Source organism: Brucella sp. NBRC 113783, from assembly GCF_040372265.1.
Taxonomy (GTDB): Bacteria; Pseudomonadota; Alphaproteobacteria; order Rhizobiales; family Rhizobiaceae; genus Brucella; species Brucella teleogrylli.
The window spans coordinates 1-55,625 of the sequence record NZ_BAABRX010000015.1 but is presented as its reverse complement, the minus strand read 5'-3'; the positions used below and the strand labels follow the sequence as shown (position 1 = coordinate 55,625).

Sequence of the window (55,625 nt, the reverse complement as noted above, 5' to 3'; positions counted from 1 at the left end):
ATGGAGCGACTGGAACAAGGCATGGATCGTTCCTGGGAAAACGGCGTCTCGGCGCATTAATCGTTGGCTGGCTCGCGAGGCCTCACGCGCAAACCCCTCTGCAGAGGAAAAGGGGAGGGACGCCTATGAATTCGAGCCGATCCTCAGTACGTATTTGTCGGTCGACGGTGAAGGGTTACGAATTAAATCGCCATATTGGCGACGGCTGGTTGAAGAAATCCGTCAGATATCCTTCGCCCGATGGGACCATAATGCGAAAGTTTGGCGGGTGCCCTTTGCATCCTATGATGAGCTTGTCCAACATTGGGAGGCCATCGAAAACGAGGCTAGACGCAGCGAACCGGAGGAACGGCGGAAGCGCGCCGAAGCGCGTAAGGGAAGCGATGAAGAAAAAAGGGCACGTCGACGTGCGAACGAGCGCAGGCGACGACGAATTCCGCTCTCTGCCGACGCGTTGCCACCGCTCAATCGTCCCATTGCAACTGAGACCTATGGTATTATCGTTGTTAGGGAGATAACAGGCGAATTGGTGCACTGTGATACGATCGACGACATTTATCCCGGTCTCGACGGCGATTATGTTTGGGGGATCTGGTGCTTGCCCTCACTCGACGAACTCATTCGAAACTGGCCAAGGAAGAATGAACTAACAAACAAAGATCGAGAACGGGGGTGGTGGCATCCCGATATCGAACAATTACGCGAAGCGCGGCGATCGGCGCGGTCTTGTGAGCGCCGGGCGGCTACGCTTGTCTCAGATTAGCCGGCACCAAGCGGTAACTCAATCTCGATCATCACAGGCGCATGATCGCTCGTGTGAGGCCAGCTGCGCGGGTTGCGTCGCACGCTTGCCGATTTCAGGGCCGGTGCCAGAGCGGGACTAAGAAGGAGATGATCGATGCGCAACCCAGCATCGCGTTCGAAGGAATTGCGCCAATATTTCCAGAACGTGTAAATACGCTCTTTTGGATGAAGAGACCGGACCGCGTCCGTCCAACCTTGTGCAACCAGTTGTGCATATGCTTTTCTAACTTCGGGCCGAAACAAAGCGTCGTCGCGCCAGCGCTCCGGCGCGTAGACATCGAGATCGGTCGGCATAACATTGAAATCGCCAGCGAGCACTATGGGTATATCGAGTGTCAGCAACTCAGCCGCATAATCGTGCAGCCGTTGAAACCAGCTCAGCTTGTACTCGAATTTTGGCCCAGGAACGGGATTGCCGTTCGGAAGATAGAGAGAGCCGACTAGTACGCCTCCAACCGCTGCCTCGAGATAGCGGCTCTGCGTGTCATTGAGTTCGCTTGGAAGTCCACGTCGCGTGACAACCGGGGTCCTTCCTCTCGCCAGAATTGCCACCCCATTCCAGCTTTTCTGGCCTTGCCAAACCGCGTCATATCCAATTTTTTCCAGCGCTTTGATCGGGAATTTTTCGTCCGGCGTTTTCAGCTCCTGTAAACAGACAATGTCTGGCGTATCTTCTTCAAGCCAGCGCAATAGGACGGCCAACCTTCCGTTTACGCCGTTAACATTATAGGTAGCAATCTTCATCCAACACACCTCATCAGCGGAACTGGCAAAGCAGGCTCTCTCGAAGTCAGCTGATCATTGCGGCCCAAATGCTCTCACGCAGCTGACGATGGGAACAGCGCGCCCGCTATCCTGGAAAGATCGCTCTTACGCGCGCTCATTACAAATTTGGCAATGGGTTCGCCGACATGGCTGGAAATTTCCAATAGGGCAAATATGAATGGTATCATTTTATCTTCCAGATAAGTAATCAGTGGCGTGACGGCAGCAGGCTTCAGAGCGACATCGAAAATGACTGCATCGACCGACAGGTGTTCGATAACGTCAATTGCTTGATCAGACGTACCAACAGGCCCGAGCGGAACCGCGCCAGATTTCTTCAATTTCGCTTCTATTTCTTCCGTCAGCAATAACCCGTTCTCGAAGAATAAAATGCGCTTTCCCACGACTGAACTGAGTGCCTGCTCGTTTGAAATGTTAATCACGCTCTCTGCCGTTTCGTGGCTTCTAAAGTTTCCGATGGGTCGCAAACGCCGATAGGCGACAGTGCCTGTTAATTGGCGGATTCTTCCTCACCATCGGGCGTTCACACCGATAAGCTGTTAAGTAGAATCGCTGATTAACCCATCAAATCGCAGCGTCTTCACTTTGATCTGTCAAGTAACTAATTGTTCAAACTTTTCAACTCGCGGATTGTTTCGCTTTAAATGCGGACGAGAGCCTATGACGCCGTTCACACGGCAATTTACCGGCGTTTGAGTGGATCGCAGACGGACTTTTCCAAGTAAATACTGTCGCCCAAAAAGGATGCCTCTGCCTCGACGGGGTGGTAAAAGGCAGGGCAGGTGCCGGCTTCCGAGCTTTCATAAGCTCTGTCTGATACCAGCGAATTTGAACCGCTCGGCACACCCAAGATCGACGTCACCGGTGGTATCGGAAGCTCATTGCGCCGGTATTTCCTGTATTCTAGAACACTACCCTCAATCGATATCAAACTCGGTGTCAACAACCGCGCTGTGAACCTCATAGACGACGTTGTAGATCGCGTGCTGCGCATCGGGCCTGTAAATGAACGTGGCCTGATAGCGCGGACCTATCGGCAAGCTGGCGCCGATCAATGTTGCAAGCCTCTCATCTGAAGCGCCATGGCGCTCCTGAAAGTCCCACGGATATTAGCTCTCACTGAGCCGTAAACTATGCCTCCCCCTCCAATAGGGGGCGGACTCGTGGGTAGAGGACGACAATCTGCGTACTGTGGCGGCTCGAATGCGTTACCGTAGACAGTGTTGTCATATTTGCTGTCATTTATGATTTACCTATTGTCACGAAAGGTACTCGGCCCCACGCAGGTGCGCGCCCAGCTCCGGCCGCCTTCAGCAGCGCGGCTGCGCCGGAAACCGCAGCATCGAGCCGAAGGGTAATCTTCAAAAAGGGAGGCATTGGAAGGGTCATGAACTTTTCCGTTGATTGGAACCCAGATTGGCCGCTCCAAAACCGCGTCAACCGCGTCGAAAAAAGATGACCACGAACGCAGCCGTTGGCGATTGCGCCCGGCGTAATAGGAAATTGGGGCTTCGGCATATAGGTTCTGATGATAAAAACCGCCAGTTGGAGAAGCGACGATGAACATCATGCAGACGGGCGCAGGCACATTGATAAGGGAATGGCGGCAGCGCCGCCGCATGAGCCAGCTTAGCCTCGCGCTGGAGGCCGAGATTTCACAGCGCCATCTGAGTTTCGTGGAGAGCGGGCGCTGTGCACCCTCACGTGAGATGGTGCTACGGCTGGCCGATCAGCTATCGGTGCCGTTGCGCCAACGTAACCGGTTGCTGGTGGCGGCCGGATTCGCGCCGATTTATGGCGAACGCGCACTGGAGGACGGCGCTCAAGCCTGCGTTGACGGCGGTTGAGATGGTGCTGAAAGCCCATGAGCCCTATCCGGCCATCGCCGTTGATAAGGGCTGGAACATGGTGCTCGCGAATGCCGCGATTGCGCCGCTCCTCAAAGGCGTGGAGGAGCCCGCACTGCTCAGCCCTCCGGTCAACGTACTGCGGTTGAGCTTGCATCCCAAAGGGCTGGCGCCATTCATCGCAAACTTCGACGAATGGCGTACACATTTGATCGAGCGTCTGAGAATACAGATCGACGCGACGGCCGATCCCGCACTGGAAACACTTGAGAAGGAGCTCTCCGCCTATCCCGGTCGGCCACGCGCCAACCCTCAACCTTATGATGTGGCCGCTAACATCGCCGTACCGCTGCGGCTCAGGATCGACGGCGAGTTACTATCTTTCATCAGCACCATCACTGTGTTCGGCACGCCGCTCGACGCCACGCTTTCAGAACTGGCGGTCGAATCCTTCTTTCCGGCGGATGGGGAGACCGGGGAGATATTGCGCCGGTTGACCGCAAGGTCGTAAAGCCGATTGAAGGCCTTGCCTGTGGGGGCGATGTACACCGATCATAGGGTGCATGCTTCGGCGATCGACAGGCTGTTTTCGTAGAGGCGGTGCCGCGTGATACGACCCTCCACGACCGTGAGATGAAGCGCGAAAGGGCCATCGAAGGATTTTCCCGTCATGCGTACGGTTCCTGAGATATGCCCCATCAAAACAGCGTCACTGCCATCGACCAGAAAAGTGTCGATAGAGGCACGCGCATGCTCGGCCACGGTATATTCCATCAATTCTGTGAATTGGGCTGCACATTCGGCAGCGCTTGACCGCCTTCGAATCCACGGAACGACGGGATTTTTGGCGAGCTGCCAGTCGACCTCATCGGCGAAGAGCGCGGCCAGCCGTTCCGTATCCCCGACCAGCCTGGCGGCAAGGAATTCCTGCACCACGGCGCGAGGTAAGGTCAGCGACCGAATTCACTCCGGTGAAGGCATGATCCATAGGGTTAGATTTGATGGACATTTTGGTCTCCTTTGCTTCGGTGCAATCCCGACGAGAGCACCTCGTGGATGTGATACTGCCAAAGCAAGGGAAGGTGATCGATTACCCCAGAGATAATACGCGGCAGAAATCGCACGTAACGAAAGGGCAGTTCAGGTGCAAGGTCTCTTTGAGAGCCGTCACTTCCGCTCGTGAACGGCTAACACGAAGTTCGGAAACGGTCCGATCGCGAAATATCTTCCCATTGATCGTCGGAATGAATTTCGGGCATGCTCAAACCCGACGGACTACCACACTTCAAGACAGTCACGACGGGTTAGGAAACGTATAGGCAATTATGTGGCCGAGAAGTGCAAGAATGGACCTTCATGTGCCTTGACACAGTTCGAACTCCGTTATTTATACGATGTATAATTATGGGGGTTTGTAATGGTCACTGGACACGTCTTTATCGCCACGAGCCTCGATGGGTTTATTGCCCGTGAAAACGGGGATATCGACTGGTTGCTTGAGCACGATCAGGCTGGGGAGGATCATGGGTACGACGACTTCATTAGAGATATCGATGTCATTGTGATGGGGCGGGGCACATACGAAGCGGTCCGAAGCATGGGCGAGTGGTTCTATACCCGGCCAGTAGTGGTCCTATCCGAACAGCTTGCATCACAAGAGGTGCCCTACGAGCTCACCGGAAAGGTCCGCTTTTCAGACAAATCGCCCAGTAGCATGATGGAAATGCTGACGTCCGAAGGCGCTCAACGCGCCTATGTGGATGGCGGGCGCATCATTCAATCGTTCCTGGAACTGGATATGATAAATGACATGGTGATCACGAGAGTGCCGATCTTGCTTGGTACTGGGCGCCCTCTTTTTGGTGGGAGGCAGCGCGATGTGGCCCTTGCGCACAAGGACACAAGGGCCTTCCCTTCTGGATTGGTCCAGTCTCGTTACGAGGTTATGAAATGATGGCAAGGGGGCGAGGGAGGCCAACAGCGAACGAAAAGTGCGTTTCGCCGGAGAGCATTCTGTCCGGGGCTTTGGACATACTCAATGCCGACGGTCTCGACGGTCTGACCATGCGCGCACTGGCAAGGCGTGTGGGCATCAATCCCATGACAATCTATCACCATTTCAAGGATCAGGATGGACTTATCAAAGCGCTTGCGGAGCATGTGTATGCTGACGTTGCGGCTCCTGAAACAGGTGAAGCTCTTGCGCGCGCCCACGGACTTCTCACAGCCTACTACTTAAAGGTTGTTCTCTACCCAGCCCTGACCTTGGCCATATTTGCGCGGCCAGCGGTTTTTCCCGATCATGCTATGAGGATCACCAATGAGCTCACCCGCTTGTTGAGCGAGCGCAACAACGCAGCTCGTTGGACGCACATACTGGTCGACTACACGCATGGTGCCGCTCTCGCCGTGGCGAGCCACGGTCGACGCGGCGAATACCAGCTCGCAAACGAAGTCGTGCTCAAGGATTTTGAAGTTGGACTTGCAGAATTACTAGCGGCGTTTGGGGAGTTTCGCGATCATCATCGTGATTAGATCGAGCACATCAGCCGTCGAGGTGCCTGGTTCAAAGCGCTTTGCGAGCGCGGAAGCGAAAGCAGACAGCTACGCTTAAACTTGTTGTCCAAGTGGCGGTTGCTTCAACCGCGTCTAACGCTCTTCTTATCGCAGCAACGGGGCCGGAAGCGATCATAGAATTCTGTCTGCTTCTATCGCGGATTTTTCGGTTGCAATCAACATACTGAGAGCTGGTGCCTGTAGGCAGCATGCCCTGACGGATGTGATGGAGAGGTTGTAAAGCCAAAAGCGTACGGTTTGCGCAAAACCACGCCTCAGTCGCTTGCATCGCCACTTTTGCGCGAAGACCGGGAATCCTGCTCGGTGCTCCGATCCAGCATCGGAAGGATGAAGATAATAAGAATTACGAGCCCGAATGCGCCGTAAAAAATTAAATCGGACAGCGGGGTCGACTTATCGCCCTGTTTGGCTGCTCTTGCGGCTGGACTATCAAAAGGACTGAGTGCCAGATACCATGGCCTTGGCTGCAAAGTTGTGGGTTGGCAGCTGAGTTCGGAATTGTATGATCGGTGACAGCGCCTGACTTCGCCGGTCCAGTGATTTGTCAGCAACACGGTTTCACGATCAATCCGCTCGTGGTCATGTTCGAGTTGCATGTAGCTAATCAGCAAGCCCATGCAAAGTAGCGAAATGATCGGCACCGCAATTCTATTCATCAATAGCACTGGCCTTTGCTGCATGTTCATAGTCCAAGGCATTGTGAAAGAATCTTGATGGGATGTCCAAAATAGCGAACCAAGGTTGCCATTTCCCGCATTCGAGGCAAAACGGGTGACCCGCATGACTGGTCACCCGTTTGAAAGCTGTAATGGTCCAGGGGAGGGCGATGAGCCATACTATTGCCCTTAAGCTTTGCCGAGACGTTTGCGCAGTTCAGCGTTTTCGGCACGCAACATAATGGCCAGTTCTTTACGCAACTTGAGGTTTTCCGCTTCCAGTGCGACCAGAGCCTTCAGATCATCGCCCGAAGAGATATTCGCGGCAACTGGCGCAGCGGTTTTGCCAGCAGCATTCCTCCAGTTGTAATAGGTCTGCTCGCTCACCCCCGCCTGCTGTAATGCAGCTTTCAAAGTGGTCTTGCCGCTTTTTGTCGCCTTTTCCACGAAAGCAAGAATGGAAGCACGCTGCGTGGGCGTGTATTTCTTGACCTTGCGCGTTGCTCGCGCTGACGCTCCAGACGCCGCCTTTGCATGGCCTTTAGGTGCCTTAGCAGTCGTGGTTGCTACGGCCTTCGCTGACTTGGGTTCTGCTTTGTCGCGCCAACAGGCTCGGCAGCTTTGGTTTCGGTAGCAGCGGGATTTGCATTGAGAATTGTTTCATCAGCCACGGTCGTTTTCTCCAGGGTTGAGGCGCGGTAAAGCATTTGGTCACTGAGAATAGAGATCAATACTTTATGTAAAAATAAGGCCTTTTACTGCTGACTAAAGAGCAGATAGAAAGTGGTATTCAAGCACTTACTCATAGAGCCAAACGCTATATCGAAGATTGAAAATCGGGAGCAAAGTCTATAGATATTGGCACAGGCCCTTTGGCACTCCAGCTTTACATTTTCTCAGGAAGTTATTCACGGATGAAAAATCCAATCCGCAATGTTGTCGTTGAATATAAGAACAAGCGTGCACGTAAGACTGGGACCTCATTATGGGGGAGTCTCGATCTGAAGTCGATTGCCCGTGAAGTGGAAGCTGATGCGCCACAGCCGATGCCGGAGGTGAAGTTAACGCCCGATCTGCCTGAGCAGGCTGCAAGCAAGGTTGAAATCAAAGCGGTGAAACCTGTGCCGGTAGCGGAGCCCGTCTTTGTCAATATTGCAGAAAGCCCGCTTGTAACGACGTCTTCCGACGCTGAGGTCTCTCAACTGGAAGCGTCGCCAGGTGAAACGGTAGCGCCTCGCATGCCCGAACTGACAGAAGCCGTTGTTGTGAGAGCAAAGAAGCCATCCATTCGCTCTGGCGTGCGGAAGGTGGTTCCGCGAAAGCAAAGTTTCAAGGATCAGTTGGTCGCAGAGGCCGATATCCAAGCTGAATTATTATCACTCGAAATCGAGAACGTTAAACTGAAGCGCGAGTTGATGGCTAAGTTGCGCGCGGAGAAGATATTTTTGCTCGCAATAGCTAGACGATTGAGGCAGCGCGAAGTGAAGGATAACTGATCACTGCTCGTCCGACTATTGGCTACGACAAGCTATATTATTGAATGGCGGTCTATATCGGAGGGAAAGCTCACATGATCCGTTTGATTCCAGGTGTACTGGCGGTTTCAGTCTTCTGTGCGCCTGCATTGTCAGCAGAAGCAGACGATGTTGTCGTTAAAAACGATCTGTCTGGCTGTGTGACCTTGACGTCGGCGAAATTCAAACCGACGCGAACATTGTGTCAGTGAGTACCACCATTCGGCTGCGTCAGCCGATCGGAGCATGCGGATGCATGGCAGCTTTGGCCACTTACAACAGCAGTGCCAAGAATACGGGCGTTAGGGAGGTGCTACAGGAGGCGATTGTCTCACTTCGGCAAGAAGGAATGAACACTTTTATTCTCGCAGCGGACCCGGCACTGATTGCGGGCAAAACGGTTCAAATCCAACTTCGCTGTGCCCGCGCTATATAACCGATAGCAATTCGCCGTTTGGCAACAGTCTTGTCTACTCCAATGGCCAAACCTCGACGACGCCATGCGCAACCGCACAGGGAACTCCAGAGACCTTTTTGACGGCGTCCTCCAGATCGGTGGCTTCAATTACGGCAAATCCGGCGATTGGCAGCGCGGAGGACATAAATGAACCTTCCTGTGTTTGCACGCCAGTGCCAACGGGATTGCGTACCTGCACAGGTGATCCGGCAATGCCTATCAATGCGCCTTCAGAAAGCAGCTTTGCATCCTGCGTGAGCGGCATCGCGGACGGTTTGTGGCGTCTGATCATATCCGGCCCGGTCGCCATAGCCGATAGTGATGAATTTGGGCATTTCACAATCTCCTTATCAGCTGTTTCGGATGTGCATTATGCCGAATGGATAAGTGCCTTAATCCAGCAGAGCCGAGGTCCATAATCTTGAAATCTAGCTCCTATTCGACAAGTGTCGGTACCAAATCTGAAGCGGACATCGACGCTGTCAGCCCGATTGAGGCTCGATACTGAAAGGCACAGTGTTCCATTCTTATATATGGTGAGCAATCCCTTTGGGATGCGCAGCGTCGCGCAAACTTGGTGCACCTTCCCGCTCGATTTCCTCTTCGGTATAGGGATCGGGGTTCGCGTCGAACCGTTGTCAGCCTTTCTGGACCTAGAGTTTGCGTCGGGCGTTGATATCCACCGGATTGGCACCGGACAAAATTGCGCCTTCTCCCGATACGCCGCTTTTCGTAAGGGCCCCGGTGAGACCACCGGCGACACCCCCGACTGCGCCTCTGGCTGCACCGCCCCCCGCACCAGAGCGGGCATTCCTCTCGCCGTCCCGTCAGCGAAGTCGCGACATCTGTGCTCAGACCCGTTTCATCAATGAAGACGAGGCGCGCCGGATCGATATCGAGTTGTCTGGCGAACCAGTCGCGGCGACGCTTCAAAAGGTCGGGGCGCTCCTGCTCCAATGCAGGTGCGGTCTTTTTTTGAATGTCCAAGCGCGCCTTCGAAGCCAGACATCGAGCGCGCCGCAGCCAATGGAAACGGCTCTCTCCTCACGCAATCGCAGGACCATCTCGTTGAGGGCAATGTCCTTTGCCTCTTCAATCATACCGACTTTGGAGCCCTCGTGGGCATCGAGGCGCGAGCCACCGCGACGCCCCTGTTTCGCAGGCGTCAACCGACCAGCCCGAGTACTCGCAATCCAGGCGATAGCTGTTGAGCCGCCAACCCCAAAATCGGGCTGCGGCTGAGCGCTTTGACGTGCCATCCCATGACACAGTCAAAACCCGGCTACGAAGATCGTCGCTGAAAGCTCGGGTCATTTTGCCACCGACTAAACCATCAATGGGGCAATAGAAGCAGAGTTCGGCCAACAAGTGAATCCTTATCGCGATTCCGCGTTCAACGGACGTGCTCTAGAACCCCCAAGTTCAAAGGCCGCAAAGGACAGTCGCCGGCTGGGACTGTCCTAAAATTAATGGTTACGAGGCTCCGTTGGTCTTCACAGAAAGCTATCAAGAATCGGCTTCCACTCGCCATTCTGATTGTCGAACTGCGGAATATGCGCGAGGCTATGAAGTAGCTTCACATCTTCGCCCAGTGTGGCCTGCCAGTCCTTGGCTTCGGTGAGGATGACGCCGATGCCGACGACCTCGCCACCTGCCTTGCGCACCAACTCGACTGATCCCTTGAGACTTGAACCCGATGCCACGACGTCGTCCACCACGACCACGCGTTTTCCCTCGAGAAGCGGGATGGCCTGACGATCGAGAAGCAAACGCTGCTCGCCCTTGGAGGTGATGGAGGAAATCGTCTGCACCAGAGCATCGCCGAGATGGATTTTCGGCGACTTCTGCAACACGACATAATCGTCAAGACCAAGCGCGCGCGACACTTCAATCGCTACCGGAATGCCGAGCGTTGCAGCACCGACGATCACATCGGGCCTCAGCGGCGCCAGCTTTTCGGCCAGCGCTTTGCCCACATGTTCTCCGAAGCGAACACCGAGATCAATGACCATCATCAGGGAAATGGCGAAGTTCGGATTGATCGACACAATCGGCAGATCGACCTTGCGGCCTGCCACATCGACGGTCCAGACCTGTCCATTGCCGGAAAGTTTCGTGCTGTCTTCAGTCATCGTTTTATGTCCTTGGTATTGAGCCGTGATTCAATCAGCAGGCCAACGTTGCGCCATGTGGTGCGCTTACGCTTGGTGTCGAAGCCATAAATGGCCAGCGAAAGCGAAATGGCATGTGCCATGCGGATTGCCTGCACCAGAAGCGGAACACCGCGCGCCAACGCAAAACGCAGGCGCATCGGGAAGGAGACGTCATCGATTTCCATGCCGCGGGCGCGCTGCGCATCCGCGATACGTTCGAAATCCTCGCGCAGCATTGGGATGATGCCAAAGGTCAGCGACAGCACTAGCGTTACCATAGGCGGCAGACGCGCAGCGCTTGCCGCTGCCAGAATGGAACCCGGCGTGCTGGTTTCCATTACAAAATAGAAGGCAGCCGTGGTCGTCACCAGTCGCGCCGCCATACCGGCGGCAATCGGGAGCGTGTCCACGAAGTCCATACCTTGCAGCACGAGATTGAGAATCCAGCTCGCCATGACGAGCAGCGTCAACAGTATCGCACCCTTGAGATAGCCGCGCAGGCCCGGCACCTTGACCAGCACCAGAAACCCGACCGTCACCAGTGCCAGCGGCACGCCATAATGCCAGCCAGGCACCAGCCATGCTGCAAGCATGACCAGAAAAGCCGCGACGAGCTTCACGAAGAAGTTCAAATCGTAGAAGATTTTCATGCGGCTTCTCCCGTCTCGACGACACGCGGTTTGGGCCAGCCCAGTGCGCCATAGGCATCGGAAGCCCAGGATGCATCAACATCGCCATCGAAAGTGACATGGCCGTTATCGAGGATCATGACACGGGACGACACATCGTCCACCAGTTCCAGATCGTGCGAGATCAGCATCACGGCACGGTTTTCGCTGAGTGCGGTTTCGAGGAACAGTTCCAGCATACGGCGACCGTTGAGATCGCGTGCCAGAAGCGGCTCATCGAGAATGGCAACCGAAGCGCCCGCCGCTTCCGCACAGGCGAGACCAAGCAAGGCCTGCTGCCGCGAGGAAAGCGCGAACGGGTTGGTTTCCTCGTGGCCGCCCAGACCATATTTGTACAGGCATGCCGTTGCGCGGGCGGTGATGGCATCATCCCTCGGCGCGCCGGTTGCCGCTGTGATCGCGAAGACCACCTCTTCCAGCACCGTCATGTTGAACAGAATCCGGCGCATGTTCTGCGGCAGATAGGCAACCGAACGGGCACGCTTGGCCGCCGTCCACTTGTCGGCATTCTCGCCGCCAATGGTGATAGAACCGGCCGCAATTTTCTGAAGGCCCAGAATGGACTGGAACAGCGTGGTCTTGCCCGCACCGTTCTTGCCAATCAGACCGACGACCTCGCCCGCCCGTATCTGGAAATTCACGTTTTCAAGAACCGGCTGGCCATCACGGCGCTGAAGCTGCGTCTTGACGCCCGACACGGAAACGAGCACCTGACCATCGGCTTTGCCACCGGCAAGGCGCTTGCGCACCGCCACAGGCGGCAGAACACCCGCATCTTCCCAGGCTCCCGCATCATTGATGATGGAAGCAAGCGGCACGACAGGCGCAAGCTTGCCTTCCTTCACCAGGCCGACATCAGTGATGACGGCCTGCAAGGAGGCAGGATCCTGTTCGGCAATCAGCAGGGCCGGAATTTCCGCCCCGAGCTTTTTGAGAACCCGCAAGAGGCGCTGACGCGCCGCCGGATCAAGTCCCGTGGTTGGTTCGTCGAGGATCAGGAGCTTCGGCTCGGCAGCCAGTGCGGCGGCCATGGCCACCATCCGCCGCTCGCCGCCCGAAAGGGTGAGCACGCGACGGCCGCGCAGGGCGTTCAGATCAAGCTCGTTGAGGAGATCGTCAATTCGCGTGCGGACGTCGTCTTTGGCAAGGCCGCGATTTTCCAGCGGAAAGGCAATCAGGTCTTCGACGCTGAGATCCCAGAGCTGGTCTTCCACATTCTGCGAAACCACACCGACCGTGCTGAACAGCTCATCCTTCGATATGGAAGAGATGGGCTTGCCGTTCAGCGTCACATCGCCGCCAAAAACCTGCGGGGTAATCAGACGCGGCACAATGCCGGATGCAGCGTTGAGCAGCGTGGTCTTGCCACTGCCGCCCGCGCCGCAGACCAGAAGGCGTTCGCCGTCACGGATATCGAGGCTGGCCTCGGCGATTGCCAACACGGAATCGCCAAAGCCGACTTTAACATTCTGCAGTTGGAGCACTTTTCCGGGCCCGTTCTTAGAAACGTGTGAAACCGGACGGATGCGCGCCCTTGAGAATCTTCAGAGCCGGAACGACCAGCAGCGGGGTGCCGATCAGCATCGGAACGATATCGGAAAGACCGAGATACATGACGGCCCACCAGAACGGGAAAATGCCAAGATAGGCAAGGCTTGCCGAAACGGCGGCAACCATCAAGAGGCCAACAATAAGGCAGGTCGCTGCAATTTTAATCAGCGTTGCGCGATTGAAAGTCGTGGTCTTCGGATCGAACAGTATGCCGGGGATCAGGCCGGTTAGGCCAACCATGATGCCGTCGATGAGTAGCGAATGCGCAGGAATAAAGGTGCCAGCGAGTAGCGACCAAATGATTGTGCCGAGATAGCCGCAGATGAAACCGCTCTTGCGGCCCAGCAGAATACCGACTAGCGGCGGCAGGAAAGCAAAAATGCGCCACTGGATCACACCCGGAACCAGCTGGATCGGATTGGCATAAGCCCAGAGAACGCCCGTTGCCGCAGCGGCAACGATGGAAAGAACGATCGGAAACAGTGTATTTCCGTCGTTATGGATGGTGGTTGAGTTGGACATTGTCTTATTCCCGTAAAGTGTCTCCCGTCTGCTTAAAGCAAAAGCCATGCCGCTTGGCTGTCGCTGCGGGCGAAAGAGACTTTATTGTAATGGCGTGAGGCTATCCTGTCGGCATTTCTGTAGCGATAAAGCACTTCCGGCAAAAACACCCGGCCTTCCGAAGAGTCAAGCGGAGTCACGCCTGCAAAGCAAAGAGTCACATCATACCGGACGTTGCCAGAAGAAAACCATTCTCAATGGTTGTCTCACCATCAGGAAAAGGGTCGTTGGCGTCATCCTGGCGATCTCTGCCGTGTTGTTGTTATACGATCTAAGCTGCGCAGTTGTTATGTCCGCCACTCCTCAACCTAGGCGTTTGCAATGGCTGGAAGGGCTTCTTGACAGCATGTTTGCCATTCGCGCGCGTATGGAACGCGGAACATCACTTCCACATGCTTCGCATCCGTGCGCCGACATCAATGCGGACATTGCGCGCGCTGGCTTCGCTGGCGGTTGCTGCTACTTTTGGCCAGTTCGCCGTCTCAAATAAATGAAGGAGTGTGGCGGGGATGAATCGCGTTCGCGAAGCATATACATGCCGGTCGCCCTTCGCATTTTGCCCATAGGTAAAAAAACGTTGCGGTGTAATGAGAGCAAGATTGTCGCGGGCCCGTGTCATGCCGACATAAAGCAGGCGGCGTTCCTCTTCCAGCTCGGCCGTCGTTCCCGCCCCCAGATCAGAGGGCATACAGCCGTCAACGACGTTGAGCATGTAAACGGAGCGCCATTCCTGACCTTTGGCGGAATGAATGGTGGAAAGGATGAGATAGTCCTCATCAAGAAGCGGTACGCCAGCCTGATCGCTCGTTGCATCCGGTGGATCAAGCGTAAGCTCGGTGAGAAAGCGTTCACGGTTCGGATAGCCGTTGGCGATCTGTTCGAGCTGAACCAGATCCGCCTTGCGTGTATCGTGGTCTTCATGAAGACGTTCAAGATGGGGCTCGTACCAGACGCGCGCCAGGCCGATTTCTCCTGGCCAACCGCCTTCGGCTTTTCGAAGGCTGGAGAGGAGATCAATAAAAGCTGGCCAGTCGTCCCCAATTCTTGGCGGTGGCGGAATTTCTGCAAGCGACTGCAAAGGTTCCGGGTCCAGGGCAATGGTGTCAAGAATCCTGCCAGCCGTTTGCGGGCCAACGCCGGGTAGCATCTGCAAAAGGCGGAAGCCCGCAACACGGTCGCGTGGATTCTGCGCAAACCTCAATGTAGCGAGCAGGTCTTTCACATGCGCACTGTCGAGGAATTTCAGTCCGCCGAATTTCACGAAGGGGATGTTGCGACGGGTAAGTTCGACTTCCAAAGCGCCACTATGGCTCGACGTGCGAAACAGCACCGCCTGCTGTTTGAGCCTGACGCCCACCTCACGGTTCGCCAGGACCTGCTCGACAATATAGTTCGCCTGATCGCTCTCGTCCCGAACCGTTACAAGCATGGGCCGTTGCTCCGATTGACGATCGGTCCAGAGGTTCTTGGTAAACCGTTCGCGGGCGAGACTGATCACTCCATTCGCGGCAGCAAGGATGGGCTGTGTTGAACGATAATTGCGATCGAGTGTGATGACGTCGGCTGGCTTTGGAGAAAATTCCTTGGGAAAGTCGAGGATGTTGTGAATGGTTGCTGCGCGGAAGGAATAGATCGACTGCGCATCATCACCAACAACCGTCAGACCATGCCCGCTCGGTTTCAGCGCCAACAGGATCGATGCCTGAAGGCGGTTTGTGTCCTGATATTCATCAACCAGAACATGGTCGAAACGATGACCGACATCCTCGGCAAGCGCGGCATCCGACATCATCTGCGCCCAGTAAAGCAGGAGATCATCATAATCGAGCACATTTTGATGCTGTTTGGCGTCCACATAGGCGGCAAAGAGCTGTTTCAACTGCTCTTCCCAACCAAGGGCAAAAGGATAGGCATTCTTTAACACCACGCCGATTGTACTCTCGGAATTGACGACCCGCGAATAGATTGCGAGACAGGTGCCCTTGGTTGGAAAGCGGCTTTCCATTTTCGAGAAACCCAGTTCATGACGAATGAGGTTCATGAGATCGGCGCTGTCTTCTCGGTCATGAATGGTAAAGTCGGCGCTGAGCCCGATCTGTTGGGCGTAAATGCGCAAAAGACGCGCGCCCATTCCATGAAATGTTCCCGCCCAGGCCAGAGCGTCCGTCATGACGGACGAATGATCGCCAAGCACTTGTTTGCAGATACGCTGGACACGCCTGGCCATTTCGGACGCCGCGCGACGCGAGAATGTCATCAACAATATCCGGCGCGGATCAGCGCCATTGACGATCAGGTGAGCCACACGATGCGCCAATGTGTTCGTCTTGCCCGATCCAGCACCCGCGATGATCAAAAGTGGACCGCCGATCGTACCATCCGGCATGGCGACGCCATGCTCGACCGCTTCTCGTTGGCGATCATTCAGTTTTTCCAGATGGGCCGCTGCCATATGTCCTCGTCACGCATGAATGGTTTTGAACACGGGACCGCGGATAATCGGCTGACATGTCCATGCGTATTTTATTAGAGCATTCGAAACAAAAAGGGAACATCCTTGCTTGAGCCCTAGCAATGCTTCCCCGCCTCGCAATCGCTGCAGTTAAACTATGGAGTCTCCACGAGCGCTAATTGGTGAGATGTAGTCGTGGCAATCTCCGCGCAAATGTGCTAATGTGGGTTTGTGTATTTATATGGAGGCAGCCGTTATGAGCCGTCTGACAATCGACATAACAGATCAGCAGCATCAAAGCCTTAAGGCATTGGCGGCCTTGCAGGGCAAGACTATTAAGCAATATGCTCTCGAACGTCTGTTTCCAGGTGATGTTAATGCCGATCAGGCATGGCAGGAACTTAAAACCGTGCTGGGAAGTCGCATCAGCGATGGTCTTGCGGGCAATGTATCCACCAAGAGCATCGGCCAAATTCTGGATGATGAACTGGACGGGAATCGCGCTTGACGGCCTATGTCCTTACGGTAGAGGCGGAAGCGGATATGCGCCATATCATCCGCTACACGCGTAAGCAATGGAGTGATACACAGGTTCGGCGCTATATCGGCAAGCTTGAACGTGGAATTGCCAACCTTGCAGCTGGCCAAGGTACTTTTAAGGATATGAGCGCACTATTTCCGATGTTGCGGATGGCGCATTGCGAACATCATTACGTTTTTTGCTTGCCGCGCGAAAGTGCACCCGCGTTGGTGGTTGCAATTTTTCACGAACGAATGGATCTCATGGCTAGATTGGCAGATCGACTCAAATTAGACTGAGCTATAGTGGCTGAATCTTCGAGATATGTCACCCCGCGTTTTCTTTTTTCGAGCCAAGGTCAGAAACATCTGAACTGCCTCCATTTCGTATTCGAAATGCTGTAGCATCACCTGCCCAGTGGTTCCGCTTCGCTCTCCTCCTCCCTGCGAAGCGGGCGTTTTTTGGTCAAATCGTAACGGTAGCCACACTCACGACAGGCCCGAGATTCTTATCTGGGCCTATAGCCTCGGGACTGTTTTTTCCGCGCCATAGTCAGGAACATTTTGATGGCCTCTGCTTCCTGTTCGAAATGCTGTAGCTTGACCTGTCCAGAGGTTCCGATCCGGCACCATTGGCGTGTCAGGCAGGGCTCTCCAAATAGCGAATAGGAAATATGCATGGCGTAGTAGCGGGCCATGTTTTTATTCGGGTCTGTCCGTTCGACATAGAGATGAAACTGCTGGGCGATCATGCAGCAAAAGATCGCTGAAACCGTCCCTCCCGTCTAACGACAGTTTTGAATCAATCAGCTCGGACCTATTCATTTCGGTGAACTATCCCTGTGTTCCCGGTCTGTTATCCGTCAAACGACGTAGAAATGGACGAAAGTTAGGGATGACCTTTTTTGTCTCGATGGTAAAAATCGATCCATACAAAGAGGAGAGGGGCCATGGAGGGCAATCCCGATTTTCACAGATCCGGTGCGTTGAAGTCGCTTCTGACCGAAGGCGAGGAAGTGATACGTACTGCACGCGTATCCGATTATCCGAACTGGCTCGGTCGGATACCGGCTGTCCCGTTTGTCGTTATGGCACTTGCCTGTGGTCTCGGCACGCTCTTATTTATCAGCAGGATTATTTAATTTCCAAAATAGCATTGATTTGCATGGCCGGATGAGTTGACCAGTATCGAACCGTCGACCTGTTAAAAAGGCCCTGACGCTCTTCCCAAAGACGCCAGGCCGTTCAACGTAATCAGGTCAGTTGCCGTCCACGTTGAACGCCCAACGTATAATTTTCTTCGGTTGGAATTTAAACCCTGGCTTTTTTTGCAAGGACGCCGAGCCGCACGTGAAGCACGCGTATCCACACTTGGGCGCGGAAAGTTGTTTCATGCTATTCATCATATCCTGGAATCTTCGATAGCCCCTGAAACCAATGAGCTTTTTCTCTTTCCAGAGTGTTCACTGTATGCGCTTGCACTTGATGTGTAAAAAAATATGCATATATTGTGCGTATTATTGAGCGGAGGTGTGATGTGACACAGGCGCAGACAGATCGAGCATATGCTGTGGTTTCAGGCTTTGTAGACAGTCTTCAGGAGCCACGGACACCCTATATCTCGCCATCGCGGCTATCGAAAGTGCTTGGGGTCAAGGTTGCAAATCTTGCAGAATTGACGGGTGTTCATCGTAACACGCTACGCAATCCATCTTCCGAACGTCTGCAAGGCAGAATGCGGGAAATGGTAAAAGTAATATCCGCAGCGGCTGAACTGACTGGTGATCTCCAGAAGGCGATCTACTGGTATCGGAATGAGCCTATTGCTGATTACGACCACCGCACAGCCGCAGAACTTGTTGCAGATGGTGAGATAGAAGCTGTTCTGGCCTATATCAGGGACCTGGAGAACGGAGCGCGGGGATGAAGCTCGTCCGTATCGGACCGAAGGACGTTTTTCATCGTTATCTAACACCGAAATGGGCATTCCTTCCAATCAGTGGGGCTGGCGCTGCAGCAGATGGGGGACGTTTTAATCGTCCCGGCGTAGAGGCTCTGTATCTGTCAGTGTCGGCGCAGACAGCACTCGAGGAGTATCGACAAGGCGCGAGCATTACGCCGCCTGCTACACTTGCGGCTTACACGATCACTCTTGGAGAAGTGGCTGACCTTTCGAGAGGATACGATCCCGTTCATTGGGATGACGCGTGGGCTGATTGGGATTGTCGATGGCGGAAAATCGCTCGCATCGATAAAAAGACGCCGCCATCCTGGAAACTTGCTGACGAAATCATCTCGGCCGGTTTGCGAGGCCTACTCTTTCCATCCCTCCGCCATGCTGGGGGAACCAATCTCGTGATTTTTCCAGCTAATCTTATCGCTGGAGATGAAGTTGACGTTCACGATCCAGACAATCGCTTGCCGCGCGATCAATCATCGTGGCCACATTAATTTCGACCAATTCAGGCAGAAGTATTTTAAAGCGATGCCGTAGACGCGAACGACCATCAAGTCATTGGTATAACGCACTCCATCAACGTTTAATTCGGTGCGCCGATTGCTAATCACATCGGGGTCCGGCTATGCGGCACCGAGTGCCATGCTCGAATTCAGTCCAGTGAACCAGCGAAAGTCTGCATACCAACAACAGCAAATATTAGTCAGAGCCAATTCTAAATGGAAATATCACCCCAACCGGGGGTGCGGATAAAAACTTGGACTGTTTTTACGTCACAATGCCAAGACAGTTTCGATATTCGATTGGGCTTCGTGCGCCAAGCGATATCTTGATCCGTTTCTCGTTGTACCACCGAATGTAGCCATCAACTTCATTGATAAAATGCTCGAGTGTGGTGTTCCTCCAATCGCTGGGATAAAAGAACTCCGTTTTTAGCCTGCCAAAGAAACCTTCGCATGCGGCGTTATCTGGGGAGCACGCCTTGCGGGACATTGAGCGCACCAGCTTCGCATCACTGATCCTCGATAGCCAACCCGGCCAGCGATAGTGTGCACCCCGATCAGAATGCACTATTGGCCGCTTATCTGCGCCGGTCACAGTTTCTATGGCGGCATCAAGCATCATATTGACCAATTCCGCATCTGGTTTCGTTCCGATAGACCAACTGATGACCAGACCATCGAAGCAGTCGATGATGGGTGAGAGATACACCTTGCCAGCCGGGATATGGAACTCGGTGATATCAGTTAGCCATTTCTCATTCGGCGCTGTGGCCTGGAAGTCGCGATTAATAAGGTTCTCGGGTGCCGGACTGATTTCTCCCAGATAAGAGCGGTATCGCCGCCGCTTTGGCGTGGCAACGATCAGGTTCTCCTGTTTCATCAAGCGCTGCACAACCTTCTCTGAGATTGTAACGGATTGTTTGGCTAATGACGCCTGTAGCCTGCGGTAGCCATAGCATCGACGGTTAAGTTCAAAGATTTCGGTGATGTTCTGACGTATAGTGAGGTACTTGTCGGTCACCCTCATACGGGCTCGATGATAAAAATATGAACTGCGCGCCAGTCGCAACTGAGCAAGCAGATCGGAGAGTTGATAAAGATCTTTTAGGGCGTCAACCAACAGCGTTTTCTCCCGATTACTCAGGAGTTGCAGATCGACGCCCAGGTCTTTTTTTATGAGTTCGGTCGCTTTCTTCAAAAGGTCGTGCTCAAGCTGCAGTTTCTGAATATCGTGCTGCAGTGTTTCGAGCTGGCGCTCTAATTCTTTTCGCTCTGGCACTGGCGGTGAGTTGTTCTTGCGTTTCATGATTGCGGGAGCCTCCGGACCAAGTAACTGGTTTTTCCAGTTATACAGTGTCGGTCTGCATACGCCGAGCTTTTCGGCCAGGGCCTGCGCGCTTTCTTGCCGATTATAAAGTCCGACGACGCCAGCCTTCTTCAATGCGTCAGGGTATCGTGGACGTCCAGTTCTTCCAGTGACAGCTTTACTAGTTTCGGGAAACGCCTCACGAACCCATGCTGTCAACGTTGCACGACCGGGATAGCCTAAGGCGCGCATCGTTGCAGAAACACAACGACCATGCGTGCGGTAGTGCTCAACAGCCACTTCCTTTTGCGCCTGTGTGAACTTAGGGGCGCGGGGCGCAAATCCTAAACGCAGATCAAGATGGTGCTCATATTCCAGGTACCAGCCTTTCAAAGCATTCTTGCTTGGATAGCCCAACTGGCGAATAGTCGCTTTCGGGCGTTTGCCCAGCTTGATATAAAGCGTAACGGCTCGCATCCGGTCTTCGTAGGAATACATGAACTACCTCCCTGATAGTCCAAGTTTTCGTCCGCACCCCCGGCTCCAGCAGCCGGCGATTGTTGAACCAGTCGACCCAGGTCAGCGTGGCGAACTCGACGGCCTCGAAGCTTCGCCATGGTCCGCGCCGATGGATGACCTCGGCCTTGTAGAGGCCGTTGATCGTCTCGGCCAGCGCGTTGTCGTAGCTGTCGCCGACACTGCCCACAGACGGTTCGATGCCGGCTTCGGCGAGGCGCTCGGTGTAGCGGATGCTGACATATTGCGATCCGCGGTCGGAATGATGAACCAGACCGCCGCGATGAACGGGCCGGCGTTCGTGCAGGGCCTGTTCGAGAGCGTCGAGCACAAAGCTCGCGTGGGCGGTCCTGCTCACCCGCCAGCCGACGATACGGCGCGCATAGGCGTCGATGACGAAGGCCACGTAGACGAAGCCCGACCAGGTGCTGACGTAGGTGAAATCCGAGAGCCAGAGCTTGTTCGGAGCCGGCGCGTGGAAGACCCGATTCACATGGTCAAGCGGGCACGGCGCGGCCTTGTCCTGCACCGTCGTGCGGATCGGCTTGCCACGAACAACACCGTGAAGGCCGAGATCGGCCATCAGCCGCTCGACCGTGCAGCGCGCGACATTGAAGCCCTCCCGCACCATCTGCCGCCAGACCTTCCTCGCGCCGTAGACCTCGAAGTTCTCGGCGAAGACGCGTTCGATCGCCGGTTTGAGCTCCAGGTCCCGCTTCGCCCGCGCCGACAGCTTCGCGGGACCAGTGCGCTTGGCGACATGATCGTGGTACGTCGATGGGGCGATCGGCAGCACCTTGCAGATCGGCTCGACCCCATGCGCCTCGCGGTGATCGTCAATGAACGCGATCATCGTTTGAATGGGCGGTCGAGCTCCGCCTGGGCAAAATAAGCGCTCGCCTTGCGCAGGATCTCATTGGCCTGCCGGAGCTCGCGGTTCTCCCGCTCAAGAGCCTTTATCTTCTCGGCCGTGTCCGTCGGCAAGCCGGCCCTCCTGCCGGCATCGATCTCGGCCCTCTTTACCCAATCCAGTAGAGTGTGCGCCGAACAGCCGATCTTGGCGGAGATCGACTGGCAGGCAGTCCAGCGGGAGGAATGATCAGCTTCGTGATCCAACACCATCCGCACGGCACGCTCGCGCACCTCAGGGGAAAACTTGTTCGTCGTTTTGCTCGTCATGGCTCCATCCTATTTGGAAGTTGGAGCCTCCGGCAAACCCGGGGCGGTTCAGACTGTTTAATCAATCGCTAAGAACTTGGATGCCGTTTTCTCGGGCATTGGGGAGACTAGTGACCGAGCACGTAGCGGTCCCCTAAAGACAAGGGTACAGTTGGCTACAGGCTGTATGACCCATAGAAAAGAGCGAATAACCTAGGCATTTACGTTGCTGCGGGCAACAACCTTCGGTGCTCATCCTTGATGACTTGGTGCGGAACGACTGGCGAGCGCGAGAATGCCAGCAACGGTAATCAACAGTGACCCCACCAGCATTGCTACATCGGGGAGGTCTCCCCAAACGATGAAGCCGGCCACTAGTGACAAAGGTAGGGCAGAGTAACGAAACGGAGCGATCTCAGCGAGCGTGGCGATGCGCGTTGCTTGTACAAAAATCCAGGTACCTGCAGCAGCGAAAACCCCTGCGTACGCAAGAAGCATGAAATCTTGAGGGTGCATCGGCAGATAGCCTCGAGTGGCAATGATCGGTGCAACAAGCACTGGTACCGAGAGCGTCGTTAAGAGGGCGACGAGCCCGGATGAAATATCCGCCGACGTTTGTCGTGTGAACAGATCACGAGCGCTAAGAAGAAGAGTAGCAGAGCATGCAAGAAACAGGGGCAAGTTCACCCCGGTGGAGATCGGCCGCGCGAAAATCATTACGCCAATGAAGCCAAGCACCACACTTATTGTAAGTCTTCTCGTCAGCCGTTCACCAAAGATCAGGGCGCCGATAGCAGCAGAAAGAACGGGCGCGAGCATCATGATGGCGGTTAGTGTCGCCAGCGGCATTTCAGCCAGGGCAAAGACGAAGGCGAGACTTGCAAGTCCGTCGCAAGCGGACCTGATTATCACTGCCGGCATTAGCGCGTGCCTCCAGCTGTAAGTAGTACCACTCAGCCTTAAGAGAAAGAGAAGCGAAGCGGCGCCGATCACGCCTCGAACCATCATGACCTGAAGGGTATCGAACCGCTCAGTCAGCAGTTTGGTGGCGACATCATTCTGTATGTAGAGAGTCATGGCGACGATCACGAGGGCGGCGCCCTTCAGGGCCTGGTTTTGCATCGCCTATCGCCGGTAGGACCTGTCGATCCGGTCGAGAAGCCGCAGGTGAGCATCCCACTCCAGAACGAGATCGCCTTCGTCGAATGAAACGATGTCTGCCTGCTCAGCCACCCTGGACCTGACCGAAGTTTCAGGCAGGTTGATTTTGCGGTTCATCGAAAGCGTCGAAACCTGGATTTCGCAAGCGAGATTAAGATAATACATTAAGTTGAACGCCTCTGCGACACTGCGTCCGACCGTTAGCAGTCCATGGTTTCGAAGGATTAACGCTCGCTTGTCTCCAAGGTCGGCAACAATTCGGTCGCGCTCCCCGATATCAAGCGCTATGCCCTCGTAGTCGTGATAGGCGACATGTGGCTCCAGTCCTAGAGCGATCTGGTTCAGCGGGAGAAGGCCTTCCTGCAGGCTGGAAACGGCAATACCCGCTCTTGTGTGCGTGTGAATAACACAGAGTGCATCATGCCGCGCACCGTGGATGGCGCTGTGAATTACAAAGCCGGCTCGGTTCACCCGATAGGGATTGTCTCCGATTTTGTTTCCGTCAAGATCAATCGTGACCAGAGAGGAAGCGCTAATTTCCTCCCAAAGCAACCCGTAAGGATTGATCAGGAAGCGACTGCCGTAATCGGGCAGTCGAAGTGTGGCGTGTGTATAGATGAGATCTGCCATCCGGTAATGGGCTATCAAACGGTAACACGCCGCCAGTTCGACCCGATACTTCCATTCGGCGATGTGCATTTGCATTAGTGCGCGCTCCTTGTCGTTCAGGTGTCGTGATCGAGGAATTTAAGCAGCCGCTCAGCCGCGGTCGTGAGTTCCTTCGTTTCCCCGGCAAAACAAAGCCGAAAGTAGCCTTCGCCCGCCATGCCGAATGCTCGCCCTGGCGCGAGGCCAACTCCGGTTTTCTGCAGCAGCCTTCCGGCAAATGTCGTGGAGTCGGCGATCCCGTCGATGCCGAAAAACAGGTAAAAGGCTCCGGCAGGCGCAAAGTGAATGCGGGAAGAGGTTGCTAAGATGGAGGAGACCCCCTCAAGCCCTTTGCGACACCGCTCCATCTGCGCGGCCACAAACGCCTCGCCATCGTACAGCGCGGCGCAAGCGGCGCGCTGCATAAATACCGCGACGCCAGAAGTCGAATACTGGATCAGATTTTCGATGGCGGGGCCGACGGACGTCGGGGCCTCAATCCAACCGATCCTCCAGCCGGTCATCGCCCAGTTTTTCGAGAAGGTGTTCACAAAAAGGACGCGATCCTCTTCGGTTATCAGCGAGTGTAGCGACGGTGCAGTCAAGGCATCGGAATAGGTAAACCGACCATAAACCTCATCGGCGATGATCCAGAGGCCATGCCTCCGGGAGAGGTCCAGGATCGCCTGAAGAAGGAGGTGATCCGCGATCCAGCCGGTCGGGTTCGAAGGGGAATTCAGGAAGATCGCGCGGGTCTTCGCTGAGATCGAGCCCTCGAGGAGGGCAAGATCCAGAATCCAGCCGGCCCGGTCGAACCGCATGGGGACCTCCCGGACGTGGGCGCCAGCTACCCCGACAGCCGCGGCGAAGTTCGGCCAGGCGGGGGTCGGCACCAGGATTTCTTCACCGACCCCCGCAGTCAACCGAACCGCCAACTGGATCGCCTGCATTCCGGACCCCGTGACAAAGAAACGCTCGGGTTCGAACTGTTTACCGAAAAGACTGCCATAAACGCGATCATGATATTGGGCGAGCGCGCGGCGAAGCTCGGGGATACCCGGCTGCGGCATGTAGAATGTTTCGCCCTGCTCAAGCGCGGTCGCCGCCGCGCGATAGATCACGGGGGGTGTCGGTAGGTCGCCCTCGCCAACCCAAAGCGGGATGATGTCGGATCGTCCAAAACCATGCTTCATAATCGCGGCGATGCCGCTCGCTGGCGCCGCCACGGCTTGTGGGCTGATAGACAACAGTGAGGGGCTGGTCATAAAGGGCTCCAGACAAAAAAATGGGTCAGCGGCCAAGCAGAGGCAGTCCGTTGACCCGTAAAACGCGCCCTTGACAAAGGGCGCGCGGGAAGGGCTTACTGGTGATCGTAAGGATTGCCGCGCGTCACGAAGGGTACGATGCTGATCCTTCCACTTTCATCGGACCGGTAGCCGCGCACGCCCGCATAGGAAATCTTGTTGGTGTCCAGGAGGCTCTTGGCCGCCTCTTCCTGACCTTCGGGAACATACAGAAAGAAGATGCGCGTTTCGTATTCCGGCAGCGGATCGCCGGCTTCGGAAGCCGCCCTCCAGAGTGGTACCTTTGCCGGATCAAGAACCTCCTCGACGTCGCCGATCTCGCGCGTATTGCCGTCGGAGTCGATCACGACGATGTCGGGGTAGTATTCGCCCGAGGGACCGCGCACCGCACGTTTTTTTTCCGGAGCGTTGGTCAAAGTGGTGTAATTGGCGGGCCATGTCGTCTGGCCCGGAAAGGGGAAGCGGTTGGCCGCAACGAAGGCGACAACCTCGTCATGCGAAGGTACTGGCATCGTGTTCTCCTTGTAGGGTGTTGAGTTCACAGACGATCCGCCTTAGAGCACGGACCATTCGTCACCGCGGGGCGTGACAATCCATTCCGGCCAGCGATGGTCTACTGGCGCCTGGAAATCGGAAGGAAGCTGTGGCGGCACCCATCGCGATCCGCCAACCCCTCCGCCGGTTCTCTCACAGAACTCCTGCTGGGCGCGTTGGAGGGCCGCGCGATCCGTCATCATGTCGAGGATCGTCGTGGAAATGACGTCAGCCGCCTTGCTCCACATCGGATCGATACAGGCTGGGTCGCCGTTCATGGCGTGCCGAAGCCACTCGCCATAACGCTTGCCGGCCGGATCCGGCTTAAGCGTTGGACGGGCGACATAAAGACGGACCGTCGGCGCATGCCAGGTGTATTCGACATAATCGTCCGCGGCGTAATTGAGCTGCCAGGCCGGCAATTGCTGACGAAAGGCGTCTTCACCCTCCTGTGGCGGGGTCAGCCGCATCATGTTGTCGATGAAGGGCTCGTCCATCGGCTCGATGCCGTGATTGCGTTGTCCCTCGCGGGCGAATTGCTTGGCCGCTTCGCTCCATACCGGCGCGCCGAGCTTTTCGAAATTTCGGAAGGTGAGTTCAGCAAGGGTGTGGTTTGGTAGGCCAGCGCGGGTCTTTGTGATCCAGTCCGCGCGCCAGGTGCAATGGGTCATCGCCGCGATATGCTCGGCATTGCGGTCGAGTACAGAGAAGACGGTCTCGCACATTTCCAGTTTCGGAGCCCGCATGGAATACTGTATCTGCGAATAGGCGGGCGCCAGGTTGTCGGCCGTTGCCTGCCCGGCGACGGGAATGAATTCATTGAGGGTCCAGGTGCCGGTGTGGGGCAGCAAGGATTCCTTCATCATCTTTGAATTGGTGTACATGAGGCACACGGCGTCGATGGCACCCGGTGCGCGCGCGGTCGCGTGTGCATGCGCTACGGCGCCGCCTCGACTTTGGTCGAGCCAGGTCTCCGGGGTATCGCATTCGAACGTATAAATTCGGCTCCAATAGGGCGCGCTGGTCGTGTCCCAGAAGCAGCCATTGGTGAGCGCGTTGAAGGAATGCGGATGAAAGCTGATCGCGGCATCCAGCCCGTCGTAGTAGCCGTGGGCTGCATGGACCGGCTTGGAACCGCACATCTTTTCAGCCGGCTCGCCGAAGAACCGCAGAGTACCAGTGATGCCATGCGCTTCCATGGCCTTCTTGGCCGCTAGAAAGCCAGCGAAAGCCCCCATGCCGAGCGCGGAATGGGGATCAGTGTGGCCAGCGGCATGTTTGGTCGTTCCGGGCCTCGGCGCGCGGCGCGGCTCAGCGATCTGGGATTGGCCGGGCACGGCATCGTATTCGGCGTAGCCGCCGATAACGGGTCCGTCACCATTCGACCAGGTCGCGCAAAAGGCGGTCGGCATACCGGCAGACCCCTGCTCGACCTCGAAGCCTTCTTCCCGGAGCCGATCGACATACCACTGGGACGAGCGGTATTCGCGCCAAGAAGGCTCGTGAAACGACCAAATCGTCTGATGCCAGATGGAGATGAGCGCACGATTTTCATCGAGCCAGTCCAGGGCATGGTTTTGGGCGAAAGAAAAATTGCTTCTGGTCATGTGCGCTCCCGTGTCCGCTCTCGAGGCGCAACAGGCCGTCACCGTTCTCGCAAGAGAATGGCCGCTGCGCGTCAAGGCGGTTCAGAAAATTTTAGATTGGCCTGGCACAAAGAGTATGCCGCGTGGGCCGCCATCTATGCATAGGGGATACGAGAAGACTGTGCAAGTATAAATTTGGAGTTGACTCCAATTTTGTTACGTGGATTCTTCGATAACCCCGCGCAGTACCATTTCCAAGTGCGGGATCCCCCATTCGCGCATCGCTTCAGGTTTCATCGTGCTCGAAGTGACGAGCCGGGCGAGCGCAGCGCTGCCGATACCGAGAAGCAGATCGCAGAGCACGGAGAGATCGACGTCGGGCTTGATCCGCCCGTTTTGTTGGTAGACCGCGAGCATGCGCATGTACTGGCGCCGCAGCAGCAGGTCGAGGCGCTTTCCGGTCCGATGCGCTATGCCGCCGGTGTCCAGGAACTGCGCCGACATGACCACCCTCCAACATTCGCGGGTAAGGTGGCGCACGGCCTGATCCGCCAGGAGGCGCTCGAAGGCCAGGATGCCTTCTACCGGATCGTCAGGGAGGGTTTCCAGGTACTTGCGCCGCTCGGGCAGGGCTGCCTGCACGTGGCGAACCGCAATCTCCATTAGGAGGTTCGGCTTGTTCTTGAAGTAATTGTAGACCGATGCGGGTGCGACGGAAGCCAGCTCGGCGATTTCCTCGATCTTCGTGATCTCATAACCTTGCTCGCGAAACAAGGCATCGGCGGCGTCAAGCACCTGCTCCACCCGCTTCTTGCGATGCTTGATCCTCAGTCCTCCGGTCATGTCTTGTCCTTCCTCACGGTCATGGGAATAAGCAATATCGTCAAAATTGAGCTAGCCTCTATTTTTAGAGTTGACACTAAGTTTGTAGTCATAGAACATGTCAATATATTGAGCGCGGTTCAAGTGGGAAGCGCAACCTATCGACAAAATAATGAAGGCAGCCGGTCTTCCCATCACCAGAGCCGCCGGTCGCGCGCGGTCGCAGAATGGAGAATGCCTTTTGCTCAAACTCATCGACAACCCACCGCAATGGCCAAACGGCGCACGCTGCGCTGTTTGCTTCGCGTTTGACCTCGACGCGGAAAGCCTGCTGCACCTTTACTACCCCGAAGATTCGATGCGCCGCATCACTCTCTCCTCGGCCTTGCGGTATGGCCCGAGAATCGCGGTGCCGAGGCTTATCCGGATCTGGGAACACTACGGTATCAAGCAGACGGTGTACGTTCCCGGATGGTGCGTCGAAACTTACCCGCAAGCCGTGGAGCAGTTGGCTGCAGCCGGACATGAAATCGGCCATCATGGCTGGCTGCACGAGCGGGTCAACGCCCTCGACGCAGGCGACGAGGCGACAGTGTTGAAAGCCGGCATCCAGGCTATCGAACGGATCACCGGCAAACGGCCGGTCGGTTACCGCTGCCCCTCCGGTGCCTTCTCGCCCGCCACGCTCGACCTCCTGATTGACGAGGGCTTTGCCTATGACGCCTCGCTATCCGGCGACGACGTGCCCTACCTGATACGCAGTGACAAGGGGGCACTCCTGGAATTGCCTTCGGACCACGCGCTGGATGACTGGCCGCAATATGTAAACATGCGCGATTTCAATCACATGCTGCCGATCCAATCGCCACAGCAGGCCATGCAGGTATTCCGGTCGGAATTTGATGCTGCTTGGGCGAACGGAGGCCTTTGGTCCTCGGTGTGGCATCCGTTCGTGTCGGGAAAGCCCGCTCGTGCCCAGGCCATGGTGGACCTCATCGAATACATGCATGCCAAGGGAGACGTCTGGTTCGCCACGATGGAGGAGATCGCGGCGCATGTGCAAGGTCTCGTGAATAGCGGAGAATGGAAGCCGCGCGAGGAGAAACTACCTTTCTGGCAGCAGCCGGTGCCGCAAATCGTTCGCCCGGTGCGTTAGCCTGAAGCGTTTCAATATCAGTCAAACCAAAATAAAGAGGGAACAATGCGTAAAATTGGAATTCTAGCTACCGCAGCCCTCGCCGCCACGCTATTTACCGGCGGCGTCTTCGCCCAAACCGTGCCGAAGGACATCAAGGACTCCGGCAAACTGATTGTTGGCACCGAGCGCGACCACCCGCCGATGGAGTTCATCGATCCCAAGACGAACGAACTCGTCGGTTTCGACGTCGACCTCATCCGCGCAATCGCGACCAAGCTCGGGCTGGAAGTCGAATTCGTCCATTCCCGCTTCGAGGGCCTCACACCCAACCTGCAATCGCGCCGCATCAACCTCATCATAAGCGGGATGTACGACACGCCGAAACGCCGCGAGAGCTTTGACTTCGTCGATTACCTCAGCGCTGGCACTACTTTCTACACGCTCGACAAGAACACTGAGATCCAGGAGCCGAAGGATTTCTGCGGTAAGGTCGTTACCACCAATCGCGGCACGACATATCCAGACTCGGTCAAAAAATGGAGCGAAGAAAACTGTGTTGCCGCCGGCCTTCCTGCCATCGACGTGATCACCGACACCGACATGGCATCCGAGTTCCTCTATATCAACCAGGGGCGCGCGGTCGGCGCTGTGCAGGGCACCGAAGCGATCCCAACCGTGCTCGCGAGTACGGATGGCCCCTTCCGCGTCGTCGGCAAGCCGTTCACCAACGTGCGCATCGGCATCGGCTTCAACAAGGAAGACACTGAACTGCGTGATACGATCCTCAAGACGCTCGAGGACCTGTTCAAGTCCGGGGAATATCTCCAGATCGTCAAAAAATGGGGCCTCGACGCCAGTGCGCTCGATGCGCCCACCGTCAATGCGGGTGATGCGCCGTGACGCTCTCGTTCCCTCTCGAAGACCGGACAAACGACCAGCGAAAGCCGAATATGGACGTCATTGACATCTCGAAACTCAAGCATGCGCGCCCGCTTCACCTCGGGCGCCTTGCAACCGCCGCCGTCCTGCTGGCTGCGGGAGCCTACATCGGTTACGCATTCGCGGTCGGCACCATCGACTGGCCGGTCGTCGGGGAGTACATGTTCAGCGAGCGCATCATGAGGGGTGCGGTCACCACCGTCGTCATCTCGGTGATCGCCATGGCGATCGGCATCGTCATCGGCATCCTGACCGCCATTGCCCGTTCCTCGCGGAACATGGTGCTGTCCTCAGCCGCCATGTTCTACACATGGCTGTTCCGCGGCGCGCCCATGATCCTACAGCTCCTCATTTGGTACAATCTCGCCCTTGTTTTTCCGACGATCGGTATTCCCGGCCTGTGGGAAGCCAAGACGGTAGTCGTGATGACACCGCTTGCCGCGACGCTCATCGCTCTGAGTCTCAATCAGGGCGCCTACACGTCCGAGATCATCCGCTCCGGCATGCTGGCCGTCGATATCGGCCAGTACGAGGCGGCCAAGTCGATCGGCATGACTTACTCCGATACTTTGCGCCGGATCATCCTACCGCAGGCGATGCGCGTGGTCGTGCCACCGCTCGGCAACGAGTTCATCGGCCTGCTGAAGGTGACAGCGCTTGCCAGCATCATCGGGTTCGGCGAACTGCTCGGAACGGCCCAGGACATCTATTACAGCAACGCCAAGATCATGGAGATGCTGTTTGTCGCCACCATCTGGTATCTGGCGATCGTTTCCCTTCTTTCCGTCGTGCAGATGTGGATTGAAAAGCGTTTCGCGCGCGGCTTCGCAAACAGCGGGAGGCACGGATGAAACCCCTCGTATCGGCCGTCAGGCTCGGCAAGAAATTTGGCGACCACCAGGTCCTTCACGATATCAACATCGAGATCATGCCGGGCGAGGTCGTTTGCATCGTCGGCCCTTCCGGATCGGGCAAGACCACGTTTTTGCGCTGCATCAACCAGCTGGAGACGATCGAGATGGGAGCGCTCTATCTCGACGGCGAACTGACCGGATACCGCGTCGAGAACGATGTCGTGCACCGCCTGACCGACAAGGAGATCGCCCGCCAGCGCCGGATCACTGGCATGGTGTTTCAGCGGTTCAATCTCTTTCCGCACATGACGGCGCTGGAGAACGTCATGGAAGGGCCGACGCGGGTCCTGCGGCAGGACCGGCAGGCCGCGCGGGACACGGCGATGGGCCTTCTTGCCCGCGTCGGGCTCGGCGACCGGGCCGACGCCTTTCCCAACAACTTATCGGGTGGGCAGCAGCAGCGGGTCGCGATCGCCCGGGCGCTAGCGATGCAGCCACGGTTGATGCTCTTCGACGAACCGACATCCGCTCTCGATGCCGAACTCGTCGGCGAAGTGTTAGCGGTCATGCGTGATGTCGCGGCGACAGGTATGACCATGGTCATCGTCACACACGAGCTGAACTTCGCCCGCGAGGTGGCGGACAAGATCGTGTTTATGGCGGACGGACGCGTGGTGGAGACCGGCCCGCCCGAGCAGGTATTAGAAGATCCGCAGGAGGCTCGAACCAAAGCGTTCCTGGCGGCGGTCGTCAGCAAGAAGCAGGACGCCGCCTGAGCGGCTGCCGACCATATGTTAACCTCACTTCGAAGGACGTGCCGAGGCCTCATCTCGGCAAGCGATAGAGCCATGCCCGCCATCATCATCAAACCGGACCGCCTCCTCGCCGACCTGCACCGGCTCCGTACGTTCGGAGCCTACAAGACAGGTGTCCATCGCCCCACCTTTTCGCCGGAGGATATGGCGGCGCGCCGCTGGCTGGTGGCGCGTATGCAGGAAGCCGGCCTCTCGTCACGCATGGACGGGATCGGCAACATCGTCGGCGAAAACACTTCTGCGCGGCGGCGGCTTCTCGTCGGCTCGCATTCCGACTCGCAGAATCATGCCGGTTGGCTTGATGGCGCGATGGGCGTCATCTACGGATTGGAAATTGCCCGGGCATTCGTAGAAGCGGGCACGCCCGGCGGCGCGGGAGTGGACGCTGCCGTTTTCGCTGACGAGGAGGCACATTTTGCGAGCTTTCTCGGCAGCCGCTCGGCGATCGGCGCTCTGGATGAAGATGAGATCGATATCGCCCGCAACCTTACGACCGGGGAGACGCTCCGCGAGGCGCTCGCCGACGCTGGCCTCGCGCATCTTGATCGGCGAGCCATCGATCCGTCCCGGTATCTCGGCTATCTTGAAGCCCATATCGAGCAAGGCGACGATCTAGAAGCGCGGGGGTTGAAGCTCGGCGTCGTCACTTGCATTGTAGGCATTCACCAGTACCGCGTGCGGTTTTCGGGGGAAAGCAATCATGCGGGTACTACTCGCATGGCAGTTCGCCGGGACGCCGGCGTGACACTGGTTTCCTTTGCCCACGCAATCGACGAACGGTTTCGGCAACTGGCGGCGGAGCGTACCGTCTGGACGGTTGGCAACATCAGGCTTGATCCCGGCCAAGTGAGCATCATCCCAAATCATGCAGAAATGCTGCTGCAGGTGCGTGATGCCGACCCGGCCGTTCTTGCTCGGATGCGCGTGGCACTGGAGGATCTGGTCGCGATTACAAGAAAGACGGGACCTTGCGAGGTCGAGCTCGAACTTCTGGCGGAGAGCGAGCCGCACGAGATGAACTCCAATTTCCAGGATACGCTCGAGAGCGTCGCCTCCCGTATGGCGCCGAGGCAATGGCAGCGTATGCCGAGCGGCGCCGGACATGATGCTCAGATTCTGGCGCGCATCATGCCAGCGGGCATGCTGTTCGTTCCCAGTATCGGCGGCGTTAGCCATCATGTCGACGAAGACACACAGGAAGACGACATCGTACTGGGCTGCGAGGTTCTGGCTGCAGGTTGCTGTCAAATTCTTGAAACCAATGGTGAAGCAACATGAAGAAGTTCGGTCAATTCGTCGTAGAATGCCTAGCCCATTACGGTGTCGAGTATGTTTTTGGCATTCCGGGGGTACATACACTCGAGCTCTACCGTGGGCTCACGGGCAGCGGAATTCGTCACGTAACCCCTCGACATGAACAGGGCGCAGGCTTCATGGCAGATGGATACGCCCGCGTTTCCGGAAAACCCGGAGTTTGCTTTATTATCACAGGCCCCGGCCTCACCAACATCGCCACTGCGATGGGCCAAGCTTACAGCGATTCTATCCCCATGCTGGTCATTTCGACTGTGAATTCCGCAGGCGCATTGGGATCGGGGGAGGGCCACCTACACGAGCTGCCTGACCAACGCCAACTCATGCGTCAGGTGACGGCTTTTAGTCATACCATTCATGACCCGAACGAATTCGAAACGGTCCTTGCACGCGCGTTTGCTGCCTTCGATTCGTCACGCCCTAGGCCCATTCACATCGAATTACCCGTCGAAATGCTTGCAAGGGAGGTAGATTTTGTGAGGCCATCTCATGATCGCGTTTCGACCGCGCCTCCCACAGCGCATGCGAAAGCAATCATCGAGGCCGCGCAGTACTTGAACAATTCGCAACGTCCGCTCTTAATCGCAGGCGGCGGTGCAACGGGAGCAGCGCAGGAAATCGACGACCTCGCCTCTCGTCTGAAGGCACCTGTCTTGATGACAATTAACGGCCGTGGAATTCTGGCGGCCGGACACCCGTTGGGTCTATCGGTCAGCGCAGCGAGTCTAGCGGCACTGGACCTGATGGAGAGGGCTGATGTCATTCTTGCTATAGGAACCGAACTTGGTCCGACTGACTTCGATAAAACGCTGAAGTCCCGCCGTTATCTTGGTGAGAAGCTCGTAAGGATTGATATCGATCCGGAACAGCTGATGCGGTCTTTGCGACCCGCGATCCGGCTCGTCGGCGACAGCAAGGCTACAATAGAGGCTCTAAACGCGGCAGTGCAACCGCGCGAGGCTGATGGCTGGGGCCAGACGGCGGCTTCAAGTGCCCGGGACGCCCTAGCGAGCGAGCTAACCGCTGCCCAGCGGGTACAAATCAAAATGCTCGAAACACTTCGCGACACACTTCCAGGCGTCGTGATCGTCGGGGATTCTAACCAGCCAGTTTATGCGGGTTGCATGGGCTTCGAGGCTGCGGCTCCAAGAACTTTTTTCAATTCTGCAACAGGCTATGGGACATTGGGCTACGGACTCCCGGCAGCTTTAGGGGCAAGAATCGCCGCTCCCGAACTGCCGGTCGTAGCACTCATGGGCGATGGCGGATTGCAGTTCACACTAGCAGAACTGGGAAGTGTGACAGAGCAGGGTGCGCCGATGATCTTGGTCCTCTGGAACAACAACGGTTATCTTGAGATCGAAAAGGCCATGGTGCGCGCGGATATCGATCCGCTCGGCGTCAGGATTTTTACACCCGATTTCAAGTCAATCGCTACGGCGTTCGATTGGGAGCATGAGACGGCAAGCAACGTCACCGAACTCTCGAAGATCGTTAGGAACGCGGCCGTAACAAGAGCGCGTATCGTCGTCGAACTCGATGAGGGGGCCTTTCGTCTCTGAGAGGCTCAGAGTAAATTGCCCGCGGTTTGTACAAAATCCCGCTACTTGGGAAAGCCGGGGGTGATAAGCGGGAGGGGAAGCACTGCCCTTAAAGTCAAGCGCGCCCCTCCTGTGCGGATGTTGGTGAAGCGTACGTCTGAGCATCCTGCGGACAGATTGACCACCACGAGCGATGATTTGCCCCTTTTTCAAGGTACTATGCTCGTGCTTGGGTGGGTTCTCATCATCCTATCCTCGATGAGGCTGTCCTCATGTCGGGGGATTAGAGCTCGGAAGCGTCAACAATGCTGCTAGCTCGACAAGCGTGCCGCGATGTCCGATGACGATGGAGGCGACACGAGCGCCCTTTTTGCGCTGCCTCCGCCAAACTTTGTCGTGCGGTAAAGCGTGCTAGGAAGGCGCCGTTTAAAATGTCCCCGCACTGGTGGAGCCGACGACCACGGCGGTGCAACGTCTCAATCCGTCGGATAGCCCGGGCTCGTTCATCACAATGTCCCTGCACCAAGTGGTCGCTTTAGGGCCAGGATCGCCGAAATGAAGTGTGTTGTCCGTCACTTGCCGGATTTACGGCGTTTTGACCTAGGGACCGCTGAATCTCCAGCGAAGCCAGTCGGTTCCGATGACCGAGACATAGTAGACTGTCCAACCGTGTGGAGAGAGGAGGCGAGCGTACTAGGCTGTGTTCAGGCCGTCGCCGGCGAAGGACTGCATGATGCCGTCATCCTTCGATTTCCTTTCGAGGTTCGAGACGATGCGGCGTGCCGTTTTTCATGACCTGCGCCCTTCGGAAGGGGGATGCACGGTTCGCCAGTGTGAGGCGATGTCGATGCGACGTGCCACCCAGACGTCTTCGAGTGTCGTGACGTAGTCGAGAAAGCGCTCAAGATCGGCGGCACGTCCGGGCTTTCCAGTAATCCGGCAGTGAAGGCCCACATTCATCATCTTCGGCTGAGTCCGCCCCTCCTTGCGCAGAAGGTCACAAGCCCGTGTCAGGTATGTGGCGAAATCCTGTGCCTGGAGCCCGAAGCCGTTGACGTAGCGCCCGTCATTGTTATCGAGTGTGTAGGGCACCACAAGTTGAGGCTCGCCATTGTCGCTGACCCAGTACGGAAGGTCATCGGAAAAGGAATCCGAATCGTAAGCGAAACCGCCGAGTTCGGACAGGATACGACGGGTATTCATGCTCATCCTGCCAGTATACCAGCCTTGGGGCCGCTCGCCAGTGGCTTCCGTGTGGATGCGGATCGCCTCCAGGATCTGCCGGCGTTCCTCGGCTTCCGGCATGTCGGCATAGTTAATCCACTTCAGACCATGCGAAGCGATTTCCCATCCAGCATCCTTCATGGCGGAGACTGCGGCCAAATTCTTTCGCAGAGCGTTGGCAATGCCGAATACGGTGACAGGAAGACCACGCTCCGTCATAAGCCGATGCAGCCGCCAGAACCCGGCGCGGCTCCCGTATTCATACTGGGATTCGACATTGATATTACGCCTCCCGGCAAGCGGCAAGGTCGGCTCTTCCGTGAGGAAGGCCTCTGAGCCGCCGTCGCCGTCGAGGACGCAGTTTTCGCCTCCTTCCTCGTAATTGATAACGAACTGGATGGCCAGCCTTGCGCCGTTCGGCCACTGCGGGTCAGGCGGTCGGCCGGCAAATCCGAGCAGGTTGCGCCGGGGGGTGAGAGGTGATGTGGACATCCCGACCTCCTCAATAGGCCAAGCGATGAAGGCCGGCTGCGAGCACTTCGATGCCGGCGACGATGTCTTCGATGGATGAATACTCGTCTGGGGTGTGGCTGCGCCCGTCCTTGCTGCGTACGAAGATCATCGCCACCTTTGCAATCTTCGCCATTTGCTGCGAATCATGACCGGCACCGCTTGCCATCAGCATCGTCGGCACTCCCTGCATATCCGCCGCGGCCCTAAGCGTCGAAACAAGCATCGGATCAGAAGGGCAGGCCGGGTGGTCAATCATAATCTTCCAGCTGATCTCCAGGTTACGACGCTTCGCCACCTCCCGCATGAAGGCTTCATGGGTGTCGTAGAGTTTCTGACACAGATCCGGATCGGGGTGGCGCGCGTCCAGCGTAAAGGTTACGCTATCAGGGATGATGGCCGTAGCGTTGGGTTTCACTTGCACACGCCCGACCGTCGATACTGCGGGACGGCCCCATCGATGGGCAGTATCGACCACGCCTGCGGCAATCTCGGCGAAACCCGCCATGGGATCGCGGCGCAGGTCCATCGGGAAAGCGCCGGCATGGTTCTGGGTGCCACGCAGTTCGATTTCGTAATGTCGGATACCGGTAATGCCGGTCACCACCGCAACCGGTAGGTTCGCGTGTTCAAGGATCGGACCCTGCTCGATATGCAGTTCGATGAAACTGTCGATATCGGCGCGCCTGGCCTCCGGAATGAGCGCCGGATCAAGGCCCACCTCTCGCATGGCGCTGGCGATCGTCTCGCCGCCGAAGCCGATGGTAGTCTGCGGATCGTCGGGCCGGGTGCCGCCCGTGATAGCGCGCGAACCCCAGAAATTAGCGGAGGGAAACCGGCTCGATTCCTCTTCGCAGAACGCGATGCATTCCAGCGTGTGCTTCGGCTGGCCGAACTGTTTCTTTAATGCCTTGAGCGCAATCAGCGCCGCGAGTGCACCGAGAATGCCGTCGTAGCGCCCGCCAGGGGTCTGCGAATCGATGTGTGAACCCGAAACGATCGACTTGCCCGGCTCGCTGCCTTCCAGACGCCCCCACACATTGCCGACACTGTCCATCTGCGCGATCAGGCCGGCCTCCTCGCACCAGCGGGCGTAAAGCTTCGTCGCCTCCACCCATTCCGGGGAATAGACCGTGCGAGAGACCCCGGTTCCGCCGTCGGATCCGTGCTGGGCCATGTCGAGAATCAGTTTCTCGACGAAGTCAGGGTCTATAGTGATGCGGGGAGTGGCCGACATTATTGTCTCCATTGACGTAAATCAGGGCTTGTGGCTTGGCATGGGGTAAGAACGCCCGTCACCTCCAGTTTAGCAGGAGGGCGCGCTCGGCGGCTCTTGGGAGGAGGGACTTCCGGGAACAGTTAGGGCTTCAGTGCAAAGATCTGGATCTCGACGAGCAGGCGGGGATCGGCGAGCGGCGCCTCCACGCAGGCCCGCGCGGGCGCGGCATCTGGCGCGACCCACAGGTCCCAGACGCTGTTCATAGCATCGAAATCCGCGCCGTGCTTTAGCCAGATATATGCATGGGTGATAGCGGCCTTACCGGTGCCGACCTCGGCCAGTAAGGCATCGACGCGGGCGAGGATATTGGCGGTCTGTCCGGCAACGTCTAGGTCGCGATCAGAAGATACCTGCCCCGCAAGCACGACCATGGTGCCGCTCAGCGGGAATTCAACGACCTGACTCATACGATTGCTACTGTGGTGACGGGTGATGGACATCCAAATTCTCCTGTTGATGTGCGAGAGTTCCAGCTTTCACGGGCGGATGGGGAAGACGCGGGGCGACATCGCTTCGATGGAGCGGCCGGCCCAATCGCGCGCCGGCGCGTTGGAGATGACCTCGCGTTGCGCCCTGCGCAGCATTTCGATGTCTTCTTCAATGTCGAATGCAATCAGCTTTCCGTCGGCGACTAGCCTCACCCCGTCCACGTAGACATCGCGGATCGCACGGTCGTTTGCCGAATAGACGAGGCTCCGCAACGGATCGTAATCGGGCTGCATGTAGGGATTGGTCATGTCGACGATCGAAAAATCTGCCTTGCATCCGGGGGCCAGCCGACCGAGATCGGGCCGGCGTATTATGTCGGCGCCCCCGGCTGTCGCAGCCGTGAAGGCCTCCGCCGTGCTAGCAGCGGTAAAGCTGCCTGCTACGATGCGTCCCGCGTAGCAGGCCATCCGCAATTCATCGAGCATGTTGTGCGGGAAGGTATCCGTGCCGATGCCACATCGAATGCCAGCCTGACGGTAGCGGTGCAAGGTGTTCATGGCGATGCCACGCCGGGCAAAGACCACCGGGCAATGGGCGACTTGGGCACCGCTGTCACGCAGGACCAAGAAGTCGTCCGCATGGGGATAGTGCAGGAAAGGGTGATCGTTGAGAAAAATTCCGTGCCCGATGACGGTATCCTCGCCAAGCGCCCCGATCTTGCCCAGCCAGCCGATCGGCGTTTCGCCGTAGCGCTTGAGGATCTCTTGGAATTCGATGACGGATTGGGCAGCGTGGATCTGGATCGGCTGCCCCCGCTCGCGCGCCGCTGCCAAAGCATCGAGAATCTGCCCCTCGGTGCAGGTATCGACCTGGGCTGGCGCGATGAAACCCTGGATGCGACCGCTGGCATGGGCGGACGCTTCGTCCGCCGCCGCAATCGCCTCGCGAAGCAGACGGTCGCCGCGGGCAATATCCAGATCGTAGCCGACCGAATGCCCGTCCTTGGTATACCAGGGACCTGAGCGGAACATCGCCCATAGAACCGCCCGGATACCCATTGCGGCATAGTCTGCGGCCCATCCTTCCCTTGCGCCGCCAAGATCGCAGATCGTCGTGACACCGCTCTTCAGCAGTTCAGAAACCGCTACGCGGCAGGCGTGAGGCGCATATTCGGGAGCAACGTTGAAGACGGGCATGAACTCGTAGAGCGAGCTTTGCCCCAGTTTCGGGCTGCCGAGTTCCTCGAGCATCCCCTTCCAGCCGGGTTCATGGCCGGGATGGCTGTGGAGATTGACGAAACCAGGCATGACCATGCGCCGTCTGCCGTCTATCTCAGTATCGAATGGGCCGTCGTATGACTTGCCCACATGCACAATGCGATTTTCGGTAAAGGCGAAATCGCTATGGTTCTCATAGACATGCGATGCGTTTTTGGGATCCCAGGCAACCAGCCATTCGCAATTGCGAATAACGGTAATCAATGGCTTCGTTTCGGTCATTTGCATTCCGTATAAAGAATGATGTTCTGTAAGAGGAAACGATAGCCACTTTCGTTATTTTGTCAACCAAGTAATCTAGACGTTGCGCTCTCGAATTACGCCAGAAATTTGTCTTGACAAACGGCTGCCACATCGCAACCATGGTCTTTATCCAGAATACTGTTCTATGTACGGAACGCATGATGACTGCCATAGACAAAGTTACAAAAATCATTCGCCGTGCCCACTGCGTGGTCTCCTGGGATGACGAACAGGGCGGGCACGTCTATCGGCGCGACGTGGACATCGCCTTCGGTCGATCTATCGTGGCGGTCGGCCACGATCTCGATGCCGACGGGGCAGAGGTGCTGGACGGGCAAGGCTTTATGGTCATGCCCGGGCTGGTCAACACCCATTCGCATCCCGGAGAGGAGCCGCTGAATAAGGGGCTTTGGGACGAGGTCGGCAGTCCCGGCTTCTATAATACCTCCCTTTACGAATATCTGATGGTTCTCGACCGCGATCTGGCCGGTACGCAGGCAGCATATCGCGTCGCCCTCGCCGAATTGCTGAGGAGCGGCGTCACGACGGTCTGCGATCTCGCGGTGCCGACGGAGGGGTGGCTGGACGTGATCGCCGCGACCGGAATCCGCGCTTGTATCGCTCCGATGTTTCGCCAGGCGCGCTGGGTGACGGACAACGGACACAGGTTGAATTACACCTGGGACGTTGCGAGGGGACGCGCAGGCTTCGAGCGTGCCCTTGCCGAAATTGCGCAGGCGGCGCGGCACCCCTCAGGTCGGCTCTTTGGTATGATGGCACCTTCCCAGATCGATACCTGTGACGAAGAACTGCTGCGGGATGCTTATGCGGAGGCCGTCCGCCTCGACATTCCGTTTCAGACCCATGCGGGGCAATCGCTTACCGAGTTTCACGAGATGACGCGCCGACATGGACTGACGCCAATCGGCTTCATGAAAAAGATCGGCATCCTGTCCGAGCGTACAATCATCGGGCACGGCATTTTTCTCGATCATCATCCTTGGGTGCATTGGCCGAAGACCGACGATCTCGACAGTATCGCGAGCGCTGGCGCGACGATTGCCCATTGTCCGACGGTTTTTGCGCGGCGCGGGATCATGCTCGACCATATCGGATTGTACCGGCAGCGGGGCGTCAATCTCAGTATCGGTACCGATGTCTATCCGAACAACATGCTGGATGAAATGCGGCTTGCGATCTACGCTGGCCGGCTCATGGCTGGCAATCCAAGGGATGCGACGCTTGCCGATGTTTTCGCCGCCGCCACGGTTGGCGGGGCGAAAGCGCTGCGCCGTCCCGATATCGGCCGCATCGCACCAGGCGCCAAGGCGGACCTGGTGATGGTGGATTGCCATGCACCCGTGATGCAGCCCTGCAGGGATCCCTTGCGCTCTCTCGTCTTCTCTGCCTCGGATCGCGCCGTCCGCCATGTCTTCGTCGACGGCGGACAGGTCGTGAAGGATGGCGTCGTGCTGACCGTCGACGAGGCGGAAGCGGCAGCAGCCCTTCACGAGGCCCAGTGCCGCGCCGTCACAGGCGTGCCGCGCAACGATTGGGCGGGCCGCACCATCGACCAGCTCGCTCCGCCCTCGCATCGTTGGGCGTGACCAACCGTCTTATTGAAAGGATATCTTCTCATGATCACCAACTCCCAAGTCCGGGCTCTGCCGGACAGCACGCATTGCAGTCCGGATCGCAAGCCATGAGCTCGCTTAAGGAACATGTGATCATTGTTACCGGCGCCGCGCGCGGTATTGGCAAGACAATCGCCGAAACAGTTGCGCGCCAGGGCGGCCATGTCGTCGTGACGGACATCTTGGCGGACGAAGCGAAGGCAGTGGCGGCTGGCATCACTGCGTCCGGAGGATCGGCCACGGCCTTAACCCTGGACATCACCCGGCCAGAAGACGCCGAGGCTGTCGCCGGAAAGGTTCTCGAACGGTTCGGCCGCATCGACGGTCTCGTCAATAACGCGGCCCTGGATGCGCCCCACGGCCGCGCCTGGGAGATAGGCACGGCCGAGTGGAGGCACGTGATTGAGGTGGATCTCAACGGGGCCTGGTATTGCTCTCGCGCCGTCATTCCTGCCATGCGGGCACAGCAGCGCGGCCGGATCGTGTTCATCAGTTCGATTGCCGCCCGCCTGGGCTCGCCGCACCTGTCGCCCGCCTATTCCACAGCCAAGGCGGGCTTGATCGGACTGACCCTCTCGCTTTCGGCCCAGCTCGAATCCGACGGCATCCTAGTCAACGCCATCACGCCGGGGCCGACCGGTAACACGGGCGCCGCCTATTCCGAGGCCAGCCGCAAGGCTTATCTCGATGCGCATCCGCTCGGCTTCGGCGGACCCGAGCCAATCGCCAATGCGGTCGCGTTCCTCCTGGGGCCTGGATCAGACTGGACGAGCGGCGCGGTCATGAATGTCAGCGGCGGACATTTCAGGGGAATCTGACCATGGCCACAGTAATAACGAGCGGATCAAAAAAGTCATACGCAGGTGAGCAAAACGCGGTTCGCTTTCGCGGCGTGAACAAGCATTTCGGTCAAGGCGCCCATGCGCTAACGGTCATTCGTGATCTCAACCTGACGATCGGTAAGGGCGAGTTCTTCTCTCTGCTCGGCCCCAGCGGGTGCGGCAAGACGACGGCCCTGCGCATGATCGGCGGATTCGAGCACCCGAGCGAGGGCGATGTGCTGCTTGATGGCGAGAGCATCATCGGCGTGCCGCCATACCGGCGCGACGTCAACATGGTCTTCCAGTCATATTCGCTGTTCCCGCATATGGACGTCTATGAAAACATTGAGTACGGACTGCGCCGCAAGAAGATCCCGCGCCAAGAACGGCGCAAGCGGATTGCTGATGTCGTCGGGCTCGCCCAACTCGACGACTACGTCTCGCGGCGTCCGAACCAGTTGTCCGGGGGCCAGCAGCAGCGCGTCGCGCTCGCTCGCGCTCTGGTCAATCGGCCGAAGGTACTGCTACTGGACGAACCACTCGCGGCGCTCGACGCGAAGCTTCGCGGTACTATGCAGGAGGAACTCCGCCGTATTCAGCGCGAGGTCGGTATCACGTTCGTTTTCGTCACCCATGACCAACAGGAGGCTTTTGCATTATCGGACCGGGTTGCGGTAATGCGCGCGGGCCGTCTGGAGCAGGCCGGTACGCCGCTGGAACTTTACAACAAGCCCGCCACTCGCTTCGTCGCCGATTTCGTAGGTCAGTCGAATTTCATCAGCGGACCGGTTTGCACCACCACGCGTTGCCTTCTCGAACTTGGTCAGGAAGGCGATCGCGTCTTTCTACCCGCTGAAACGCCCCGCACGACGGCCACGATTGTCGTTAGGCCGGAGCAAATCGCTTTGCATGCGGACCGGCCAGAATTGCAGGGTGAAAGCCTCTCCCGCCTCGCCGGGGTTGTGAGTGAAAACACGTTTCTGGGTTCGAAACACGTCCTCCGGATCAAGACATGTCTGCCGGAACCAATCCTAGTCGAAACCAGCCAAGGCGCTGCGAGTGCACTGGCGCCGGAACCGGGCCGTTCGCTCTGGCTCTCGTGGAGGTCCGGTGACGGCGCGCTGCTCGCCGACTGAAGCGCCAAGACCATTCCCCGATATCGTCGTGGACGCGCGCATGTGCATCCGCGATCCCTCCCGCTTTGTCTTCGAAGATGCAGATGCGGGCAAAAGCAAAGCCGGGGCAACCGGTTAACCGTCACTGAAACCTTAGAGGGACTCTCCATGACTGATAATCACAACGACATCCGCGTGCTTGCCTCTGCGGACTGGACCCGGCGCAATTTCTTGCGCCTGGCGGCCTTTGCCGGAGGGGTGGCCGCCTTGTCCATCAACGGAGTTGCTATCGCAGCCGACGAGGGGGATCTGGCCGAAAAGGCGCACATCCTCAAGGGTGATGCCGATCTGGGCGACACGCTATTCATCTATTCCTGGGCGGACTACGTCAACCCGGACGTGCTCGATGCCTTTTCCAAGGGCGCCGGTCCGCGCATCCAAGTCGCCACTTTTGATTCCGTCGAAGCGGCGATCGCAAAGCTGGAAATCGCCGGCGGCTCCGCCGGCTACGACATCGTTGTCGTTGGCGATGCCTATGTGGAACAGATGATCAATCGTAAGCTGATCCAGAAGCTAGATCATTCGAAACTTCCTAATCTTGGAAATTTGCGCGACGAATTCCACAAGCTACCGTTCGATCCCGGTAACCGGTACACGGTCATGAAGAATTTCGGCACGATCGGCATTCTCTATAACAACACCGTTATCAAAGAGCCGATCAAGAGTTGGGACGACTTTTTCCGGATTGGTGCCTCCGAGGTTGCGAGCCGCCGTCTCTCCGTCCTCAACGACCAGCCGAGTGTTCTCGGCCTCGTCTTCTGGCGCGAAGGCAAGGACTACAACACAGGTGACGAGAAGCGCCTGACCGAAGCCAAGGATGTATTGATGAAGGATCTCATCCCGCATTTGAAGGCTTTCGACGCGAATCCCGTCCAGGGCCTGCTTAACGGCGACTATGTGCTTAGCCAAGGCTATCTCGGTAGCTCGCGCCATATTTTCGAGCAGGATCCGGACAGCTACACGTGGGTTTATCCGGAACCGCAATGCGTGCTGTGGAGTGACCACTACGCGGTGCCCTCCGGTTCCAAGAACACTGCAGCCGCGCATGCTTTCATCAACTACATGCTGGATCCCGATGTTGCCGCGGCCGAAGTGGCTCATATCGGATACGACACTGGCGTGAAGGGCGTGATTGAGAAGCTGCCTGACGACCTCGTGCGCAAGGACATGATCGTATTTCCTGAAGGGGTCACCGAGCGTTTGGTCTACCAAAAGGTGGAAGGCTCCAATCCCACGCTGCGCATCCAGATCTTCAACGAGCTGAAGGCCGCGGCGGCGCGTAATTAGAGTGAGGTCAGCACGGGGCCCTTGTGGGTCGACCCAATACACGAACAGCACCAGCGTTCAGGCGATCTCGCCTGAACGCAGAATGTCCCGTCAGATGGCGGAATCGCCATCCGTCGTTTTCCAAGTAGTTTAAGGGAGACCCGCGAGTTGACCTCGATATCTGATCAGGCGAATGCATTGTCCGCCCCCGGAGGCCGGAAGGCAGCAAGCTTCGGCTTCGCCGTGGTGCTTCTGCCATTCTTGCTTTACGCCGTCTTTTTCATCGCGCCCGTGGTCCTGATCGCTATTCAGAGCGTCACGCCCTATGTGGTCGGCAGCAATGGAGGCCTTTCCGCAGCCGGGGGTATGACGTTCGACAATTACACTGGCGTCTTCTCTCAGACATTCCGCTCTGTCTTTGTCGACAGTCTGCGCTATGCGCTGACGGGGTCGCTCTTATGCCTTTTGATTGGATATCCGGTGGCCTATTTCATTAGTACTCGCTGCTCAGAACGGCTAAAGCCCTGGTTCCTGGTACTGGTCATCCTGCCATTCTGGACGAGTTACCTGCTTCGCATGCTGGGCTGGCGCATTCTTCTTGGCGCGAATGGCGATATTTCCGCGGTTCTCCAGAGCCTGAACCTGCTTCGCCCTGGCCAGGGCCTGCTCTTCACCCAAGCGGCAGTCCTGCTCGGGCTGGTCTACAATTTCCTCCCGGTAATGATCCTGCCGATCTATGTGTCGATAGAGCGTCTCTCGCGCGATCACCGGGATGCGAGCCGTGATCTCTACGCTCGACCCTGGCAAACCTTTCTTAGCATCACCCTGCCGCTCACTTATCCCGGTATCATGGCTGGCATGACCGTAGTCTTCATCATGATGACCGGTGACTACGTGACGCCGGAACTTATGGGCGGCGCGAAAGGCATGATGGTGGGAACACTGATCTATTCACAGTTCCTGCAGGGGGAAAACTGGCCGCTGGCCTCCGCCATGTCGCTCTCGCTGGTCTTCGTCCTAGTTGTCGCGGTGGTGGCGATGACCACCGTAGGGTCGGGGCTCCAGCGGGTTCCAACGCTTTGGAGAAAGGCTACCCGATGAGCAAGTTCGGCATACTCCCCGCAAAGTCTATCCTGCTTGGCGCGTGGTCGCTGACAGTCGTCTTCTTCCTGTTGCTGCCCATCGTGACGGTCCTGATATACTCATTCAACACTGGCAATTATTTGATCGCGTGGAAGGCAACGGGGTGGCGCTGGTACTGGCGCATTCTCGAGGACGGCAATATCCTCGCCACATTGCGTACCAGCCTAACCGTCGCAATTCTTTCAACGCTTCTCAGCATAGTCGTCGGAGGAATTAGCGGCCTGATTCTTGGGCGCCGGCCGGCGGCCATTGCCTACCCCCTGAGCCTGCTGTTGCTCACAATTATTTCCTTTCCCGAGATTGTGAAGGCGGTCGCCTATCTGATCTGGTTCGTCAAAATCGACTTGCAGATCGGAATCATGCGTATAGCCATATCTCATGCGCTCTTCGGCAGTGCCATAGTCGCGTTCATCGTCCGCGCGCGGCTTTCTGGAATGGATGGCAAGATTGAGGAGGCATCGGCCGATCTGGGCGCCACACCCATGATCACTTTCTTTACCGTGACGCTTCCGCTGCTCATGCCGGCTTTTCTGGTCGGTGGTCTTCTCGCCTTCACGCTGTCCTTCGACGACGTGATCGTCTCTTTGTTCGTTGGCACGGCCAACAGTACGACCTTGCCCGTCTATATTCTTGCTTCTGTTCGACAGGGCTTGAAGGGCGATATCGCTGCCGTCTCGGCTGTGATGTTCTGTCTCACGATACTCGCCTTCACTTGCGCGGGCATCTATCTCGCCCGCACCGGCGCATCCCGCCGAGACACCGTTCTGATGCTCGCGGGCCAGAACGATGCGCATGCCGGACAATAACCTTTTCGCAAAAGACTGGAGAAATACCGTGACCACCGAAAAACCCGTTGCCCTTGTAACTGGCGCAGCCTCCGGCATTGGAGCCGCCACGGCGAGCGATCTGCTTGGAAAGGGCTACATTACCTATGCGCTCGACAGGGACGGCGCGATGCTGTCCAACCTTGGACCCTCTGCCAACCTGCGATGCCTTACGGTGGACGTCGCGGACGAGGAGGCGCTGGCCGCGACTGTGCAGCAGGTGATTGAGGCGGAAGGGCGGCTTGACGCCGTCGCTGCGGTGGCCGGCGTCAGCCTGACGGCGTCACTGACGGAAACACGATCTGAGGATTGGGACGCCGTGCAGCGGGTCAACCTGCGCGCCGTCTATTTGTTGGGGAGGCTGACGGCACCGCATTTGGAAGCAAGCGGCGCTGGCTCATTCGTAGCCGTGGCTTCCGAACTCGGCACCGTCGGCCAACTCGGCCTTGCAGCCTACGGCGCCGCCAAAGCTGGCGTGATCAATCTGGTGCGGGTTATGGCGCTGGAATACGCGACCCGCGGTGTGCGCTTCAATGCGGTAGCGCCCGGCGGCGTCGACACGCCGATGATGGAGAGAGAACAGAAGCGGCTCGGCCTGACGGTTGAAGAGGCCGCGCGCAACATTCCGATGGCCCGCCTTGCCCGGCCATCCGAGATCGCGTCAGTCGTCGCCTTCCTCCTCGGACCCCAAGCATCCTTTGTCACCGGTGCAACGTTCGTGGCCGACGGCGGATACACCGCGCGATAATCGCAGGGCGTGCCGTTGGAAGGCACGCCTGCCATAAGAGGAAGGAATTTGCGCATGGACGCAGTTATTCAAAATGGAACGGTGGTGACGGCGAGCGATATGTTTCTTGCCGATGTCGCGACCAGAGACGGGAAAATCACGGCGATTGCTGACCGAATCAAAGCGCCGCCGGATGTGCGTGTCATCGATGCGCGTGGCATGCTGGTCATGCCAGGGGGCGTGGATGTCCATACGCACCTTCAGACGCCAGGACTGCTAGCTGATACCGCCGATGACTTCTTCACGGGAACCGTGGCCGCGGCGCACGGGGGCACGACGAGTATCGTTAATTTCTGCCCACAGGTCCGCGGACAGGGTCTTCTGGCTTCGCTGGCCGAACATCGCCGGCTCGCCGACCCGAAAGCGGTCATCGATTTCGCACTCCATAGCATCGTTGCCGATCCGTCGGAGAATACCTTGTCCGAACTTGGCGCTCTGCCAGCCGAGGGCGTGACCAGTTTCAAGCTGTTCATGGCCTACAAGGGTGACACGATGGTAGATGACGGTACCATGATCCGGGTGTTCGACGAAGCGGCGCGGCGCGGGGTCGTCGTCATGGTTCACGCGGAAAATGGCGATGCGGTAGAATTCCTGCGTGATCGCTTTGCCGCCGAGGGCAAGTTTTCGCCCCGTTATCATGCGCTCAGCCGCCCCCCACGCGTCGAGGCCGAGGCGACCAATCGCGCAATTGCGCTGGCGGAGATCGCCGGCGCGCCGCTTTATATTGTTCATGTCAGCTGTGCGGAAGCCCTGGAAGAAGTGCGGCGCGGGCGGGCACGCAACGTCAATGTGCGGGCGGAAACCTGTAGCCACTATCTTCATATTACCGAGGAGGTTTTCGATCAGCCGGGTTTCGAGGGCGGCAAGTACATCTACACGCCGCCTCCGCGCGCCGTCGGCCAGCCGGATATTCTCTGGGAGGCATTGAAATGTGGGGACCTGCAGGTCGTTTCGTCCGATCACGGGCCTTTCATGTTCAAGGGCGGCAAGGACATCGGCAAGGACGATTTCCGCCTGATTCCCAATGGGGCTCCGGGTATCGAAGAGCGCATGGCGCTTGTCTGGCAGGGTGTGGTGCGAGGCTTGCTGACCCCGAGCCGTTTCGTCGATATCGTCTCGACTACGCCGGCAAAACTGTTCGGCCTCTACCCCGCTAAGGGCACGATCGCGATCGGCACCGATGCGGATATCGTGGTGTGGGATCCAGCCATTGAGCACCGGCTCAGCGTGGAGTCGCTTCATTCGGCGGTTGACTACACGATGTACGAGGGCAAGCTGATCAGGGGCGGGGTCCACACGGTCCTGTCACGTGGGGACGTCATCATTGAGAACGGAATGTTCAGGGGCGCGCCTGGGCGAGGCCGCTATATCATGCGCCAGCCCGCCAGCAGGGGCGCGGCGAGCGGTTAGCTTCAGGAACCTGTGTTTCACCGTCCGCCAAAAGCTGGGGCTGCTGGTGGCCGCGCCAGCGTATCGCGATGAATGTCGCGTAGCGCCACGAGCATTTCATGCGCGACCGATTGCTCCAGCGGCAGGAAACGATCAATCATGAAGGAGCAATTGAAGACATAGGAGACCTCGCCGTCCCGATCGAAGATGGGCAGGGCGATCGCCATGATGCCTTCGGTGAATTCACCTTTGCTGACGGCATAACCTCGGCGTCGGGTTGCTTCGATGCCCTCGCGCACATCTTCTTCTGTTAGGGGGCTGCGCGAGGTGTAACGGGTTGGCTGCCAGTTTTTGAACCAGGCATCGATACGCTCTGGTGACTGCCACGCTAGGTACGCCCGCATTTGCGCACATGCGTCACGCGGAAAGCGATGCCCCACAGGGAATGACAGTTCCATACTGGTTGGGCCGTTGAATTTGTCGATAACGATGTATGTGCCGTCATTCATTGGCTGGGTCAGAAGGCAGGGTATATCCACACGGTGAACAAGCGCGGTGAGATTACGGCGGACCGCATCCAGGACCGGTGAATTGAGTAAGCTGGAAGCGCTGGTGAAAATGCCGGAATGCAAGCGGTAGGTTTTAGAACGCTTATCGTATTTTAGCCATTCGAAATGCACCAGTGTCTTGAGAATGGAATGGCAGTGGGTTTTTGAAATACCGAGCGCGGCGACGATTTCCGCCAAGGAGGCTTCGTGCGGCGCTGTTCCGTTCAAGTACTGGAGTATGGCAATAGTGTTTTCCAGCGCGGGCACCAATCCTGGCCCGCGGCGCGAGGGTTGCTCGGCGATATGCGGGCGTAGCAACCAGTGCTCGCCATCATGAAGCAGCTCGGCACCCGACGAGCGGGTGTCTTCTTTGGAATCAGGCATTTCGCTTCGTTCTCCATAAGGAACGACTTCCTTCGCATTAGTACATTTCGGATTCAAGCCAATGCGCGAAAATTTTTCATTTGGAGCCGTTCGGCGGCAAATCTAATAAGATAGTCAACTCCAAAAATAGAGTAGCCTGCATTTAATTGCGAACGTTACAATGATGTAGTGGGATGATGCGAGGAGCGAAAAGTTGCTGAAATCCGGAACGGAACTTTTAATGATCCCAGGGCCGACAACACTGCCTGGTGCCGTCGTTCAGGCACTGTCACGGCCTGCGACCGATATCTATCATGGCCCGCTGCACGATGTTTCGCTGGACTGCCTACAAGGTCTCTCAGAGCTGTTCGGCACCAGTGAGCGTCCCTATATTTTTACAGCCAACGGTCACGGTGGTTGGGAGGCGGCGCTTTGCAACACGCTCAGCCGTGGAGACCGCGTCCTGGCACTTGAATCCGGTCTTTTTGCTCCTCATTGGGCTGAGACCGCGCAGAAGCTTGGACTCAGCATCGAGATTCTTCCGGGGAGTTGGAGGCGAGCGGTCGACTGCGAAGCCCTGAAGGATCGGCTTCGGGCCGACACCAACGGTAGCATCCGCGCGATCCTTACAACGCAAGTTGACACCGCGACGGGTGTCCTCAACGATATTCCGGCGATCCGCGGCGCACTCGACAGCGCCGGCCATGACGGGCTGCTGATGGTGGACTGCATCGCCTCGTTGGGGGCTACGAATTTTCAATTTGATGCTTGGAAAGTAGACGTTGCGGTGGCGGCTTCTCAAAAGGCGCTTATGTCTCCGCCCGGGCTCGCTTTCCATGCCGTAAGCCCGAAAGCGCGCAAGGCACATCTCATGGCCGGTCTTCGAACGAGCTACTGGGACTGGTCGCTGCGCGACCGCGCTGACCATTACTTTTGGCATTCCGGCACGCCGCCCGTCAGTTTATTGTTTGGGTTTCAAGCGGCAATCCGGTTGATCCGGGAAGAGGGACTAACAACGGTAATTGCCCGCCACGCTGCGCTCGCCAAGGCGGCGCGCGCAGCGGTGGATCGTTGGAGCTTAACGGGAGGCGTTGAACTGAACGTGTTGACGCCCAGTGAACAGGCTACGGCCGTAACCGTCATGCGCGTGCCTGACGGCACGGCGCGGCCTCTTGTCGACTACTGCAAACAAACGTTTGGCGTCCTTTTCGGTGAGGGTATCGGTGCCTTGGAAGGCATGGCAGTTCGGATCGGACACATGGGTCATGTCGGTGCACCGCAGCTTATAGGCGCCTTGGGGTGTCTTGAACTTGGCATGCGCGCCATTGGCGTTGCCTACAGACCCAGCGGCATTGAGGCGGCGCTTGTCGAGCTTGAAGGCCTCTCCAGGCAGAAACCGCATCCGGCTGCCGTTCCGATTGTAGAAATTGCAACTCAGAAGAGAGGGGTTCTATAATGAAGAAGTATTTGGTCCCGGTGCTGCTTTGCGCGGCATTTTTCCATGCCAGTGCGGCACCGGCCGCCGAACAGCCAGCTATGCCCGATCGCATAGCGACCGCAAAGAAGGTACGCATTGCCGTTAACGCCGGGTTTCCGCCAATGGAGATGCGCGATCCAACGAGCAACGAGCTCATTGGCTTCGATATCGATTTCGGCAATGCAATCGCAGCCGAACTCGGGCTTGAAACGGAATGGGTTGATGGAGCGTTCGAGCAAATGATACCAGCGCTCGTGTCAAAACGGGTTAACTTGGTAATGAGCGGCATCTCCGACCTCCCGGAGCGACGGGCGACCGCCGACTTCATCGACTACCTGAAGTCAGGGACTCAAATATACGCAATGACAGAGGGGCCGCTCTCAGTGCCTTCCGACCTGTGCGGCTATACTGCGACGGTCAGTCTGGGAACGTCTATGCCGGACGACCTAAAGAAATGGGCCCAGAAGACCTGTGACGATAATGGCAGGCCGCCGTTGAAGATCATTCTCGACAACAATCTCGGCCAGCAGATTATTAATCTTAAGCAAGGACGGGCTCAAGCCGCGGTGCAGTCCTTAGAGGGTATTGATCTGATCATCGAACAGGAGAAGGGGGCTATGAAGCTGGTCGGTGAACCAATTCATGTCACCTTCCAAGGCATCGCCTTCCGCAAGGAAGACACGGTGCTTCGCGACGCTTTCTTTTGGGCCGCCAAGCGCAAGTTTGAGGACGGCACATATGCGAACCTTCTTGAGAAGTGGAAGCTGACCACAGCCGCCTATCCGACACCAACAATCAATAAAGATCCGGAGTGACGACCGTGACCACGCAACATCGTAGCCTAGGAGCGGTTGATGCTGGGTCAGCCCCCTTTCCGACTCTTGATATCGCCCAAGTCGTTCGTATCAGACGGTTCCGTCCGCTACGATTGTTGATGGGCGCACTCGCCATTGCCTTTGTGGTATTCGTTGTCAAGGCCTTTGCGAATGCAAAGATCGACTGGAGCGTCGTAAGGGAGTACCTTTTCGCACGAATTACGTTCTTCGGCCTTGGTCTCACAATTCTGATGACTGTGGTTGCCATGATGATCGGATTGTCGGTCGCGGTGTTGCTTGCCGTCGGGTTTGGTTCTCAAAATCCCGTCAACCGTTGGATCTGCAAGTCGTATGTCTGGCTTTTTCGCGGAACACCGCAGCTCCTCCAATTGCTGCTGTGGTACAACCTAGCCCTAGTGTTTCCGGTGTTGGGCTTTCCAGGGTTCGGTTCATGGCAGACCGTCGATCTGATGGGGCCCTTCGCCGCAGCCGCTATTGGTCTCGGTCTCAATGCGGGTGCTTACATGTCAGAGATCATTCGTTCGGGGCTACTCTCAGTGGACACTGGACAGTATGAAGCGGCCAAAGCAATTGGCATGACCCGAAGCAAGGCCCTAAGGAAGGTCATCTTCCCTCAGGCAATGCGCGTCATCATCCCTCCACTCGGGAACGAATTCATCGGACTGACGAAAAATACGTCGCTTGCGAGTATCGTTGGCTTTGGTGAGCTGATCTTCGTCATGCAGTCGATCTATTTTTACAATTTCAAGGTGATCGAAATGCTGCTCGTGGCGGCGTTCTGGTATCTCGTAGTTACGTCGATCTTGTCGGTTGGGCAGTACCAGCTGGAAAGGCGGTTCGGGCGTGGCTTCAGCAGGGGAGGGAGGCATTGAACATCGTTTCAGCGGCAAACCTTGCGAAGAGCTTCGGAGCGTTCGAAGTTCTCAATGGCATCAATCTTGATATTGCCAAAGGGGAGGTGGTTTGCATCATTGGTCCCTCAGGTTCGGGCAAGACAACATTCCTAAGGTGCATCAACCAGCTGGAGGCTATCAGCAGCGGCGCGCTTTGGGTAAACGGTGAGCTTGCAGGCTACCGCGTTGTCGGAGAACGCATCCTGCCGCTCGACGAGCACGAGATTGCTCTCCAGCGCCGCGCGACGGGGATGGTCTTCCAACGCTTCAACCTCTTCTCTCATCTGACCGCCGAGCAGAACGTTGCTCTCGGGCCGGTCGAAGTGTTAGGACAGGTTCCGGCCCAGGCAGCTGCAACAGCCAAGGACCTTCTCACCCGCGTGGGTCTCGGCCATAAATTCAATTCCTATCCATCCGAGCTCTCCGGCGGACAGCAGCAGCGGGTGGCGATCGCCAGGGCGATGGCGATGAACCCCCAAGTTCTTTTGTTTGACGAGCCCACTTCCGCACTTGACCCGGAACTGGTGGGTGAGGTCCTCAAAGTCATGAAGGAGGTAGCAATGACTGGGATCACCATGGTCGTTGCGACCCACGAGTTGAATTTTGCCCGGGAAGTATCGGATCGGGTAGTCATCATGGCAGATGGCCGGATCCTTGAATCCGGTTCGCCGGAGCAGATACTCACTAGCCCCCAGGAGCCACGCCTAAAGACCTTCCTGAGTGCCATCAGCGGAACGCGTGCCACGAGTGGAGACTTAGATGCGCAATCAAAGTAAATTCTATATCAACGGACAATGGGTGGAACCTGTTAAGTCCCGCGACCTCGAAGTGATTAATCCCGCGACGGAAAAGCCGATTGCGGTCATCTCCATGGGGTCATCCGCCGATATCGACCGCGCCGTTGCCGCCGCCAAGGCCGCTTTCCCAAGCTATAGCCGGACCTCGCTTGCCGAGCGCATCGCACTGCTCGAAAAGTTGCTCGCCATCTACAAGCGCCGCTACGACGAGATGGCGCGCACCATCACGCTGGAACTCGGCGCGCCGATCACTATGAGCACCGAGCAGCAGGCGGATGTCGGACTGGGACATCTGCAGGCCTTCATCGACGGACTGAAGCGGCTGAAGGCCCGCGAAGTGCTGCCGAACGGTGACGTCGTGCGTCGCGAGCCGATCGGCGTCTGCGGGCTGATCACGCCGTGGAACTGGCCGATCAACCAAATTGCGCTCAAGGTCGTGCCGGCGCTGGCGACGGGTTGCACCTGCATCCTGAAACCGTCGGAGTTCACACCGCTCAACGCGCTCCTCTATGCCGAGATGGTCGAGGAGGCCGGTTTCCCGGCGGGCGTCTTCAACCTCGTCAATGGTGACGGCATCGAATGCGGTTCCACCCTTTCGAAGCACAAGGACATCGACATGATGTCCTTCACCGGCTCGACCCGCGCCGGCATCGCGGTCAGCAAGGACGCGGCCGATACGGTCAAGCGCGTGACGCTGGAACTCGGCGGCAAATCGCCGAACCTTGTTTTCGAGGATGCCGATCTGGAAGATCGTGTCGTGGCGAGCGTGCACGAGTGCTTCAACAATTCCGGCCAGTCCTGCAATGCGCCGACCCGCATGCTTGTGCAGCGTTCGGTCTATGACAAGGTGGTGGAGATTGTCGAGAAGGCCGGCAAGGAAACTGCAGTCGGTAACCCCGAGGAGGAGGGCAGCCATATCGGGCCGCTCGTTTCCGATATCCAGTTTGGTCGGGTGCAGGCATTGATCGAGGCCGGCGTTGCCGAAGGTGCTCGCATACTGGTCGGCGGCCCCGGCAAGCCGAAAGGGTTCGAGACCGGCTATTTCGTCCGTCCGACGATCTTTGCCGATGTTAACAATGACATGCGCATCGCCCGCGAAGAGATTTTCGGGCCGGTGCTGGCGATCATTCCCTTCGATACCGAGGAGGAAGCGATCGCGATCGCCAACGACACGGTCTATGGCCTAGCCGCCTATCTCCAGACGGGGAATGCCGAGCGTGCCGAGCGCGTGGCGGCGCGGCTCAGGGCCGGCATGGTGCATATCAATGGCGGGCCACACCGCTACGGTAGTCCCTTCGGCGGCTTCAAGCGATCCGGCAATGGCCGCGAAGGGGGCACCTTTGGGCTGGATGATTTTCTCGAAATCAAGACCATCCACCATCCATCAGAAATGTAACTCCCTCGCAGTCTGTCATTCGGCGTGGAATAAGGACCCCTTGCTAGGGGTTATCGGCATCCAAACGGGACCCCTTATTAGAGGGTAACATGACCTTCGGTTTTCAATCGGAGGTTATCTATTTGGATGCAGGTAGTGGAGACGATTTCAAAGATACGTCGGCTTGCGCGTGTGCAAGGTAGATCGATCAAAGCGATCTGCCGTGAGTTGGGCATATCGCGGAAAGTTGTGCGGAAGGTTCTGCGCAGTGAAGAGGCGGAGTTCAAATACGAGCGGTCCCGTCAGCCTCAACCAAAGCTGGGTCCCTGGCGGGATCATCTCGATGGAATGCTGCTGGCCAATGAAGCCAAGCCGTCGCGTGAACGGTTGACGCTGATCCGGATATTCGAGGATTTGCGCGATCTGGGCTACGATGGTGGTTATGACACGGTCCGGCGCTACGCCCGCACCTGGGCGAAGCAGCACGGATCCGTGACAGCGGAAGCCTACGTACCCCTTTACTACGCACCGGGCGAAGGTGTTGTGACGTTAACTGGGCTGCAGTTGCCTGCCTGACGGTTTGGGCGTAAATTTTGGCGATGCAGACATCAGATATCATCTTCAAGCGTCACCGTTTTCCGCCACAGATCGTTGCTCATGCGGTGTGGCTTTA

Annotated in this window: 55 protein-coding genes, 5 pseudogenes and 1 other annotated feature (1 of these 61 running past the window's edge); of the genes and pseudogenes, 33 read left to right on the top strand and 27 right to left on the bottom strand. The window is 57.3% G+C overall.

The window, feature by feature from the left end:
- On the top strand, positions 1-763 hold the 3' portion of the coding sequence (locus tag ABWW11_RS23855; RefSeq protein WP_319081148.1) for a hypothetical protein. It extends 110 nt beyond the left edge of the window; only the last 763 of its 873 coding nucleotides appear in the window; its start codon lies beyond the left edge, outside the window; it ends in the stop codon at positions 761-763.
- Here ABWW11_RS23855 and xth read toward each other — a convergent pair.
- A complete protein-coding gene (gene xth, locus ABWW11_RS23850) occupies positions 760-1,548 on the bottom strand; it encodes an exodeoxyribonuclease III (protein WP_283735485.1) in 789 nt (262 codons plus the stop codon). The genes ABWW11_RS23855 and xth overlap by 4 nt on opposite strands.
- A 74-nt stretch (positions 1,549-1,622) precedes the next feature.
- Positions 1,623-2,012, bottom strand: coding sequence for a response regulator (locus ABWW11_RS23845; protein ID WP_319081147.1), 390 nt, complete (start codon positions 2,010-2,012; stop codon positions 1,623-1,625).
- 1,137 nt (positions 2,013-3,149) lie between these two features.
- On the opposite strand from ABWW11_RS23845, the pseudogene ABWW11_RS23840 reads away from it, so the two are divergent.
- Positions 3,150-3,948, top strand: a pseudogene (locus tag ABWW11_RS23840) (helix-turn-helix domain-containing protein).
- Positions 3,949-3,989: 41 nt separating this feature from the next.
- Here the strand turns inward: ABWW11_RS23840 and ABWW11_RS23835 are convergent.
- On the bottom strand, positions 3,990-4,370 hold the full coding sequence (locus ABWW11_RS23835; RefSeq protein WP_176588814.1) for a nuclear transport factor 2 family protein: 381 nt from the start codon (positions 4,368-4,370) through the stop codon (positions 3,990-3,992).
- Between the two features lie 484 nt (positions 4,371-4,854).
- On the opposite strand from ABWW11_RS23835, the gene ABWW11_RS23830 reads away from it, so the two are divergent.
- Together ABWW11_RS23830 and ABWW11_RS23825 are read left to right on the top strand one after the other, a co-directional pair.
- Positions 4,855-5,391 (top strand): dihydrofolate reductase family protein, encoded by a 537-nt coding sequence (locus ABWW11_RS23830; protein WP_109365651.1) that lies wholly within the window; start codon positions 4,855-4,857, stop codon positions 5,389-5,391.
- A complete protein-coding gene (locus ABWW11_RS23825; RefSeq protein ID WP_109365652.1) occupies positions 5,388-5,972 on the top strand; it encodes a TetR/AcrR family transcriptional regulator in 585 nt (194 codons plus the stop codon). Before ABWW11_RS23830 ends, ABWW11_RS23825 begins: the two co-directional genes overlap by 4 nt.
- 296 nt (positions 5,973-6,268) lie before the next feature.
- On the opposite strand, the gene ABWW11_RS23820 is transcribed toward ABWW11_RS23825, so the two are convergent.
- Both ABWW11_RS23820 and ABWW11_RS23815 read right to left on the bottom strand, forming a co-directional pair.
- Positions 6,269-6,796 (bottom strand): hypothetical protein, encoded by a 528-nt coding sequence (locus ABWW11_RS23820; protein WP_146200152.1) that lies wholly within the window; start codon positions 6,794-6,796, stop codon positions 6,269-6,271.
- 63 nt (positions 6,797-6,859) lie between these two features.
- On the bottom strand, positions 6,860-7,117 hold the full coding sequence (locus ABWW11_RS23815) for a transposase (protein WP_244597013.1): 258 nt from the start codon (positions 7,115-7,117) through the stop codon (positions 6,860-6,862).
- Between the two features lie 467 nt (positions 7,118-7,584).
- Here ABWW11_RS23815 and ABWW11_RS23810 point away from each other — a divergent pair, with 467 nt between their 5' ends.
- The 3 genes from ABWW11_RS23810 to ABWW11_RS23800 all read left to right on the top strand — a co-directional run bounded on the left by ABWW11_RS23810 (position 7,585) and on the right by ABWW11_RS23800 (position 8,620).
- Entirely contained in the window at positions 7,585-8,166 is a 582-nt protein-coding gene (locus tag ABWW11_RS23810) for a hypothetical protein (RefSeq protein ID WP_109365654.1), read from the top strand.
- Positions 8,167-8,240: 74 nt separating this feature from the next.
- Complete coding sequence (locus ABWW11_RS23805) at positions 8,241-8,396, top strand: hypothetical protein (protein WP_176588813.1); 156 nt, start codon at positions 8,241-8,243, stop codon at positions 8,394-8,396.
- Positions 8,387-8,620, top strand: a complete 234-nt coding sequence (locus ABWW11_RS23800; protein ID WP_176588812.1) for a DUF2195 family protein — start codon at positions 8,387-8,389, stop codon at positions 8,618-8,620. Before ABWW11_RS23805 ends, ABWW11_RS23800 begins: the two co-directional genes overlap by 10 nt.
- A gap of 34 nt (positions 8,621-8,654) precedes the next feature.
- On the opposite strand, the gene ABWW11_RS23795 is transcribed toward ABWW11_RS23800, so the two are convergent.
- The 7 genes and pseudogenes from ABWW11_RS23795 to ABWW11_RS23765 all read right to left on the bottom strand — a co-directional run bounded on the left by ABWW11_RS23795 (position 8,655) and on the right by ABWW11_RS23765 (position 16,047).
- Positions 8,655-8,933 carry a YciI family protein gene (locus tag ABWW11_RS23795; protein WP_244597014.1) on the bottom strand — a complete coding sequence of 93 codons (279 nt, stop codon included), beginning with the start codon at positions 8,931-8,933 and terminating at the stop codon, positions 8,655-8,657.
- Positions 8,934-9,460: 527 nt separating this feature from the next.
- Positions 9,461-9,955, bottom strand: a pseudogene (locus tag ABWW11_RS23790) (transposase); the annotation flags it as partial.
- A 179-nt stretch (positions 9,956-10,134) separates the two neighbouring features.
- Positions 10,135-10,773, bottom strand: a complete 639-nt coding sequence (locus ABWW11_RS23785) for a phosphoribosyltransferase family protein (RefSeq protein ID WP_109365656.1) — start codon at positions 10,771-10,773, stop codon at positions 10,135-10,137.
- Positions 10,770-11,444 carry an energy-coupling factor transporter transmembrane component T family protein gene (locus ABWW11_RS23780; protein ID WP_109365657.1) on the bottom strand — a complete coding sequence of 225 codons (675 nt, stop codon included), beginning with the start codon at positions 11,442-11,444 and terminating at the stop codon, positions 10,770-10,772. Before ABWW11_RS23780 ends, ABWW11_RS23785 begins: the two co-directional genes overlap by 4 nt.
- A complete protein-coding gene (locus ABWW11_RS23775) occupies positions 11,441-12,925 on the bottom strand; it encodes an ABC transporter ATP-binding protein (protein WP_244597015.1) in 1,485 nt (494 codons plus the stop codon). The genes ABWW11_RS23780 and ABWW11_RS23775 overlap by 4 nt, the downstream gene beginning before the upstream one ends.
- 58 nt (positions 12,926-12,983) lie before the next feature.
- Complete coding sequence (locus ABWW11_RS23770) at positions 12,984-13,556, bottom strand: aminotriazole resistance protein (RefSeq protein WP_021586547.1); 573 nt, start codon at positions 13,554-13,556, stop codon at positions 12,984-12,986.
- Between the two features lie 421 nt (positions 13,557-13,977).
- Complete coding sequence (locus tag ABWW11_RS23765; protein WP_109365659.1) at positions 13,978-16,047, bottom strand: ATP-dependent helicase; 2,070 nt, start codon at positions 16,045-16,047, stop codon at positions 13,978-13,980.
- A gap of 256 nt (positions 16,048-16,303) precedes the next feature.
- On the opposite strand from ABWW11_RS23765, the gene ABWW11_RS23760 reads away from it, so the two are divergent.
- Positions 16,304-16,555, top strand: coding sequence for a type II TA system antitoxin, ParD family (locus ABWW11_RS23760; RefSeq protein ID WP_109365660.1), 252 nt, complete (start codon positions 16,304-16,306; stop codon positions 16,553-16,555).
- A complete protein-coding gene (locus tag ABWW11_RS23755) occupies positions 16,552-16,866 on the top strand; it encodes a type II toxin-antitoxin system RelE/ParE family toxin (protein WP_109365661.1) in 315 nt (104 codons plus the stop codon). Before ABWW11_RS23760 ends, ABWW11_RS23755 begins: the two co-directional genes overlap by 4 nt.
- On the opposite strand, the gene ABWW11_RS23750 is transcribed toward ABWW11_RS23755, so the two are convergent.
- Both ABWW11_RS23750 and ABWW11_RS23745 read right to left on the bottom strand, forming a co-directional pair.
- Positions 16,858-17,055 carry a WGR domain-containing protein gene (locus tag ABWW11_RS23750; RefSeq protein ID WP_353411715.1) on the bottom strand — a complete coding sequence of 66 codons (198 nt, stop codon included), beginning with the start codon at positions 17,053-17,055 and terminating at the stop codon, positions 16,858-16,860. The genes ABWW11_RS23755 and ABWW11_RS23750 overlap by 9 nt on opposite strands.
- Positions 17,056-17,075: 20 nt before the next feature.
- A complete protein-coding gene (locus ABWW11_RS23745; protein ID WP_109365662.1) occupies positions 17,076-17,318 on the bottom strand; it encodes a WGR domain-containing protein in 243 nt (80 codons plus the stop codon).
- 198 nt (positions 17,319-17,516) lie between these two features.
- Here ABWW11_RS23745 and ABWW11_RS23740 point away from each other — a divergent pair, with 198 nt between their 5' ends.
- The 3 genes from ABWW11_RS23740 (at position 17,517) to ABWW11_RS23730 (ending at position 19,017) form a co-directional block, all read left to right on the top strand.
- On the top strand, positions 17,517-17,708 hold the full coding sequence (locus tag ABWW11_RS23740) for a hypothetical protein (RefSeq protein ID WP_109365663.1): 192 nt from the start codon (positions 17,517-17,519) through the stop codon (positions 17,706-17,708).
- Between the two features lie 395 nt (positions 17,709-18,103).
- A complete protein-coding gene (locus tag ABWW11_RS23735; RefSeq protein WP_109365664.1) occupies positions 18,104-18,493 on the top strand; it encodes a hypothetical protein in 390 nt (129 codons plus the stop codon).
- Positions 18,490-19,017, top strand: coding sequence for an RES family NAD+ phosphorylase (locus tag ABWW11_RS23730; RefSeq protein WP_109365665.1), 528 nt, complete (start codon positions 18,490-18,492; stop codon positions 19,015-19,017). The genes ABWW11_RS23735 and ABWW11_RS23730 overlap by 4 nt, the downstream gene beginning before the upstream one ends.
- A 274-nt stretch (positions 19,018-19,291) precedes the next feature.
- Here ABWW11_RS23730 and ABWW11_RS23725 read toward each other — a convergent pair whose 3' ends face one another.
- The 8 genes and pseudogenes from ABWW11_RS23725 to ABWW11_RS23690 all read right to left on the bottom strand — a co-directional run bounded on the left by ABWW11_RS23725 (position 19,292) and on the right by ABWW11_RS23690 (position 28,082).
- Complete coding sequence (locus ABWW11_RS23725) at positions 19,292-20,830, bottom strand: IS3 family transposase (protein WP_371835789.1); 1,539 nt, start codon at positions 20,828-20,830, stop codon at positions 19,292-19,294.
- A gap of 40 nt (positions 20,831-20,870) precedes the next feature.
- Positions 20,871-22,027, bottom strand: a pseudogene (locus ABWW11_RS23720) (IS3 family transposase); the annotation flags it as partial.
- Positions 21,627-21,743, bottom strand: a sequence feature (AL1L pseudoknot). It overlaps the preceding pseudogene by 117 nt.
- A gap of 231 nt (positions 22,028-22,258) precedes the next feature.
- A complete protein-coding gene (locus ABWW11_RS23715; protein WP_109365667.1) occupies positions 22,259-23,128 on the bottom strand; it encodes a DMT family transporter in 870 nt (289 codons plus the stop codon).
- Positions 23,129-23,131: 3 nt separating this feature from the next.
- On the bottom strand, positions 23,132-23,896 hold the full coding sequence (locus tag ABWW11_RS23710; protein ID WP_280176219.1) for a class II aldolase/adducin family protein: 765 nt from the start codon (positions 23,894-23,896) through the stop codon (positions 23,132-23,134).
- Positions 23,893-25,080 (bottom strand): pyridoxal phosphate-dependent aminotransferase, encoded by a 1,188-nt coding sequence (locus tag ABWW11_RS23705; RefSeq protein ID WP_109365669.1) that lies wholly within the window; start codon positions 25,078-25,080, stop codon positions 23,893-23,895. Before ABWW11_RS23705 ends, ABWW11_RS23710 begins: the two co-directional genes overlap by 4 nt.
- 95 nt (positions 25,081-25,175) lie before the next feature.
- The gene (locus ABWW11_RS23700; RefSeq protein ID WP_109365670.1) at positions 25,176-25,631 is read right to left on the bottom strand and encodes a hypothetical protein; all 456 of its coding nucleotides are present in this window, start codon (positions 25,629-25,631) and stop codon (positions 25,176-25,178) included.
- Positions 25,632-25,673: 42 nt separating this feature from the next.
- The gene (locus ABWW11_RS23695) at positions 25,674-27,260 is read right to left on the bottom strand and encodes a zinc-binding metallopeptidase family protein (protein WP_109365671.1); all 1,587 of its coding nucleotides are present in this window, start codon (positions 27,258-27,260) and stop codon (positions 25,674-25,676) included.
- Between the two features lie 195 nt (positions 27,261-27,455).
- Positions 27,456-28,082, bottom strand: coding sequence for a TetR/AcrR family transcriptional regulator (locus ABWW11_RS23690; protein ID WP_109365672.1), 627 nt, complete (start codon positions 28,080-28,082; stop codon positions 27,456-27,458).
- Between the two features lie 220 nt (positions 28,083-28,302).
- On the opposite strand from ABWW11_RS23690, the gene ABWW11_RS23685 reads away from it, so the two are divergent.
- From ABWW11_RS23685 to ABWW11_RS23660, 6 genes are all read left to right on the top strand, one after another.
- The gene (locus ABWW11_RS23685; protein ID WP_109366387.1) at positions 28,303-29,217 is read left to right on the top strand and encodes a polysaccharide deacetylase family protein; all 915 of its coding nucleotides are present in this window, start codon (positions 28,303-28,305) and stop codon (positions 29,215-29,217) included.
- A gap of 45 nt (positions 29,218-29,262) precedes the next feature.
- On the top strand, positions 29,263-30,099 hold the full coding sequence (locus ABWW11_RS23680) for an ABC transporter substrate-binding protein (RefSeq protein WP_109365673.1): 837 nt from the start codon (positions 29,263-29,265) through the stop codon (positions 30,097-30,099).
- Positions 30,100-30,149: 50 nt separating this feature from the next.
- Positions 30,150-30,989, top strand: a complete 840-nt coding sequence (locus ABWW11_RS23675; RefSeq protein ID WP_109365674.1) for an amino acid ABC transporter permease — start codon at positions 30,150-30,152, stop codon at positions 30,987-30,989.
- Positions 30,986-31,768: an amino acid ABC transporter ATP-binding protein gene (locus ABWW11_RS23670; RefSeq protein WP_109365675.1), complete on the top strand. Its 783-nt coding sequence runs from the start codon at positions 30,986-30,988 to the stop codon at positions 31,766-31,768. The genes ABWW11_RS23675 and ABWW11_RS23670 overlap by 4 nt, the downstream gene beginning before the upstream one ends.
- 72 nt (positions 31,769-31,840) lie before the next feature.
- Positions 31,841-33,085 (top strand): hydantoinase/carbamoylase family amidase, encoded by a 1,245-nt coding sequence (locus tag ABWW11_RS23665; protein WP_109365676.1) that lies wholly within the window; start codon positions 31,841-31,843, stop codon positions 33,083-33,085.
- Entirely contained in the window at positions 33,082-34,683 is a 1,602-nt protein-coding gene (locus tag ABWW11_RS23660) for a 5-guanidino-2-oxopentanoate decarboxylase (protein WP_109365677.1), read from the top strand. Before ABWW11_RS23665 ends, ABWW11_RS23660 begins: the two co-directional genes overlap by 4 nt.
- 768 nt (positions 34,684-35,451) lie before the next feature.
- Here ABWW11_RS23660 and puuE read toward each other — a convergent pair.
- From puuE to ABWW11_RS23640, 4 genes are all read right to left on the bottom strand, one after another.
- A complete protein-coding gene (gene puuE / locus ABWW11_RS23655) occupies positions 35,452-36,378 on the bottom strand; it encodes an allantoinase PuuE (protein WP_109365678.1) in 927 nt (308 codons plus the stop codon).
- A 10-nt stretch (positions 36,379-36,388) separates the two neighbouring features.
- Positions 36,389-37,633 (bottom strand): hydantoinase/carbamoylase family amidase, encoded by a 1,245-nt coding sequence (locus ABWW11_RS23650; protein ID WP_109365679.1) that lies wholly within the window; start codon positions 37,631-37,633, stop codon positions 36,389-36,391.
- Between the two features lie 122 nt (positions 37,634-37,755).
- Positions 37,756-38,115 carry a RidA family protein gene (locus ABWW11_RS23645; RefSeq protein WP_109365680.1) on the bottom strand — a complete coding sequence of 120 codons (360 nt, stop codon included), beginning with the start codon at positions 38,113-38,115 and terminating at the stop codon, positions 37,756-37,758.
- 36 nt (positions 38,116-38,151) lie between these two features.
- Positions 38,152-39,603 (bottom strand): amidohydrolase family protein, encoded by a 1,452-nt coding sequence (locus tag ABWW11_RS23640; protein ID WP_319080919.1) that lies wholly within the window; start codon positions 39,601-39,603, stop codon positions 38,152-38,154.
- A 182-nt stretch (positions 39,604-39,785) separates the two neighbouring features.
- On the opposite strand from ABWW11_RS23640, the gene ABWW11_RS23635 reads away from it, so the two are divergent.
- From ABWW11_RS23635 to hydA, 8 genes are all read left to right on the top strand, one after another.
- Complete coding sequence (locus ABWW11_RS23635) at positions 39,786-41,231, top strand: amidohydrolase family protein (RefSeq protein WP_319080920.1); 1,446 nt, start codon at positions 39,786-39,788, stop codon at positions 41,229-41,231.
- Between the two features lie 95 nt (positions 41,232-41,326).
- On the top strand, positions 41,327-42,076 hold the full coding sequence (locus tag ABWW11_RS23630; RefSeq protein WP_109365683.1) for an SDR family NAD(P)-dependent oxidoreductase: 750 nt from the start codon (positions 41,327-41,329) through the stop codon (positions 42,074-42,076).
- 2 nt (positions 42,077-42,078) lie between these two features.
- Positions 42,079-43,215: an ABC transporter ATP-binding protein gene (locus tag ABWW11_RS23625; RefSeq protein WP_109365684.1), complete on the top strand. Its 1,137-nt coding sequence runs from the start codon at positions 42,079-42,081 to the stop codon at positions 43,213-43,215.
- A gap of 147 nt (positions 43,216-43,362) precedes the next feature.
- Entirely contained in the window at positions 43,363-44,541 is a 1,179-nt protein-coding gene (locus tag ABWW11_RS23620) for an ABC transporter substrate-binding protein (protein WP_109365685.1), read from the top strand.
- A 147-nt stretch (positions 44,542-44,688) separates the two neighbouring features.
- The gene (locus ABWW11_RS23615; RefSeq protein ID WP_109365686.1) at positions 44,689-45,621 is read left to right on the top strand and encodes an ABC transporter permease; all 933 of its coding nucleotides are present in this window, start codon (positions 44,689-44,691) and stop codon (positions 45,619-45,621) included.
- The gene (locus ABWW11_RS23610; protein ID WP_109365687.1) at positions 45,618-46,469 is read left to right on the top strand and encodes an ABC transporter permease; all 852 of its coding nucleotides are present in this window, start codon (positions 45,618-45,620) and stop codon (positions 46,467-46,469) included. The genes ABWW11_RS23615 and ABWW11_RS23610 overlap by 4 nt, the downstream gene beginning before the upstream one ends.
- Entirely contained in the window at positions 46,456-47,235 is a 780-nt protein-coding gene (locus ABWW11_RS23605; protein WP_181375959.1) for an SDR family NAD(P)-dependent oxidoreductase, read from the top strand. Before ABWW11_RS23610 ends, ABWW11_RS23605 begins: the two co-directional genes overlap by 14 nt.
- 54 nt (positions 47,236-47,289) lie before the next feature.
- Positions 47,290-48,684: a dihydropyrimidinase gene (hydA, locus tag ABWW11_RS23600; RefSeq protein WP_112808358.1), complete on the top strand. Its 1,395-nt coding sequence runs from the start codon at positions 47,290-47,292 to the stop codon at positions 48,682-48,684.
- Positions 48,685-48,701: 17 nt separating this feature from the next.
- Here the strand turns inward: hydA and ABWW11_RS23595 are convergent, their stop codons facing one another.
- On the bottom strand, positions 48,702-49,595 hold the full coding sequence (locus ABWW11_RS23595) for an IclR family transcriptional regulator (RefSeq protein ID WP_109365690.1): 894 nt from the start codon (positions 49,593-49,595) through the stop codon (positions 48,702-48,704).
- Positions 49,596-49,788: 193 nt separating this feature from the next.
- On the opposite strand from ABWW11_RS23595, the gene ABWW11_RS23590 reads away from it, so the two are divergent.
- From ABWW11_RS23590 to ABWW11_RS25310, 7 genes and pseudogenes are all read left to right on the top strand, one after another.
- Positions 49,789-51,030 carry a pyridoxal-phosphate-dependent aminotransferase family protein gene (locus ABWW11_RS23590; RefSeq protein ID WP_244597017.1) on the top strand — a complete coding sequence of 414 codons (1,242 nt, stop codon included), beginning with the start codon at positions 49,789-49,791 and terminating at the stop codon, positions 51,028-51,030.
- Positions 51,030-51,866, top strand: coding sequence for an ABC transporter substrate-binding protein (locus ABWW11_RS23585; protein WP_319080923.1), 837 nt, complete (start codon positions 51,030-51,032; stop codon positions 51,864-51,866). Before ABWW11_RS23590 ends, ABWW11_RS23585 begins: the two co-directional genes overlap by 1 nt.
- A gap of 119 nt (positions 51,867-51,985) precedes the next feature.
- Complete coding sequence (locus tag ABWW11_RS23580) at positions 51,986-52,759, top strand: amino acid ABC transporter permease (RefSeq protein ID WP_109365693.1); 774 nt, start codon at positions 51,986-51,988, stop codon at positions 52,757-52,759.
- Entirely contained in the window at positions 52,756-53,556 is an 801-nt protein-coding gene (locus ABWW11_RS23575; RefSeq protein WP_319080924.1) for an amino acid ABC transporter ATP-binding protein, read from the top strand. Before ABWW11_RS23580 ends, ABWW11_RS23575 begins: the two co-directional genes overlap by 4 nt.
- Positions 53,540-54,973 carry an aldehyde dehydrogenase family protein gene (locus ABWW11_RS23570; protein WP_319080925.1) on the top strand — a complete coding sequence of 478 codons (1,434 nt, stop codon included), beginning with the start codon at positions 53,540-53,542 and terminating at the stop codon, positions 54,971-54,973. The genes ABWW11_RS23575 and ABWW11_RS23570 overlap by 17 nt, the downstream gene beginning before the upstream one ends.
- A gap of 126 nt (positions 54,974-55,099) precedes the next feature.
- Positions 55,100-55,489 (top strand): annotated as a pseudogene (locus ABWW11_RS23565) (IS21 family transposase); the annotation flags it as partial.
- 62 nt (positions 55,490-55,551) lie between these two features.
- Positions 55,552-55,625: pseudogene (locus ABWW11_RS25310) on the top strand (IS6 family transposase); the annotation flags it as partial.

What these genes read in the sequence shown, in the direction of transcription:
- xth (WP_283735485.1), bottom strand. Translation starts at nt 1,548, where the DNA reads ATGAAGATTGCTACCTATAATGTTAACGGCGTAAACGGAAGGTTGGCC.
- ABWW11_RS23830 (WP_109365651.1), top strand. Translation starts at nt 4,855, where the DNA reads ATGGTCACTGGACACGTCTTTATCGCCACGAGCCTCGATGGGTTTATT.
- ABWW11_RS23825 (WP_109365652.1), top strand. Translation starts at nt 5,388, where the DNA reads ATGATGGCAAGGGGGCGAGGGAGGCCAACAGCGAACGAAAAGTGCGTT.
- ABWW11_RS23820 (WP_146200152.1), bottom strand. Translation starts at nt 6,796, where the DNA reads ATGCGGGTCACCCGTTTTGCCTCGAATGCGGGAAATGGCAACCTTGGT.
- ABWW11_RS23810 (WP_109365654.1), top strand. Translation starts at nt 7,585, where the DNA reads ATGAAAAATCCAATCCGCAATGTTGTCGTTGAATATAAGAACAAGCGT.
- ABWW11_RS23805 (WP_176588813.1), top strand. Translation starts at nt 8,241, where the DNA reads ATGATCCGTTTGATTCCAGGTGTACTGGCGGTTTCAGTCTTCTGTGCG.
- ABWW11_RS23795 (WP_244597014.1), bottom strand. Translation starts at nt 8,933, where the DNA reads ATGATCAGACGCCACAAACCGTCCGCGATGCCGCTCACGCAGGATGCA.
- ABWW11_RS23785 (WP_109365656.1), bottom strand. Translation starts at nt 10,773, where the DNA reads ATGACTGAAGACAGCACGAAACTTTCCGGCAATGGACAGGTCTGGACC.
- ABWW11_RS23780 (WP_109365657.1), bottom strand. Translation starts at nt 11,444, where the DNA reads ATGAAAATCTTCTACGATTTGAACTTCTTCGTGAAGCTCGTCGCGGCT.
- ABWW11_RS23770 (WP_021586547.1), bottom strand. Translation starts at nt 13,556, where the DNA reads ATGTCCAACTCAACCACCATCCATAACGACGGAAATACACTGTTTCCG.
- ABWW11_RS23765 (WP_109365659.1), bottom strand. Translation starts at nt 16,047, where the DNA reads ATGGCAGCGGCCCATCTGGAAAAACTGAATGATCGCCAACGAGAAGCG.
- ABWW11_RS23760 (WP_109365660.1), top strand. Translation starts at nt 16,304, where the DNA reads ATGAGCCGTCTGACAATCGACATAACAGATCAGCAGCATCAAAGCCTT.
- ABWW11_RS23745 (WP_109365662.1), bottom strand. Translation starts at nt 17,318, where the DNA reads ATGATCGCCCAGCAGTTTCATCTCTATGTCGAACGGACAGACCCGAAT.
- ABWW11_RS23740 (WP_109365663.1), top strand. Translation starts at nt 17,517, where the DNA reads ATGGAGGGCAATCCCGATTTTCACAGATCCGGTGCGTTGAAGTCGCTT.
- ABWW11_RS23730 (WP_109365665.1), top strand. Translation starts at nt 18,490, where the DNA reads ATGAAGCTCGTCCGTATCGGACCGAAGGACGTTTTTCATCGTTATCTA.
- ABWW11_RS23725 (WP_371835789.1), bottom strand. Translation starts at nt 20,830, where the DNA reads ATGTATTCCTACGAAGACCGGATGCGAGCCGTTACGCTTTATATCAAG.
- ABWW11_RS23715 (WP_109365667.1), bottom strand. Translation starts at nt 23,128, where the DNA reads ATGCAAAACCAGGCCCTGAAGGGCGCCGCCCTCGTGATCGTCGCCATG.
- ABWW11_RS23705 (WP_109365669.1), bottom strand. Translation starts at nt 25,080, where the DNA reads ATGACCAGCCCCTCACTGTTGTCTATCAGCCCACAAGCCGTGGCGGCG.
- ABWW11_RS23700 (WP_109365670.1), bottom strand. Translation starts at nt 25,631, where the DNA reads ATGCCAGTACCTTCGCATGACGAGGTTGTCGCCTTCGTTGCGGCCAAC.
- ABWW11_RS23695 (WP_109365671.1), bottom strand. Translation starts at nt 27,260, where the DNA reads ATGACCAGAAGCAATTTTTCTTTCGCCCAAAACCATGCCCTGGACTGG.
- ABWW11_RS23690 (WP_109365672.1), bottom strand. Translation starts at nt 28,082, where the DNA reads ATGACCGGAGGACTGAGGATCAAGCATCGCAAGAAGCGGGTGGAGCAG.
- ABWW11_RS23680 (WP_109365673.1), top strand. Translation starts at nt 29,263, where the DNA reads ATGCGTAAAATTGGAATTCTAGCTACCGCAGCCCTCGCCGCCACGCTA.
- ABWW11_RS23675 (WP_109365674.1), top strand. Translation starts at nt 30,150, where the DNA reads ATGGACGTCATTGACATCTCGAAACTCAAGCATGCGCGCCCGCTTCAC.
- ABWW11_RS23670 (WP_109365675.1), top strand. Translation starts at nt 30,986, where the DNA reads ATGAAACCCCTCGTATCGGCCGTCAGGCTCGGCAAGAAATTTGGCGAC.
- ABWW11_RS23665 (WP_109365676.1), top strand. Translation starts at nt 31,841, where the DNA reads ATGCCCGCCATCATCATCAAACCGGACCGCCTCCTCGCCGACCTGCAC.
- ABWW11_RS23660 (WP_109365677.1), top strand. Translation starts at nt 33,082, where the DNA reads ATGAAGAAGTTCGGTCAATTCGTCGTAGAATGCCTAGCCCATTACGGT.
- puuE (WP_109365678.1), bottom strand. Translation starts at nt 36,378, where the DNA reads ATGTCCACATCACCTCTCACCCCCCGGCGCAACCTGCTCGGATTTGCC.
- ABWW11_RS23650 (WP_109365679.1), bottom strand. Translation starts at nt 37,633, where the DNA reads ATGTCGGCCACTCCCCGCATCACTATAGACCCTGACTTCGTCGAGAAA.
- ABWW11_RS23645 (WP_109365680.1), bottom strand. Translation starts at nt 38,115, where the DNA reads ATGTCCATCACCCGTCACCACAGTAGCAATCGTATGAGTCAGGTCGTT.
- ABWW11_RS23640 (WP_319080919.1), bottom strand. Translation starts at nt 39,603, where the DNA reads ATGACCGAAACGAAGCCATTGATTACCGTTATTCGCAATTGCGAATGG.
- ABWW11_RS23635 (WP_319080920.1), top strand. Translation starts at nt 39,786, where the DNA reads ATGACTGCCATAGACAAAGTTACAAAAATCATTCGCCGTGCCCACTGC.
- ABWW11_RS23630 (WP_109365683.1), top strand. Translation starts at nt 41,327, where the DNA reads ATGAGCTCGCTTAAGGAACATGTGATCATTGTTACCGGCGCCGCGCGC.
- ABWW11_RS23625 (WP_109365684.1), top strand. Translation starts at nt 42,079, where the DNA reads ATGGCCACAGTAATAACGAGCGGATCAAAAAAGTCATACGCAGGTGAG.
- ABWW11_RS23620 (WP_109365685.1), top strand. Translation starts at nt 43,363, where the DNA reads ATGACTGATAATCACAACGACATCCGCGTGCTTGCCTCTGCGGACTGG.
- ABWW11_RS23610 (WP_109365687.1), top strand. Translation starts at nt 45,618, where the DNA reads ATGAGCAAGTTCGGCATACTCCCCGCAAAGTCTATCCTGCTTGGCGCG.
- ABWW11_RS23605 (WP_181375959.1), top strand. Translation starts at nt 46,456, where the DNA reads ATGCCGGACAATAACCTTTTCGCAAAAGACTGGAGAAATACCGTGACC.
- hydA (WP_112808358.1), top strand. Translation starts at nt 47,290, where the DNA reads ATGGACGCAGTTATTCAAAATGGAACGGTGGTGACGGCGAGCGATATG.
- ABWW11_RS23595 (WP_109365690.1), bottom strand. Translation starts at nt 49,595, where the DNA reads ATGCCTGATTCCAAAGAAGACACCCGCTCGTCGGGTGCCGAGCTGCTT.
- ABWW11_RS23585 (WP_319080923.1), top strand. Translation starts at nt 51,030, where the DNA reads ATGAAGAAGTATTTGGTCCCGGTGCTGCTTTGCGCGGCATTTTTCCAT.
- ABWW11_RS23580 (WP_109365693.1), top strand. Translation starts at nt 51,986, where the DNA reads ATGGGCGCACTCGCCATTGCCTTTGTGGTATTCGTTGTCAAGGCCTTT.
- ABWW11_RS23570 (WP_319080925.1), top strand. Translation starts at nt 53,540, where the DNA reads ATGCGCAATCAAAGTAAATTCTATATCAACGGACAATGGGTGGAACCT.